Raw genomic sequence first — 57,671 nt, forward strand, 5'->3', positions numbered from 1 at the left:
ATAAGCAGCCGCAATATATGGCCTTGCTTTCTGATATGATGCAGAAATGTCACGGTTTAAGAAGGATTGGTTCTGCAGCGGTTGACCTGGCTTATGTGGCCTGTGGAAGATTTGATGCTTTTTTTGAATACAATCTGAATGCTTATGATGTAGCCGGAGGCGCCTATCTGGTGCAACAGGCTGGTGGTCGTGTTATGAATTTTGGCGGTGGCGATGAGTTTATAGAAAAAAGGGAGATCCTGGCGACCAATGGCTTGATTGATGCGGAGCTTTTAGAAGCGATGAGTAATCATTTTAATGCTTAAAGATATATAATGGCATAAAAAAGGCCGGTTTCTCTTGCAGAGAACCGGCCTTTTTTATGTTTTATTCTATGGATTACAGTGCTTCTGAAACGACTTCTTTCACTTCTGGTACCATTCTTTGCAAGAGGTTCTGTATGCCTGATTTTAAAGTAATGGTAGAAGAAGGGCATCCGCTGCATGAACCTCTGAGTTCTACGGTAACGACGCCTTCATCAAATGATTTATACGTGATGGCACCACCATCCTGTTCTACAGCAGGGCGTACATAATCGTGCAGGATTTGCTGGATCTTAATTTCCAGGTCTGTGCCTTCAAAATTAACCGCTTCTGTAGTTTCTTCTTTAATTTTATACTCCGATTCTACAGCGCCTTTTACAAATTCTTTAAGGATGGGTTCAATATCAGCCCAGTCTGCATCTTCAGCTTTAGTGATGGTTACAAAGTTGCTGGCGAAGAATACACCATTAACGAAATTGAACTTGAACAATTCTTTTGCAAATGGGGAATGTTCAGCACTCTCTTTTGTTGCGAAATCTTCACTGCCATTGATCAATAATTTATTGACCATGAATTTCATTGTAGCAGGATTTGGAGTTTGCTCTGTATATACGTTGATAGTCATTGTCTTTTTTTTCTACAAAAATAATTAATTAGTGATGCAATTTCAGTTTATGATGTCTGTTTTAGGTCATTAATTTAAACAGATTCTAATTAAAGCTGCTGATTAAAATATGCCTGTATAATTAAATGGTGTGATTTGTTTCAATTCTTCCTTCAATTCAGCACCTATGTTTAATCCATCAATAAATACAGCCATGGTTTCTGCAGTGATCTTTTGATTGGTACGGGTCAGGTCTTTCAGGGCCTCGTAAGGGTTTGGATAGGCTTCACGGCGTAAAATGGTCTGGATGGCTTCAGCTACCACAGCCCAGTTGTTGTCCAGGTCTGCAGCGATCGCTTCGTTGTTTAACAGGATTTTGTTTAAGCCTTTTAAGGTAGAAGAGATGGCAATCAGGGTATGGGCCACAGGAACGCCAACGTTTCTTAATACCGTGGAATCTGTTAGATCCCTTTGCAAACGGGAAATTGGAAGTTTAGCGGCAAAGAATTCGAACAGTGCATTCGCAACTCCTGCATTGCCTTCTGCATTTTCAAAATCAATAGGGTTTACTTTATGTGGCATTGCCGAAGAACCAACTTCTCCTTCTTTGATCTTCTGCTTGAAATAGTTTTTGGAAATATAGGCCCAGATGTCTCTGTCGAGGTCAATAATGATATTATTGATTCGTTTCAAAGCATCACATTGTGCCGCAAACTGATCATAGTGTTCAATTTGTGTGGTGTGTTGTGCACGGGTCAGTCCAAGGGTCTCATTAACGAATTGATTGGAAAAATCTACCCAATTGATAGAGGGGTAAGCGATATGGTGTGCATTGAAATTTCCGGTAGCACCGCCAAACTTAGCACTGTTGGGAATGTTTTTAAGGTTGTTTAACTGGATGTCCAGTCTTTCTGCGAAAACCAGAAACTCCTTACCTAATTTGGTTGGAGAAGCTGGCTGTCCATGGGTGTGGGCCAGCAAAGGAACATCTGCCCATTCTGTGGCCAGCGCTTTTAATTTGCTGATCAATTCTGCGATGTTTGGATAGTACACCTCATTTAAGGCCAGTTTAAAAGTATAGGGTATAGCTGTATTGTTAATGTCTTGTGAAGTTAATCCGAAATGGATAAATTCTTTGAAATCCTGCAATCCAAGCTGATCGAACTTGCTTTTGATAAAGTATTCTACTGCTTTTACGTCGTGATTGGTGATTTTCTCTGTGTTTTTAATCTCTGTGGCATCAAGCTCTCCGAAATTTTCATAAATGGCACGCAGTTTTGCGTAGCTGTTTTTGTCGAAGGCGGCCAAACCATTCAAATTGGTTTCGCATAGTGCGATGAAATATTCTATTTCAACAAAAACCCTGTATTTAATGAGGCCATATTCCGAAAAATAGTTTGCCAGGTCTTTAGTGGTGTTTCTATAACGTCCGTCAACTGGAGATATAGCTTGAAGTGGAGATAAATTCATGTAATTGAGAAGTTTTTACAGCCGCAAAGGTAACATAAATTAGGGATTATTAAGGGTTTGGGGCATAAAAAAAGGCTTTGGGTGATTCCCAAAGCCTTTTCCTTAAAAATTAAAGTTTGACTAGTGTTTAACTTCAGTTTTAGTAGTAGTAGTTTTAACTGTAGTATCTTTTTTAGCTGTGTCAGTAGCAGCTTTAACAGTAGTATCAACTTTGTTAGTATCAGTAACGATAGTTGAAGAATCAGTTGTAGTAGTGTCAGATCCTTTAGCTTTGTTTTCTGAGTTACAAGCTGCTACTGATAAAGATAATGCTAAAGCTAAAAAGCCAAATTTAAATAAGTTTTTCATTCTAATTTCCGTTTTAAATAATTAATTAATTTTACATCTTAATACCGGTAACTTTAAAAGGTAACCCTTGAAAATAAAAAAAAATAAAAAATATTTTTCTGCGTTTCTTGGGTCACTGTTTATCTGTAATGGGTATTAAGATAAAAGTGGCACAAAAGTAAAATTTTTATTTATAATTGGGTTACCATTCACATAAAAAAGTATTAATTGGTGAGTAAGAAGTTAAGCAGTTCAGTTCCAACAGATAGAGAAGTAGTTTTAGGGATACTTAATAACTCAGATGATGCGCTTAATAAGCTGTATACAGGATATTTTCCGATGATATTGCAGTTTATTCTAAATAATAACGGTGATGAAGACGATGCAAAAGATGTGTATCAGGAATCTATTATCATATTATATAATAAAATAAAGAGCGGAGATTTTGAATTAAGCAGTAAACTTAAAACTTATATATACTCAGTTTGCAGACGTATTTGGCTCAAAAAACTTTCAAAAGAAAGTAAGAAGGCCGTAAATGTAACAGACTTTGAAGATATAGAGGCGGTAGAGACAGATTTGGAGAAGCATGAGGAAAAGGACCGGCAATTTGAAAAAATGCAGGAGGCCTTGCTCCATTTAGGGGAACCGTGCAAAACGATTATTCAGGACTTTTATATTCATAATTTGTCTATGCAGGAGATCTCTGAAAAATTTGGTTATACCAATACAGATAATGCAAAGACACAGAAATATAAATGTCTGCAAAGGTTAAAGAAATTGTTTTTTCAATCTTAATGATACAATGAGGAACGAAATAGAGTTAGAGGCGATTATTGAAGATTACCTGAATGGTAACCTGTCTGTGGAAGAAGCGAAAGCTTTTGAAGAATTACGGATAAAAGATCCTTCTGTGGACCATAAACTGGTTGCGCATAAGGTTTTTCTGGATTCTTTGAAGGACTATGGCCATGTCCTTTCCTTAAAGGATAAAATGGATGCTGCTCATGCCACAATGGATGTGGAAGCACTGAAAACTGAACTTAAACCTCATTCTTCCCCTATCGTTAAATTGTGGCGTAATAATAAGTCTGCGATGGCTGTTGCAGCTTCTTTTATTTTGCTGGCTATGGTTTCTGTTTTTGCCATTCAGCACAATACGAAACAGAATGGCAGTTATGAGATGATGCGCAGGGAATTAGACCGGATTAAAAGTTCCCAGAATAAATTGATACGGAACATCAACAGCAATGCCAAAACGGAAGCCGCTCCTGTAAGACCTGCTAAATTTGGTGGTACTGGTTTTGCGATTACCTCAAATGGGTTTTTATGTACGAATTTGCATGTGATCAACGGTGCGGATTCTGTATACGTACAAAATAGTAAAGGAGAGGCCTATAAAGCTAAAGTTTATTATACAGATCCTCAGTATGATCTGGCGATCTTACAGATTGTAGATAAAGATTTTTCTCCGCTTTCGGCTTTACCTTATAAATTAAAACGCAGTGCGGTTGGTATGGGTGAAAACGTATATACATTGGGTTTTCCTAAAGATGATGCGGTTTTAGGTCAGGGTTATGTGAGCTCGAGTACCGGACATGCTGGCGATACCACGGCTTATCAGGTGTCTATTCCTGTTAATCCTGGAAACAGCGGTGGGCCATTGCTGGATAATAATGGAAACGTGGTTGGGGTAATCAGTGCGAAAGAGAACCAGGTGGATGGTGCGGCCTTTGCGATTAAATCTAAATACATCCTTGAGGCCCTGAGTGCCATTCCTTCTGATTCCCTGGGCAAAAGAGCGGTTTCCAAGAAAAGTCCGTTGCAGGGCCTGAGCAGAGTGAAACAAGCGGAGAAGATCCAGGATTATGTATTTATGATCAAAGTCTACAACTAGTATCCGGAAAAATATAAATTTTTTAAACCCCCGAAACTTATTCGTTTCGGGGGTTTTGTTTTTATAAATTTATCCTATGGAATTTGGTAAAGTACTAGACGAACTGGTTAAACAGGTAGATTTTACGCTGCCGCCTGACGGCGCTCAGACGGCTTTGACCTTAAAAGGGAAAAAAGCTGCTGATCCGCGTTTTTATATTGGCTGCGCAAAATGGGGCCGAAAGGAATGGGTGGGGATGATCTATCCGCCTAAAACAAAGGAGGCGAATTTTCTGGACGAATATGCAAAGCATTTCAATTCTATAGAAATGAATGCGATATTTTATAGCATGCCTAAACAGGATCAGGTGATGAAATGGAAAGAGAAAGCCGCTGGAAACGCAGGAAATGGTTTTGTCTTTTGTCCAAAGTTTCCGCAGATCATCAGTCATTTGAAAAGATTGAAAAACGCAGAGGAAGCTACCGATCAGTATATTTCAGGGATCAGTGAATTTGGTGAATTGTTGGGACCCTGCTTTTTACAGATGGGGGATAACTTTGGGCCCAATAATATGGAGGTGCTGGAAAGTTATTTAAAATCCCTTCCGGAAGATTTCAAAGTCTTTGTAGAGTTGCGCCATCCCGAATGGTTTGCTGATCCGGTGATTAGAAAGAACTTGTTTAAAATGCTGGCTGATTTGAATAAAGGGGCTATCATTACCGACGCCAGCGGCAGAAGGGATTGTTTGCATATGGAATTGACCATTCCTGAAATTTTTATACGTTTCGTAGGAAATGGCCAGGGCCATGCAGATTCGGATTTCAAGAGGATTGATGAATGGGTAATCAGAATCAAATCCTGGCTGGACAGAGGTTTGGAGAAGGTTTACTTTTTTCTTCATCAGCATGATGAAAGGGATACCCCCATTTTGGCAAACTATACCATTAAAGAATTTAATAAGCATTTAGGTAGTGCTGTTCCTGAAATTGAATTTATTACAAAAACAGGAGAATTATTTTAAATAGTATACTAAATTTGTAGAATATTATATTTGAATCTAAAAACCACAACATTATGAGTTTAAGACTAGGGGATACCGCTCCCAACTTTCATGCAAAAACCTCTATCGGAGATATTGATTTCTATAACTATCTGGGCGATAGCTGGGGTGTTTTGTTTTCACATCCGGCAGATTATACGCCGGTATGTACTACAGAACTTGGACGTACAGCGGCTTTAAAAGGTGAATTTGAAAAGAGAAATGTAAAAGTACTGGCGCTAAGTGTGGATTCTGCGGAATCGCATAAGGGTTGGATCAGTGATATCAACGAGACCCAAAATACGAATGTGGAGTTTCCTATTATTGCTGATGAAGACAAGAAAATTGCTGATCTGTATGATATGATCCATCCAAATGCTTCAGAAACTTTAACGGTACGTTCCCTGTTTATCATTTCGCCAGATAAAAAAGTGAAATTGATCATAACCTATCCGGCTTCTACAGGAAGAAATTTCAATGAGGTATTGAGAGTAATTGATTCTTTACAGCTTACTGCACAGTACACGGTAGCTACACCTGCTGACTGGCAGGATGGTGATGATGTTGTTGTGGCCAACAGCATTAAAACGGAGGATATTCCTGCAAAATTCCCTAAGGGACATAAAATTATTAAACCGTATTTGAGAACTACGCCTCAGCCGAATAAATAATAATTTCGCAAAAGTTTTGGTTTCTTTAAGTTTTAGTAATAATTTAAAGAACTGAAAAACAACCTATTATTTTATCAAAGAACTAAAAATTATGAACACCGGAAAAGTTAAATGGTTTAATACTCAAAAAGGATACGGATTTATTGTGTACGATGGCAATAAGGATATTTTTGTACATTTTAAAGATGTTTTGGGCGGAATTGACAGCTTGCAGGAAAATGATAACGTGGAATTTGAAATTGCGGAAGGAAAAAAAGGTTTGCAGGCGGTTAAGGTGAAAAAAGTTTAATTAAACCTTACTGATATATAGAAAGGGCTGTCTTATTCGGACGGCCCTTTTTTTGTTAATAGTATTGCAATATCTGTGCTTTAATGATCTGCAGACCGGCGGATCTGCTTTTGGTAAAGATCAGGAACTGATCGTCTGCGGGTTTAATTTTATACTTTTTACTGAGGTTTTCTGCCTTGTCCGGATAATTCCTGACAATGATATTTCCTCTTAATTCTTTTTCTTTTTTGAGATCTGCGGCCGTAAGAGTTTCGGTTATTTTAAATATTCTGCCTGGAAATTCTTTTTTATATTGATCTGAAGTATATAATTGTGTTTGTTCCTGCAGTTTCTCCAGCCCATAAGTCTTTCCGATCAGAGAAAATGCACCGCTTTTTAGTAATGCGGCATCGGGTTCGTAAATGTATTCCTTGAGCTTTCCTTCGTTAAATGTGACTTCGGCTTCCTGATACAGTTCTGTTGAAAATTGCTTGATGCTTTCGTTAATGGTACTGCTGATGATTTTAACGGGGGTATTCTGGTGTCTTTTTAAAATAAAGAGCAGTTCTTTACATTCATTTCTGGTGCTTATAATATGCACTTCGGTAACGAATTGTAGTTCTTTGATCCCGGCTGTGATGTCGAGCAGGGGGGAGGTTTTGATGATGATCTGGTCTGATTTAGACAGGAGTAAAGCCATATTTTCAATCACATTTGGTGTGCAGTCTTTGAGCATGAAAACTTTGCCTGACTGACTTCTTCTTGCAGGATCAATATAAATGGTGTTAAAATGCCCTGGATAGGCTTCCAGGTAGGCCAATCCATCACCTGCTACGAATTGGATATGATCTGCGCCAAGTGTTTTCAGGTTATGGGCTGTAATTTCCGAAAGCTCAGTATTGATCTCGCAGTGGACCACCTTTTCTGCTTTTTTCGAAAAGTAATAGCTGTCTACTCCAAATCCGCCGGTAAGATCAATTAATGTTCCACCGTCAATTAAGCTCGCTTTGTAGGCAGCAGTTGTTTCTGAAGAGGTCTGTTCTATGGATAGGGGTTCAGGGTAATAAATTTGCGCTGCGGCAAACCAGGTAGGCAGCTTTTTCTCTGTTTTCTTTTTGGAACTGATCTGTACAGCCAATTCTCTGGAAGACAGGTGTTCAAATGGGCTTTTGGCCATAGCAAGCTGATGTACATCAGCTTGCAGGTGGCTGCTGATATAGGCCTGGACTTCTTGATGTAGAATGGACTTATTCAATAGCTGTTTTATCTTTCATTACGATCTGGCAAGTGTGCCGGCTTTTAACCTCCAAAAGGATCTCTTTGTTTTCGGTAACCCTGTCTATCGTACCCTGATTGTAGTAACGAATGGTAACCAGTTCCAGTCCTGTATTGTATTTAACTTTATAGTGTTCCGATAATTCTTTAATCAGTCGGTCTATTTTTTGTTCATCCTGGTCTACACTTACTGAAAAGCTGATGGCAGAGTTCAGCATGGTGTTGACCTTTACTTTATGCTTGTGAAAGAGACTGAAGATATCGCTGAGGTTTTCCTCGATGATAAAGGAGAAATCTTTCGGAAAGATAGAAATCAGAACCTGGTTGACTTTAAAGATGAAAGAGGGTACCGGTAGCGGCGCGTTGAGGGCGGTAATTTCGGTACCTGGACTGCCGGCATCAACAAAGGAACGGACATACAGCGGGATGTTCCTGTTTTGCAGGGGCTTTATGGTTTTTGGATGGATCACTGTTGCTCCATAATAGGTCAGTTCTATGGCATCGTGATAAGAAAGCTGTGGAATCCTCTCCGTTTCTGCAAACCATTTTGGGTCGGCATTGAGTACACCAGGCACGTCTTTCCATATGGTTAATGCAGTGGCATTCAGGCAAGCGGCAAATATAGCAGCAGAGTAATCTGAGCCCTCACGTCCAAGAGTGGTTGTGAAATTTTCGCTGGTGCTGCCAATAAAACCCTGTGTAACGACTATAGATTTTCCTAGTAGGGGCAAGAGGTGTTTCTGGATTTCGGCTTCTGTTTTATTCCAGTCCACTTTGCCTTCCCGGTAGGTATTGTCTGTTTTAATGTAATTCCTTGCATCGGCCCAGACGGCATTGCATCCGGCTGATTTTAAGTAGGCGGTCACTATTTTTGTAGAAACCAGTTCTCCTATGGAAACGATCTGATCGTAGATGTAATCCGGCGCATCGCTGGCTTCTTCTTCCAGAAGCCATTCAATTTCAACAAAGGTATTGGCAATATCGTTGAATACGGGATTGCTATGATCGGTGAAGAGCTCGTTCAGAATGTGGTAATGATAGGTTTTAACTTCCTCCAGCAATCCATGGGCCTGTCCGTCGCTAAAGAGATAGGATTTGGTCAATGCTTCAAGTTTGTTGGTCATCTTGCCCATAGCAGATACAACGATGAGCAGGGGGCTGGCCGAAGTGCTTTTAATAATTCCGGCCATATTTTGGATGGATTTTGCATCACAAACAGATGCACCACCAAATTTATATACTTCCATATTTTATTTTAGTGCGGGTAGAACGGGATTGGGTTTCAGGATTTCTTTAATTTGTTCAAACGGAACCAGCAGTTCGGTAGTGCCGGCTGCATAGGGCTTGATCTCATAGGGGTTATATAGAAATTTCAATCCCTGGTCTGTTATGGTAAAATTGCGTGGCAATGAAAAGGTGTTCTTTTCGAAAAAGTAATTGTCTGCCAGGCTTTGTTTAGGAGTCAGTTTTTCGTTTTTTCTGAAGATTTTCTCTGCTGTTGCGGTTAATACAGGAAGACTGCCTGGTTTAATCAGACTATCGATGGTTACACTTTTATTGCTGAGGGTGTTATAGTTATGGAACACGATAGCGTAATTTGGATGTGCACCACCTGCATAGTCGATAAAATCATATCGTAAGCCCAGGTAAGCTTTTCTTTGCTGCAGCACCTTGATGCGAACTTCCTTAAACCAGGTTTGCTGATCGCCTTTGTTGTCTTTTTTATAGTCATCAAAGCCTTTGATAAATCCAGTAGCGAGCTCACTGTAATTTTTATATTTAGGATCGTCTGGGCTGTCTGTTTTCAGGGCGGCTGCCTGAATCGATGAATTGATCTTATCGCTGCTGAATACCGGGTATACAATGGTCGCTTTAGTGGTATCCAGTTTGCTGTATACTTTAAGCGAATCGTATTTAAACGTTAAGGTGTCTGTTGTGACGGTAGCCTCGGTGTTCGTGGAGTCGGCCGTTTGGCCACCTTTTTTTTCACTTTGACAAGCAAGAATGCTTGATAGAGCAAGTAGTGCAGCAATCTTTTTCATATCTCTATTTTTTAATTTGTTCTTTGGAAAAGGAAGCATTTAACCAGCCCGATTCCATACTGGCCTCATACTTTTTATAGAAATTGATTGCAGGTTCGTTCCAATCCAGCACCTGCCAGCTCATTCCATTGTAATTTTTGTCTTTTGCTTCCTGCATTACAGTTTCAAAAAGGAGTTTTCCAACCCCTTTTCCGCGATATTCTTCGGTAACAATGAAGTCTTCAAGGTAAAGACGGCAACCTTTCCAGGTTGAATAGCGTGTGTAATAAAGGGCAAACCCAATGATCTTATCCTCGTTTTCAGCAACAAATGCTTTCCATACAGGCTTTTCTCCAAAGCCTGCATCTGCAAACTCTTCCAGGGTCACTGTCACTTCTTCTGGTAGTTTCTCATAGATTGCCAGCTCATGGATGAGTTCAAGGAGTGCCGGGCAATCTTGCTTTTCTGCGACGCGGATAGTTATACTCATTCTGCTTTAAAGTGTTTGATTTTTCTTTTACCAAATATGTTGCTGCCAATTCTTACCATCGTACTGCCTTCTTCAACGGCGATTTCATAGTCTGCAGACATTCCCATTGAAATTTCTTTAAAATAATCATCTTTCCGGAAATAAGTCAGTTTAATTCCATCGAATAAAACTTTCAATTCCTGGAATTCATCGCGGATCTGTTTTTTTGATTCTGTATTGGTGGCAATCCCCATCAATCCTACAATTCTAATATTTTTCAGGCTTTCAAATTCTTCGGATCTGAGCAGTTCTATAACTTCATCAAATCCCAGGCCGAATTTGGTATCTTCATCTGCAATATAGACCTGCAAGAGGCAGTCAATTACCCTGTTGTTTTTTGAGGCTTGTTTGTTAATTTCAATCAGGAGTTTTAAGCTGTCTACAGATTCGATGAGACTGATGAACGGTGCAATATATTTTACTTTATTGGTTTGCAGGTGGCCAATTAAGTGCCATTCAATGTCTTTTGGTAATAGGGTCTGTTTGTCGACAAGCTCTTGTACAATATTTTCACCAAAAATTCTTTGTCCGGCATCGTAAGCTTCCTGAACTGCATCGGCTTCGTTGTTCTTAGAAACAGCGACCAGTTTCGCGGAGGTACTTTCTAATTCCTTTTTATATTTTAATAAGTTATCGGCTATGCTCATTTATCAGTATTTTTGGTAAAATTAACAACCTTGACGCAATTTGCGGCAAGAAAAGATAATGTTTACAGATTGATGAAGCCTTGCATAGCTTATATAGGGAGATGTGGAGTATTTTAAAGAAGGGTGGCTTCAGGGTTTGTAGAGAAAAATTTGATGATACGATGAAGAAGATTTTGTTAGCGGGGATTGCATCTTTGTTCCTGTTCGGATGTAAGCCTCCTGTTCCCAAAGATATTATACAACCTGATGATATGGGGAAAATACTGTATGATATCCATATAGCCGATGGATATGTGAATACGATTCCCCTGCCTGATTCGGCTAAAAAGGTCGCTTCTTCTTTTTATAAGGGCATTTATAAAAAGTATGGAACTGACTCAGCGGCATATACTAAAAGTATGAACTTTTACTATACGCATCCGGATCTGATGAGCAGTATCTACGAAAAGATAAAGGCAGATTTGACAGCGGCCAAAAAGAAGGTGGATAAAGTTGTGGTCGATTCTGTGGCTGCTGCGAATAAAAAACTGCAGAAGAAGTTGAAGTTAGACGCGGCAAAAAAAGCTGCAGTACCGGATCCTAAATTAATCAAGAATATAAAGACTAAGGATTCTTTATTGGTTAAAAAGGACAGTGCATTGGTGAAACCTAAGAAGAAGATCAGGAAGAAAAAGTTAAAGAAGGTTCAAATTCAAACGACGCAAAAGTAATTATGTTATATCCCGAAAATTGTTTGGAACGTTTAGGTTTCAACGAAATTAGAGGACTCATCCATAAAAATTGTTTAAGCCCTATGGGTCAGCAAATGGTGAGTAAGATGCAGGTCATGACCAATTATGACCAGATAAATAAATTTTTAAGACAAACCAGAGAATTTAAAAGTATACTGGAAAATCAGGAACCCCTGCAGATCAGTACTTTTTTTGATATTAAATATTTAGCAGAGAAGATCAGGGCTGAAGGGAGTTACCTGGTCGAGGAAGAGTTGTTCCAGATGTACGCATCTCTTCAAACGGTATTCTCTGTACTTCGTTTTTTTGACGAAAGAAAAGAGGTTTATCCTAACCTGGAGGCTTTATTTGAGCATCTGCCGGTAGAGAAAAATATCCTTAAAAAGATTGAAACTGTTCTTGATCCCAAAGGTAAGATCAAACCTAATGCTTCTCCTGCTCTGCAGCAGATCATTGGGGATATTGCTAAAGGTGAGCAGGAAGTCAGGAAAAAGATGGATAACATCTATAAACAAGCCGTTGGAAACAATTGGGTGGCTGATGGAAGTCTGACCATTCGTGATGGCAGGATGTGTATTCCGATTCTGGCTGAAAACAAGAGAAAACTGAAAGGATTTATCCATGATGAGTCGGCCAGCGGCCAGACAGTATATATGGAGCCGGAGGAAGTTTTTACTTTAAATAATAAGTTAAGGGATCTGGAATTTGATAAACGCAGGGAGATCATTAAGATTTTGATTGCTTTGACCAATGACCTGAGGCCTTATACCCCTTTATTATTATCTTATCATGGCTTTTTAACCAAGCTGGATTTTGTACGGGCAAAGGCACTTTTTGCGATAGAGGTAGAGGCGGATATGCCGGTTTTGGTAAAAGAAGCCAGGACTAAGCTGGTCAATGCAAGGCATCCTCTCTTGTTTCTGTCTTTTAAGGAAGATCGGAAAACAGTGGTTCCGTTAAATATGCAGATCCATGATACGTTGAGGATATTGCTGGTTTCCGGACCTAATGCCGGTGGGAAATCTGTTTGTATGAAAACGGTTGGTCTGTTACAGATTATGATCCAGAGCGGCTTATTGATTCCTGTTCATGAATCCAGTGAGGTGGGCATATTTGACAATATCTTTGCAGATATTGGAGATGATCAATCTATAGAAAGTGATTTGAGTACCTATAGTGCCCATTTAACAAAGATGCGGTATTTCGTGGCTCATGCTACGCCGAAGTCGCTGGTGCTGATTGACGAGTTTGGAACAGGTACAGATCCACAGTTCGGCGGGCCTATGGCAGAAGCCGTGCTGGAAGTATTGAACAATAAGAAGGTACGGGGAGTAATTACGACCCACTATTCGAACCTGAAATTGTTTGCGGGTAATACGCCTGGGCTTGAAAATGCTTCTATGTTGTTTGATAATGATAAAATGAAGCCTTTGTATGTACTTGAGATTGGAAAACCGGGGAGTTCATATGCTTTTGAGATTGCGCAGAATATTGGCTTGCAGCCTGAAGTTTTAAAACTGGCGAGAGAAAAGACGGGTACCAATCAAAACCGTATAGATAGTTTGCTGGTGGATCTGGAGAGAGAGAAGAAGCAGATTTACGATACGAAGATCCATCTTTCTACCCAGCAGAACAAAGTCAAAAACCTGGTGGCTGAAAATGAAAAGTTAAAGCTCTTTCTGGAGGAAAATAAGAAGAGCCTGATGAAGGAGGCGAAGCTGGAAGCACAATCCATTATTAAAAATGCGAACAAGCTGGTGGAGAATACGATTGCCGAAATTAAAGAAAAGCAGGCGGATAAAGTAGCGACTAAAGAGCTTCGGCAAAACCTGCAGAAACAGCTGGTGCAGCACCAGGTAAAGGAAGAGAAGAAACCGGAAGCACCTGTGCAAAAATTAAATACACCGATAGAGGTTGGAGATTGGGTACAACTCAATAACAGTGAAACAACTGGACAGGTATTGGAAATTAACCGGGATAACCTGGTGGTGGCATTGGGTGATCTGAGGTCTGTTTTGAAAAAGAACAGGGTGCATAAGATCAGCAATACGCAGGCGAGGAAAACGATACAGGCCAATTCTTATTCCGGCAGTATTTCTGAAGCGATCAGTTCTTTTAATGCAGAGCTGGATTTAAGGGGAATGCGGGGTGAAGTGGCTTTACAGGAAGTTGAGAAGTATTTGGACAGGTCTGTGATGATGGGCTTTCCTTTTATTAAACTGATTCATGGAAAAGGTGATGGTATTCTCCGGAAGCTGATCCGTGAGTATCTTAAAAAGTATAGCCAGGTTACCCGTGTGGAGGATGAGCATGCAGACCGGGGAGGAGATGGTATTACGTATGTATATTTAAAATGATAATAACCCCCGGACTAACAAAGTTCGGGGGACTTTTTTTAATTTAGCAGTCAAACCAAATATATGATCAATAAAGTGGTATCGGGGGCTATAGAAGCCATCCGGGATATAGAAGACGGTGATACGTTAATGCTGGGGGGATTTGGCCTTTGCGGGATTCCTGAAAACTGCATTAACGCACTGGTGAAAAAGAACGTGATGAACCTGACCTGCATTTCCAATAATGCCGGGGTAGATGATTTTGGCATAGGGCTGATGCTGCAGCAGCGTCAGGTTAAAAAGATGATTTCTTCTTATGTTGGAGAGAACGCGGAATTTGAAAGGCAATTGCTGAGTGGTGAACTGGAAGTTGAATTGATTCCGCAGGGTACTTTAGCAACACGTTGCATGGCTGCCGGTTATGGTATGCCTGCAATATTTACACCTGCAGGTGTGGGTACTGAAGTGGCTGAGGGTAAAGAAGTACGAAATTTTAATGGCAAGGATTACCTGATGGAGTATGCTTTTGAGGCTGATTTTTCGATTGTAAAAGCCTGGAAAGGAGATACTGCGGGCAACCTGATCTACAGATCGACCAGCAGGAATTTTAATCCGGTAATGGCGATGGCTGGAAAAGTGACCATTGCAGAGGTAGAGATTCTGGTGGAAGCCGGAGAACTGGATCCGGATCAGATTCATACACCAGGGGTATTTGTACACCGTATTTTTCAGGGTGCTGACTATGAGAAGAGAATTGAACAACGTACGGTAAGAACTAAAAATTAAGGGTGACATGCTGGATAAAAATGGAATTGCGAAACGTATCGCAAAAGAGATAAAAGATGGTTACTATGTGAATCTTGGGATTGGTATTCCAACACTGGTTGCCAATTATATTCCTGAGGGAATCAATGTTGTTTTACAGTCTGAGAATGGCTTACTGGGTATGGGACCTTTTCCTTTTGAAGGGGAAGAGGATGCCGATCTGATCAATGCAGGAAAACAAACGATTACCACCTTGCCTGGTTCATCTGTCTTCGATTCGGCCTTGAGTTTTGGGATGATCAGGAGCCAGAAGATTGATCTGACTATATTAGGTGCTATGGAAGTTTCTGAAAACGGAGATATTGCCAATTGGAAGATCCCCGGTAAAATGGTGAAAGGGATGGGCGGCGCTATGGACCTGGTGGCTTCTGCTAAAAATATTATAGTGGCCATGCAGCATGTGAATAAAGCGGGGGAGAGCAAGCTGCTGCCAAAATGTACCTTACCTTTAACAGGTGTACATTGTATTAAAAAGATTGTAACCGAGCTTGCGGTTCTTGATGTACTGCCTGAGGGTGGTTTTCAGTTAATCGAAAGAGCACCGGGGGTGAGTGTAGATTACATTAGAAACGCAACCTCAGGCAGACTTCTGGCCGACGATAATACGCCGGAAATGCATATAGATTAATTACCTAGACAGAATTTGGCTTTCAGATCGAGGGCTATTTTCTCGGTAATAGCAATGATCTCATCGGGTGTGTTGGTGTTGTTCAGCACAATCATATTGCATTCTTCTTTGTACGGTAATAAAAATTCTTTATAAGATGGCACAACATGGTTGTGCCATTTGTATAATACGTCTTCTTCAGAATAGCCGCGTTCCATACCGTCTCTCTTTACTCTGCGGTCCAGGGCAACGGATTCTTCGGCTTCTACAAAGATCTTATGGTCCAGCAGTGCTGCGATCTCTTTGAAATGAAGGATGAAAAGGCCTTCTACTATGATAATTGGCGCGGGGCTGATCTCCAGAATCTTGACCACGGCCAATGGGTTGTTAAAGTTGTATTCTTTTTTGTAGATCACTTCTCCTTTCAGGAGCTTCCTGATGTCGAGATTGAACTGCTCGTTGTCAATGGTGGAAGGAAGATCAAAGTTATATAATCTATTCTCTTCCTGTGTCATTTCTCCAACAGGGATGTAATAATCATCCTGTGAAACTAAAGTGACTTCATCATTTTTAAAATGATGAAGGAAACAATTTAAAAAGAAAGTTTTACCGGAACCGCTTCCACCCGCAATCCCGATAATAAAAGGTTTATTGTTCATTAGTATCTTGTCCGCTGTAGGTTAAATTACAAAAAAATCTTTTGTCCAGCGCACCCAGTGCGTCTGCTACAGCTTTTGTCATTACAATGATAACATCTTTTGTGGACTCATTCTCTGTAAATTTACCAACAACCTTTGCGAAAGTAGAGCGGTTGCTCATTGGATTGGTGATTTTTATCACGGTTCCTATTGGTGCAGTGCGGTGTAACACAAGCATTTTGGTCGGATCAAGGCCTTCTTCTGCAATCCATACAGCGGTTCCTTTTTCATCAATTTGATTCAGCCCATATCTGCTTGGTGCGTATTTTAAGGAAGGGTTTTTAATGGTTGATACGCTGTCGGTCTCTGCATCTGAATCTGTTACCGGTGGAGTATAAGGTTTTTTTACCGGGTATTGTCCCTTGATCAGTAATTTTTGGCCAATTCTAAGGGAGGCATCCTGCAAATTGTTCTTTGCTTTTACCTGGTCCATGGTCAGGCCATATTTTGTTGCAATGGAATAAAGGGTTTCATTGGAAGCCACTGTATGTTCTATGAATTCTTCCTGTGCTGAAGTATCTGGGGGAGATTGCAGGGGTTGTGTCTTTTTATCCAGGCCTGTTTTTTTCTGGCTTGTCTGTGTTGTTTCTGTTACCACCGGTTGGCCTGCATTTGACGTTTCAGTATTTTGACCTGGTTTAGCCGGAATTTTTAAGACCTGAGCTATTCTGAGGTTGCTGGAATTTAATCCGTTGAGTTTTTTGATCTCCTCAATGGTTGTTCCGTATTTGTCGGCCAGCATGCCCAGGTTTTCTTTGGCTTTTACAACGTGCTCTATATAGGCTCCGTTTTCTCCTGCAGTTGCATCAGTGCTTTTTACAGCTTCAGGACGTTTGGAAGGAAAAATTGGCTCATTAGCTGTAGTTTGCGCAGGTTTCTGTTCCTGCTTTTGCTCCTGTTTTTGTTCTGGTTGCTGTTCGGATCCTGCTTGTGCCGGCATTTTTAAGACCTGGCCTATTCTCAGATGAATCGAGTTTAGATCGTTGATCCTTTTGATCTCATTTACTGTAGTTCCAAATCGCTCTGCAAGCCTGTTTAGATTGTCCTTGGCTTGTATGGTGTACTCCGTATAGTTCCCATTATCGGATGATGCATTTGCCGGTGGATTTTTTGCCGCTGTGCTGATCTGATCTTTAAATGGAATATTGGTTGGTACTTTAATGATAACCCCGATTTGAAGGTATTTGTTGTCGTTAAAGGTAATGATCTCTTTGGGCTGAACATTGTACAGTCTTCCTATAGAATAGTAGGTATCGTGCTGAACTACTTTATGAAGGATTACTTTTTTGCCTTTCAGGTTTTCTACGCCTATGGAGTCTCTGAGGTTGGAGGCTGAGGCAGAGGATATGTTAAGGAAGGCAGCTACTGCTGCCAATATATAATATTTTTGCATTAATGTCGTGTCAAGTTAATTCTGGCAATTATACGAATAAATTCTAAGAGCTTAAATTCTATATCAAGAACGGGAAAGAAGGGTGCGTATTGTGTGTAAATTAAGAAAGCCATGCTTTTTGGAGCACGGCTTTCTTAACTAAATAAGGATGTTTTATTTCTTGTTTGCGAATGAGCGCAGCATCCAGGTGTTTTTTTCTTTGAATTGCATGAAACGGTTGACCATATCGTTGGTACCGTCATCTCCGGCTTTGTCTGTTGCTTCCAGCAACTCTCTTTCCAGTTGGATGAGTTGATACATATCGTCGAGAATAGCATCTACCATATCGAGGTCTTTAAGACCTATGGTATTGATCTCTTTAATGGAAGATTCACTAATGTAATCTGCGAAACGGCTGTGTGGTGGTTTACCTAGGGTAAGGACACGTTCTGCAATTTCATCAATGGTTAATTGAGCGTTGGTATATAATTCCTCGAACTTAAGGTGCAGGGTAAAGAAATTCTGTCCTTTAATATTCCAGTGGCATCCTCTTAATTTTTGATAGTGTATATGATAGTTTGCAAGATAATCGTTGAGCATGTCTACTACTGGTTTTACCTTTTTTTCATTCAAACTAATCTCTTTAGCGTCCATAGTAATGTTGTTTTTATTTTATTAAATCTATTTAGAACAGAACAGCTACCCAAGCTAAGATGTTTTAAGAAAATGACTTTTTACCATGTAAACCAAAGAAAAATATAGATATACATTACAATATACATTACAATATACATTACAATATACATTACAATATACATTACAATATACATTACAATAAAACCCTATACTCCATCTCTATGCATCCTGCCCGGACTCACCTCCTTTGCTAAGCGCCATATAAAAAATCAATATTACTCGGAGAGGACCTCAGGGCGCCTTGCCACAAGAGCGCAGCGAGGCAAGGAGTCCAGTCCTCGACGAGTAATTTGATTTTTTCCAACAAGCTTACAAACTTAAATTTAACTTTGTAGACAATGGGATATAACAGCTTATCAGAATGTGTTGCTGATTTAGAAAAACACGGACATCTTATACGTATCAAAGAAGAAGTAGACCCTTACCTGGAAATGGCTGCAATCCATTTGCGTATTTTTGAACAGGAAGGCCCGGCCATTCTATTTGAAAAAGTCAAAGGCAGCCCTTTTCCTGCAGTATCCAACTTGTTTGGAACTTTGGAAAGATCCAAATTTATGTTCAGGGACAGCCTGGATAAAGTTCAGCAATTGGTTGGACTTCGTTCAGATCCAATTAAAGCACTTAAGAACCCATTTAAATATGCAGGTGCAGGCTTAACTGCACTCTCTGCTTTACCATTGAAACAAAGTTTGTTTAAGGCCACTTTTAGTAAAACAACCATTAGTCAGCTTCCGCAAATTGTAAACTGGCCAATGGACGGCGGACCATTTGTAACTATGCCACAGGTCTATACCGAAGATCCGGATAAACCAGGTGTGATGAATTCCAATCTGGGGATGTACCGTATACAACTGGCCGGAAATGAATATGTCAAAGACAAAGAAATCGGATTACATTATCAGATCCACAGAGGGATAGGCGTTCATCAATCCAAAGCCAATGCAAAAGGACAACCTTTAAAAGTGAGTATTTTTGTAGGCGGCCCTCCTTCACATCCGCTGGCTGCAGTGATGCCTCTGCCGGAAGGACTATCAGAAATGACCTTTGCGGGCGCCCTGGGGAACAGACGATTTCGTTATTTCTATGATGAAGAAGGTTTCTGCATTTCTGCAGATGCAGATTTTGTGATCACAGGTACTGTTTATCCGCAGGAAAATAAACCAGAAGGTCCTTTTGGGGATCATTTGGGCTATTACAGTTTAACGCATCCTTTTCCTTTGATGAAGGTGCACAATGTATACCATAAGAAAGATGCCATCTGGTCCTTTACCGTAGTAGGAAGACCTCCTCAGGAGGATACAAGCTTTGGCGCACTGATCCATGAAATTGCAGGTTCGGCGCTTCCTCAGGAAATCCACGGACTGAAAGAAGTGAATGCTGTAGATGCGGCAGGTGTGCATCCATTGTTGTTTGCGATAGGGAGCGAAAGATATACACCATATTTAAAAGAACGCAGGCCGCAGGAAATCTTGACCATTGCCAATCATATTTTAGGCAAGAACCAGTTGAGCCTGGCTAAATATGTGTTTATTGCTGCGAGAGAGGATGACGAGCAACTCAGTACGCATCATATCAGGGCCTTTTTGAAGCATATATTGGAACGCATGGATTTCACCAGAGACCTGCATTTTTATACGCAAACCACAATAGATACCTTAGATTATAGTGGGGAAGGATTAAATTCTGGCTCTAAAGTGGTGTTTGCTGCGGCCGGCGAAGTGAAACGTCAACTGAGCACAGTATTACCTTCAGGTCTTGCTACAGATGGATCTTTTTCCGGGTATCATATGGCTATGGAAGGTGTTATGACGGTTCAGGCTTCAGCTTATTTGAACAAGGATCAGGCAGGCATTGAAATGAGCGAATTGAAAGATCAGCTTCAACAACGGAATTTGGATGGACTTGGCTTAATTGTGCTGTGCGACGATGCTGCGTTTACAGCCAAAGATATCAATAACCTGGTTTGGGTCACTTTTACAAGAAGTAATCCTGCTTCGGATATAGATGGGGTGGGTAGTTTTGTTAAAGATAAACATTGGGGTTGTACAGGCCCGGTTATTATAGATGCGAGAAAGAAACCACACCATGCACCTGAGCTGATCAAAGACGCTGAAGTGGAAAAGAATATAGAGCGGTTTAAACTTTCTCTGTAGGAGGGGTTGTTTTCCGGAAATATCATTCAAAATAAAAGCGCTGATGTCTTCACATCAGCGCTTTTATTTTGAATGATTCTTTAGCTTTTAGAAACGAACTCCGAAAGTCAGGAAAACATTGTTTTTACTTAATTTTGTTGTTGCAGTAGGATCCAATGAAGCATCAGTTCCTACAGTATAAGGAACGAATGTCTGATTGGTTTCTACCCTTTGGTAGGCAAGGTCAACATAATACTGATTGATTCTGTAGCCTAAACCTGCGCTATAATATTTAACCTGAGCCTGGTTGTCAGGATCTTGTTTATAAGGAGTACCATTCAGCCCAAAACCTGCGCGAAGCGTAATCGGATCTATTTTGTACTCACCACCAACACGGAAGTTAACAGCGCTTTTGTAAAAATCTTTAACATCCTGGTTGTTGTTGTTTATATCGGTGCGATTATCCGCGGTATTGTAATCAGATGTAGTGCTCAGTTTGATGCTGGAGTAATTTACAAAATCAACGTCACCGGTCAATAAACCGTTACCAGCAATAATTAAACTTGCACCCACGGAAGTTTTCATAGGAGTTCTTAATGTATATTGAAATACATAATTGTTCTGATCAGGTCTGTATACTGAATTTCCAGGGTTATAAAGTGTATTTACAGCTTCCGAATAAGTATCTTCTACATGCATCCAGGTTGGTGTTTGAAAGGATGCACCAATTCTAAATTCATTTATTGGCTTATAGATGATACCAATCCTTCCGTTAATTCCATTACCTCTGGTTGTCTGAGATTGCAGATAAGAAGCAGTATAGGTGTCACCAACTTTTGGATCTGCAGGTAATTCCTGTGGAGTGGAAGTCAGTGAACCCATTTCGCTGAAATTAGAATCATAATCATAATGCATGGTCACAAATCCTATGGAAGCACCAATATAAACCTGGTTGGAAATGTTCATGGATCCTGCGAAGTTAAACTCAGAAGTAGACCCCCATCTGTTTTGATTGTAGGATTGATTGTTGTTGAGTTTCGAATTTGCTTTTTGGTAGACGCCAGCACTGGTTTCATTGATCAGGAAATTGTCATAGCCTAACTGACCCAGTCCTAGAGGTAGGTTCTGGTGGGTTTGACCTGTATTGTTTGCCTGCTCAGCAAAATAATCGCCTAAAGAATTGTTCGGGTTTTTTCCGGCAAAACTTACGCGCTGGCTAAAATCGTTGTTTCTGTTGTATCCAATTCCCCAAACAAAACTAACTACCCCCTGATCCAGGTTAGAGCCTTTAGGTCTGATAACCGGATTGTACCAAACTATACCGGCCTGGTTCAAGTTAAAGCTATTTTTTGTATCGTTGGAGTTCTGACCAAAATAGCTCGATTTTGAACCTGTATTGTTAAACTCAGGTGTGATGCTGAATTCAGATCTGGTGAACATTCCGAGCCCGGCAGGGTTACCGCCAATAGAACTGATATCTCCACCTAAACTGGTTTGAGCATTTCCCAGTCCTTTGAAACGGGCTGAACTACCGTAGTTAGTTTGCGAGAACCTAAGGGCATCACCCGCGTATTGTGCATATATTACTCCAGTATTGGCTACCATAGCCAATCCAAGAATGGTAAGGAATTTTTTCATTTAATAGGGTTCTTGTTTAACTAGTTTCTACCACCTCTTTGACTTCTGCCGCCACCACCGCCGCCGCCGCCATAATTACCGCCGGAATTAGATGGAGGGGAATAACTAGGTCTGCTGTCTCTTTGAGGAGTATAACTCTCCGTTCTGCCTTGTCTTGGTTGTATATACGGATTGTCAGGTCTGCTGCCGGAATTTACATTTGCCGGGCGGCTTGATCTGCTTCTTTCTGTATAGCTTACACCGTTGGTTGTCCTGATCACACCGCGACCATTATAACTGCTGTTCATATTGCTGGACCTTGGGGTATAGCCAACGCCATTTTCTCTGCCCCTGTAAGGTCTTGCACCATAAATGGTGTTTCCAGGTAAACGATTGACATAGCCACCGCCCCAGTAACCACCTCCCCAGTATCCGCCACCCCAGAAGCCACCGCCCCAATAAGGATTATAGCCCCAGTACGGAGAATAACCCCAGCCACCATAGCCAAAATAAGGGTTAAACATGCTGTTGTAGTAATTTCCAAATCCCCAGCCAAAGCCTAATGACCAGCTGCTGGAATATGGAGAAAAGCCATTATATCCATAATAATCACCATAATATGGGTCATAATAATTTCTGTATGGGCTTCCATAATAAAATCTGTTGATGCGTGACGAATAATCCATATCGTAATTAGGGTCACTGCTTCCGTAATCATCATCGTAACTGTCGCTGTATTGGGAAGACTGCCCTGGTTGGGGCTGTACATATTCCTGAGCCTTAGCTACAGAGTTGTATACGTCATCGTTGCCGCTGCCTTGCTGCGCCAACCTGGGTGCAGAACAGGAGGAAATCACCACCGCTGCTGCAACCAATATTGGAGTAAGTAATCGAATCGGTTTCATATATGTGAATTGTTTGTGTGTGTTACAATTATTATAGGTATAAATTTATAAATTTGCGACCTACTATACAAGAAATTTAACACAAAAAACGTTCCAGACAGTTATGAGCAAAGGTATTACAAGCAAAAACGAAGATTATTCCCAGTGGTATAACGACATTGTTATAAAAGCCGATCTTGCAGATCATTCAGATGTAAGGGGCTGTATGGTAATTAAGCCGTATGGTTACTCGATTTGGGAAAAAATGCAGTCTGTATTAGATCAAAAATTTAAAGATACTGGTCACAGCAATGCTTATTTTCCTTTATTCATTCCAAAGTCATATTTTTCAAAGGAGGCTTCTCACGTAGAAGGTTTTGCCACAGAATGTGCCGTTGTGACACATTATCGTTTGAAAAATGACGGTAACGGAAACATTGTTGTAGATGAAACTGCCAAGCTGGAAGAGGAGCTGATCGTAAGGCCAACTTCTGAAACCATTATCTGGAATACTTATAAAGGCTGGATCCAGTCGTACAGAGATCTGCCTTTGCTGATCAACCAATGGGCAAATGTTGTCCGCTGGGAAATGAGAACGAGGTTGTTCCTAAGAACTGCAGAGTTTTTATGGCAGGAAGGGCACACTGCGCACTCAACTGCACAGGAAGCTATTGAAGAAACTGAACGCATGCTGGATGTATATGCTGACTTTGCAGAAAACTGGATGGCTTTACCGGTTGTTAAAGGAAAGAAAACACCAAACGAGCGTTTTGCCGGAGCTTTAGATACCTATTGCATTGAAGCTTTGATGCAGGATGGAAAGGCTTTACAGGCAGGTACGTCCCACTTTTTAGGGCAGAACTTTGCAAAAGCATTTGATGTGAAGTTTACCAATAAAGAAGGGAAAATAGAGCATGTTTGGGCAACTTCATGGGGTGTTTCCACCCGTTTGATCGGTGCTTTAATTATGGCCCACAGTGATGACCAGGGTTTGGTTTTACCACCAAAACTGGCTCCAATACAAGTGGTGATTGTACCGATCTATAAAGGAGAGGAAGATTTGAAGAACATCAGCAATTTTGTAGATGAACTGATCCCTAAACTAAAGGGAATGGGCATCTCTGTGAAATATGATGACAGAGACACACAACGTCCTGGATTCAAATTTGCAGAATATGAACTTAAAGGTGTACCTGTTCGGATTGCAATAGGTGGAAGAGATATGGAGAATGGTACCGTTGAAATTGCCAGAAGAGATACCCGTGAGAAACAAACCGTTCAGCAGGAAGGATTAGATATTTTTGTTCAGCAATTATTGGAAGATATTCAGGAGAATATCTATAAAAAAGCTGCAGACTACAGAGAAGAGCATATCACTGAAGCGAATTCCTATGATGAGCTGAAAGAACTTCTGGATACCAAGGCTGGATTTATTTCTGCGCATTGGGATGGTACACCTGAAACGGAGCAAAAAATAAAAGAAGAGACAAAGGCTACAATCAGATGTATTCCGTTAAATAATAAACAGGAGGCTGGTGTATGTATTTATTCAGGTAAACCTTCTACACAACGTGTACTGTTTGCCAGAGCTTATTAATCAGGGCCAGGTAAATTTAATTTAGAAAATAAATAGATAAACAGATGAAATTTGCAACCAAAGCTATACATGCAGGTCAGGAGCCGGATCCAACTACCGGAGCAGTAATGACCCCGATTTATCAGACTTCTACCTACTGGCAAAAGTCGCCGGGCGATCACAAAGGATTTGAGTATTCCCGTGGAACGAATCCAACCAGACAGGCTTTGGAAAAATGTCTGGCTGCATTGGAAAATGCAAAATATGGCCTGGCCTTTTCAAGCGGTATGGGTGCAACCGATACGGTATTGAAATTGCTGAAGCCTGGTGATGAAGTGATCACAGGAAACGATCTTTACGGCGGTTCTTATCGTATTTTTACCAAGGTTTATGAGAAATATGGTATTAAATTCCATTTCCTGGATCTATCCAAACCAGAGAATATACTGCCTCATTTAAATGACAAGACCAAGCTGATCTGGATTGAAACACCAACCAATCCAACCATGCAGATTATTGACATTGAAGGGGTTTCCAAAATTGCAAAACAGCACCATCTGATCCTGGCGGTAGACAATACTTTTGCCTCGCCTTATCTTCAAAATCCAATGGATCTTGGGGCGGATATTGTGATGCATTCCGTAACTAAATATATCGGCGGTCACTCTGATGTAGTGATGGGGGCATTGCTGGTCAATGACGATCAGCTGTATAAAGATCTTTGGTTTATTTATAACGCGTGTGGCGCAACACCGGGTCCTCAGGATTCTTTCCTGGTATTGAGGGGGATTAAAACCCTGCACCTGCGTATGAAAGCCCATTGTGAAAATGGTGAAAAGGTGGCCCGCTACCTGAAGAACCATCCGAAGATCGATAAGATCTACTGGCCTGGATTTGAAGATCATCCTAACCACGACATTGCGAAAAAACAAATGAGAGGTTTTGGCGGTATGGTTTCGATCACTTTAAAAGGAGCTGATTTGGCAGAAACGTTCAGAGTGGCTTCTTCATTTAAAGTGTTTGCCCTGGCAGAATCTTTAGGTGGTGTAGAATCACTGATCAATCATCCAACCACCATGACCCATGGTTCTATTCCTAAAGAAGAAAGAGAAAAGGTTGGGGTGACAGATAACCTGCTCCGTTTGAGCGTTGGCGTGGAGGATATCGATGATTTACTGGCAGATTTAGAACAAGCACTTAAATAACAGCGGTTGGAATTTCTGGAACTTAAGGATTTTTTGGATGTGAAGGTTGGAGCGTACAACCAGCCGGGCTTTATTCAAAATGATCCAATTTGTATTCCCCACCGTTTTTCAAAAAAACAGGATATTGAAATTGCCGCATTTTTTGCGGCAATTTTAGCTTGGGGGCAGCGTAAAACTATTATCAATAAGTGTACGGAGTTGTTTGCCCGGATGGACAATGAACCTTATGCCTTTATGACCGGACATTCCGATCAGGATTTGAAAGGTTTGCTGGGCTTTAAGCACCGTACTTTCAATGATACAGATCTGTTGTATTTTGTGGAGTTCTTCCATCAGCATTACAAGAGATCAGATAGTTTGGAAACGGCTTTTTTACCAAAAGGGAGTTCTCCGTTCAGAGAAGAATATTTGACCATCGTTCAAGAGGAGAAACAGTCTGTTTCTGCTTCCTCGTCCTGTATGCTGGGAGAAATGAATCAACCTGCATTGGATATTGAACGATCTCTGAATCATTTCAGAAGCTATTTTTTTAGTCTTCCGGATTTCCCCAGGAGAACCATTAAACATGTTTCTTCTCCTCTTCAGAAATCTACCTGCAAGCGTTTAAATATGTTTTTAAGGTGGATGGTGAGAAAGGATGACTGTGGGGTGGATTTTGGCGTTTGGAACATCATCAGGCCGGCAGATCTGATTTGTCCTTGTGATGTACATGTAGATCGTGTCGCCCGTAAACTTGGTCTGATTGAACGGAAGCAAACCGACTGGAAAACTGCTATGGAATTGACCACTGAATTGCGAAGATTTGATCCGCTGGACCCGGTAAAGTATGACTTCGCTTTGTTTGGTCTGGGCGTTGAAGAAAAGTTCTGATAATTTTAGTGCTTTTTTTATCTTTAATGTGTGGATGACTTAAGCATTTTAAACGCATGGTAACTTTTAGCGCGGAGATTGAAAAATTTGCAGAAATGGGAGAAAAGACAGGCTGGAGTTATGTCTTCATTCCCCAGAATATAGCTACCCGGATTAAAGCAGATTGTAAAAAGAGTTTCCGGGTGAAAGGTAGAATTGACCAGACGCTTATTGAAGGGATGGCAACCGTTCCCATGGGGGAGGGCGATTTCATCCTGGCCTTGAAAGCCAGTTTGCGAAAACAACTCCGCAAAGAAGCCGGGGCTGTAGTGAATATTGAGCTGGAAGAGGATAAAGATTTTAAGATTGGGATTCCCGAAGATCTGGAACTTTGTCTGTCTGACGAAGATCATTTGATGACGCGTTTCTTAAAATTACCGAAGTCGCATCAGAACTGGTACATCAATTGGGTAAATTCTGCTAAAACTGAGCCTACCCGAACCAAGCGGCTGGTGAGGATCGTTTCTGCTATGGACAGGGAAATGACCTTTGCTGAGATGATGCGGGAAGGCAAGGAGAAGAAATAATCAGACTCTTTTATAATTTCTGAACCAGCTGCCTATTTTCATCTGGATTACGCCTACAAATGCTTCCCTGAAAATTCTGGTGCTCATTTTTGAAACCCCTTCTGTGCGGTCGGTAAATATAATGGGAACTTCAACCACATTAAAACCGTATTTGATGGCGGTAAATTTCATTTCAATCTGGAAGGCATAACCCACAAACCGGATCTTATCCATTGGAATGGTTTCCAGAACGATTCTTCTGTAGCATTTAAAACCAGCTGTCGCATCCTGAATGGTGATGCGGGTAATAAAACGAACATACATCGATGCAAAATAAGACATCAGCACTCTGTTCATTGGCCAGTTGACCACGTTTACGCCGTTTACATATCTTGAGCCAATGGCTACATCTGCGCCATTTAAACAAGCCTCTCTTAAACGGACCAGATCATCTGGATTATGGGAGAAATCTGCATCCATTTCAAAGATAAATTCATACTTCCGTTGAAGGGCCCATTTAAAACCATGAATATACGCAGTACCTAAGCCTAGTTTACCTGTTCTTTGTTCCAGGTGGAGGGCTGGATACTCTTCCTGAAGGCTTTTTACAATCTCTGCAGTCCCGTCAGGAGAACCATCGTCTATAATTAAGATCTCAAAGAGGAAAGGAAGTGAAAACACCTTCCTGATGATTCTTTCAATGTTTTCCTTTTCGTTATAGGTAGGAATTATTACTAAGCTGTCTGACACTTGTGACCGGTGTTTTTTAATGTATGAATTGCAGAATCGCCGAAATTAATCATTAAAAATGAAAAACCCTGTAACCGGGTGGGGTTACAGGGTTAAAATATGTTAAATCCGGTGCAGATTAGCTTACGCCTTGCATCAGTTTTTTAATTAATGGAGAACATATGATCAGGAAAACACCTGCAATTGCGGCATAGATACCCAATTGGTAATAGCCTGCAGTGTAAGAATGTAGTTTTTCCACAAGGGTGGTGCCCTCCGCTACAGACATATCTGCGCCAAATTTTCCGGCGGCAAACTGACCGAATGCACTGGCCAGGAACCACATTCCCATCATCATACCGGTTAGTTTCTTTGGCGAAAGTTTGGTCACCAGCGACATTCCGATTGGACCAAGGCACAATTCACCAAGGGTCATAACTAAATAACCAAAAGTGAAGAGGTTTAAAGAAGTGATCCCGTTGGCATCTGCAAGAAAACGAGTATAATAGAAGATATAAAAAGTAGCAGCCAGGAACAAGAAGCCAATGCCAAATTTAATCACAGAATTTGGCTCAATTTTCTTTTTTGACAACCAAAGCCATAATAAACCAACCAACGGACTGAAAATAATAACAAATAAAGAGTTGGAGCTGTTATTGATCACATTAGGGTCGATCTGGAAGAACAAGAGGGTATGGTTGAGGTTTTTTTCTGCAAAAAGAGATAAAGATCCGCCGCTTTGTTCATAAATAGCATTGAACAAAAAGTACAGGAAAATGAAAATAAAGGCAGCAAGCAGTTTCAACTGGAACTTTCTATCCTTCACTTTGTAAGTTTCATAAAGAAAATAAATGATACAAAGCGGAGCAATGGTATACATGAAATAATCGGTATACTTTGTGTTCTGCACCATGATCAGGATCAAAGGAATAGAGATCAAAGAAAATATATATACGCCAATCTCTCTCAGCCTTTTTTTGCTTACCGGCATTTCTTTTAGCGGAGAATCTCCAATGGGGCCCAATTGTTTTTTGGTAAACAGGAAGGTAATCAGACCAATTGCCATTACGATTGCAGCTGCCAGGAAAGCATAGTTCCAGGAAACATACTTTCCAAGATACACGCATAATGCGCCACCTAAAAGGCCTCCGATATTGATCCCGGCATAGAACATTCCATAACCAGCATCCCTGCGGTGATCTCCTTCTTTGTAAAGATCACCTACCATAGAAGAAATATTTGGTTTGAAAAAACCTGTGCCTATGATAGAAAGTGTAATACCGATGTAAAAGAAATCTTTTGGTGAGGTCGCAATAATCAAGTTTCCCAGGATCATCACCATTCCACCAAAGAGGAGGGATTTTTTAAATCCAAGGATTCTATCAGCGAAAATACCTCCAAGGAAAGTGAAGGCATAAACAAAGGATTGAATAGCGGCATATTTTAGATTTGCATCTTTTTCAGTAAGCGACAGGCCAACAATCTTATCGATCATAAAGATAGCGAGCATGCCACGCATTCCGTAGAAGCAAAAACGCTCCCACATTTCTACCAAAAATAAAGACCAAAGCTGTTTAGGGTATTTACCCTCAAAATCCTGGATTTCGTCCAGCGTGATGTTTTCTTGCATTCTATTTTATTGTTAATCAAAAAAGCCTTTAGCAGATGCCAAAGGCTTTTTATTTATTTTACACCGTGCATTAATTTTTTAAGAACTGGAGTCAGCATCATAATGATCAGACCAAGACCTACCGGGATAAAGGTAAAGATCAGAAAGAAGGTAGACATGGAATATTTGGAAGTGATCTCGTCGATCATACCTCCCATTGTACCAGCAATCTTATTTCCGATGGCAATAGCCAGGTACCAGATCCCAAACATAATCGCGATCATACGTCCGGGAACCAGTTTACTTACATAAGATAAACCTACCGGTGAAATGAACAACTCTCCTAAGGTATGGAAGAAATAAGCGAGTACCAGCCAAACCATACTTACCGAAGCTACAGCGGCACCTTGGGGAATGCTGCTTGCACCATAGGCCAGAGCGGCGAAGCCAATACCCAGAAGGATCATTCCAAAGCCGTTTTTAAAGGTTGCAGAAGGATTGTATTTGCTTTCCCAAAGCTTAGATACTATAGGGGCGCAGCTGATGATGAACAAAGAGTTCAGAATTCCGAACCAGGTAGCAGGTACCTCTGATTTGACTTCAGCATATTGTTGTTTTAGCATGTAGATCACGATGACCCAGATGATCACGAAACCTGAAGCCAGGATAATATTTCCTAGGGCATATTTTCCAAAAGTCTTGGCAAATAAACGCATTAATACATAAGAGATGATGGCCAGGGGAACAATGGTGATCAACGTATTTACAACGTTGAAAATGATCTTGGAATCGCCGGTTAAGATGCGCTGGGTATAATCTTTAGCAAAGATGGTCATTGAACCACCTGCCTGCTCAAATGAAGCCCAGAAGAAGATGGTAATGAAGGCCAGAATAATCACGGCAATCATTTTGTCGCGAAGTACAGGAGTATATTGTGCAATCCTTTTGATCAGGATAAAAATAAATAAAGCCAGTGCAATCAGGATGGCGAAATTACTGCCCTCAACGCCACCGATTTTAAAGTTGAACAAATTAAAACTGGTGATCTTGGAAACCGGATCGTTGATGATCCAGGCCAGACCGATAACAGAGAGTAAACCAATGATGCCTAAGTCAAACGAAGAGAAAGGGTTCCTTGTGGATTCTTCAGGTGTTTCTGAAAAGTCTTCTTCTTTATCTTTAATGGGTTTTAGACCAATGTTTCCGAAAATGTTCTGTGTAAAGTAGAACTGGAGCATACCGATAAACATAAAAACACCTGCTAAACCAAAACCATAAGACCAGCCCCAGTTTGGATTTTCGCCAATATAACCGCAAAGCAGCATACCCAGGAAAGCTCCGGCATTTACACCCATATAGAAAATGGTATAAGCGCCGTCTTTTTTCTCCTGATGTTTTTTGTACATCTGTGCAATGATCGAGGTCATGTTTGGTTTAAAAAAGCCATTACCAATCACCAACAGACCTAAACCTAAATACATAAATGCATGGTGAAATTCCATCGCCATAGATAAATGTCCAAGGGTCATGATCAGGGCGCCAACCAATACGGCCCATCTGTAGCCAATAATTTTATCTGCGATATAACCGCCTAAAATAGGGGTCAGGTAAGCTAAACCGGTATAAGAACCATAAATAGCTAAGGCATGAGCCCGTGGCCATCCCCAGCCAGGGTTATCTCCAATAATAGATGAAGTTAAGAAGAGTACAAGCAAAGCCCTCATTCCGTAATATGAAAATCTCTCCCACATTTCGGTAAAGAATAGAACAAACAGCCCTGCCGGATGTCCTAAGACCTTACTTTCGAAAAAATTATTTGGATTATCCAAACTTTGTGCATTCATGTGTTGTTTTTTTGTGTAATAATTTATAGAAAAGGTTCAGTTAGTTCGTTGGAGTGTCAGGAGAAGAATCTCCTGTTATTGAGCGGGATAGTTATTTTTCTAATATGTTTCAATTGCCCTGCCAGTGATAAATTTTGTGTGTTGTTGAATTGAACGATCTCGCAAGATAGGGACATACGAGCAAACTCACAAATTTTTAATTCTTCATCCGCCATTAAAAAGCCCGTTAAAATTTCTTCTGAGCAGGTATTTGCTTGTTCTTTGGATCTATGTAAAACTCATCGTTGGTGTCAGGATCATTGTTGACTTCGACATTTTCAACCAGTTTTAAGCGGCCTCCTAAAGGCTTGTAGGCATCAAAACTTGAATCTGATGCATAAAATTCAAAATGATCTGCCATTTCCGGACTTAATGGAGCAAGGTGATCAAAAACAATCATACCTACTTTTTTGTCCAGCCGGAGTGTCATGGAATTGAGCTTACTGTATTCGAAAACTATCCGATTTTTTACAGAACTGTTTTTGGAGTCCTGGAAAACAGCCTTGCCGAATACTGGCTCACCCTGGTTAAAGGAGAGCACCTCGATTACTTTTTTAGAGGTTTTATTGTTGTTGCCTTTCCAGCCCAGCAAGGCATAATAGGTCTGTTTGCCACTATTAACAACAGGTACGATCTCATAATACCGGCTGCCAAACCATTTTTTAGGGGAAGTGACTTCATTGTCGTCCTTAAATTCAGCTGTGCCATCTATTAGCGGGAAAAGTTTCAGGCTGCCATCTTTGGTGGCCATTTGTATGGTGCCAAAGAAACGGTAGCTGCCGCTGTTGGTAGGCAGGGCCCAGGAAAAGATGCGAAAACTGTTGTCTGGCGATTTGACCGTAGAAATATATTTTAGAGAATCAAAAGCAAAGCTGTAGGATCCCGGAATTTTTAATGCCGTGACCAGGGTTTTGATGAGGCTGGCATTGACGGCAAAACGGTCTGTATTCTCTTTGGCCGCTTGTATAGATTCTGTAAGACGGATCATAGAATCCTGCAGGGCATGGAGCCGTGGACCCGCATTTGAATTAAAGGTATGCTGTGCCTTGGCAACAGCCAGGGAACAGCATACAGTTAAGGTCAGCAGGATATGCTTTCTGAGCAGAAGCATATCAGCTGTATTTTTCTACGACTAATGCGCTGGCTCCGCCGCCGCCATTACAAATTCCGGCTACGCCAATTTTTCCATTGTTTTGGGCAAGTACAGAAAGGAGTGTAACCACGATTCTTGCACCGGAAGCGCCCAGTGGATGGCCGAGGGCAACGGCGCCGCCATTTACATTGACTTTATCATTATTGAGTTCCAAAAGTTGGTTGTTGGCCAGGGAAACAACAGAAAAGGCTTCATTGATCTCAAAATAATCAACATCTTGTATGCTTTTGCCTGCTCTGCTTAAAGCCAGAGGAATGGCTTTCGCCGGGGCAGTCGTAAACCATTCCGGTGCCTGTTGTGCATCGGCATAAGCTAAAATTCTGGCAAGCGGTTTTAAGCCCAGTTCTTTTGCTTTATCCACACTCATCAAAACCAGCGCGGCTGCACCATCATTGAGGGTAGATGCATTGGCTGCAGTTACGGTTCCGTCTTTTTTAAATACGGGTTTAAGGGAAGGGATTTTGTCAAATTTTACAGCAAAAGGTTCGTCATCATTGCTCACCAGGGTGGTTTCGCCCTTACGGTCTTTCACTTCTACGGGAACGATTTCTGCTGCGAATTTACCTTCGTTTTGTGCTGCCTGAGCTTTTTTATAGGAGGCAATTGCAAATGTGTCCTGATCTTCCCGGCTGATGTGGCATTCTGCTGCGCATAATTCTGCGGCAGAACCCATATGGTAATCATTATATACGTCCCACAGACCATCTTTAACCAGACCATCTGTAATTTGTCCATGGCCTAAGCGATAACCTGTACGTGCTTTGTCTAAATAATAAGGAACATTGCTCATGCTTTCCATTCCACCTGCAACTACAATATCATTCTGTCCAAGTGCAATACTTTGTACAGCCAGCATAATGGCTTTAGTGCCTGAAGCGCAAACTTTATTAATGGTGGTAGCAGGCAAATCAGGAAGTCCGGCATGTTTGGCTGCCTGTGTAGCAGGTGCCTGGCCAAGGTTAGCGGATAACACATTTCCCATATATACTTCCTGAACATCTTCAGGTTTAATTCCTGCTTTCTCTATTGCGGCTTTAATGGCGATTCCGCCAAGTTGTGTAGCTGTAAATCCAGCTAATGATCCACCGAAACTTCCAATTGGGGTTCTAAGTGCTGAAACGATTACGACTTCTTTCATTAGTATATTTTATAATTGGTTATAGGCAAAGTTAAATAAGATTCACTGGTTTTAGGTAATCAAAACAACAGTTCCCGCAATAATTAAGGTAGCGCCTATAATAATTTTCAGGGTAATGGCTTCTTTTAGAATGAGGAAAGAGAGCAGGATGGTTAAAGCCAGGCTCAGTTTGTCTACGGGCGCAACCTGTGAGACTTTACCGAGCTGGATCGCTTTATAATAAAAGATCCAGGAAAGGCCTGTAGCCAATCCGGAAAGAATTAAAAAGGTTAAGCTGTGCTTGGAAATTTCGGTGATCCCTTTTAATTCTCCTCTAAAGAGCACAATTCCCCAGGCAACGACCAGTATGACGATGGTTCTGATGGCTGTGGCCAGGTCGGAATTTACACTGGTGACACCGATTTTAGCGAAAATTGCGGTTAAAGAAGCAAAAAAGGCTGATAATAAAGCATATATCCACCACATGATTTTCAAATTATAGATCAGTCAAATATATTAAAATTGGTAACTTCGCCGCGTCATTCCAGAAATTATGTTTAAGAATAAAATTGTCAGTTACCTGTACTCCAATGCAGATGCCCTTGTCATTTCCATTTTTGCGGTGGTTTGTATGGTCATCTTTACAGGACATAACGGAATTGGCATTTCTCCGGACTCTATAGCTTATATCAGTACAGCCCGCAGTATTCACGAACACTGGACCATGACGGATTTTAATCTGAAGCCCCTGGTCGCTTTTCCGGTGTTTTATCCGGTTTTTCTAAGTATAGTTATGTTTCTGACCGGAACAGATATTGTACAGACAGGTGTGGTTTTAAATTGTATTTTACTAGCTGCAGTAGTGCTGCTCTCGGGCAGGCTATTGAATAAATTTCATTGGCGCTCGGTATGGTATAAGCGTATTGTACTGCTCTTTATCGCTTTTAGCCCGGCATTAACAGAGGTTTATTCTATGTTGTGGTCGGAGACTTTGTTGATCCTCTTAAGTTTGATTTTCTTTCTGTTCCTGGAAAAGTATCTGAAACATAGTTCCCTGAAAAACCTGGTCATTTGTGCAGTATTGGCTGGTCTGGCTACAGTAACCCGTTACGCGGGGATTACTTTAATCGGAACAGCAGGTCTGATGATCTTATTTGCACCGCATATGGAAGTAAAGAAAAAAGCAGGTCATATTGGTCTGCTTAGTTTGATCTCCTTCTTTATCTTGTTCTTAAACCTGATCCGGAACCACGTGCTGGTGGGTTCTTTGACCGGACCGCGCCAGTTCGGACACACGCCTTTGCTGGAGAATATTGGTTACTATGGTAAAACGCTTTCTGACTGGTACCCGGTATTTAATCAGGACCACAGCACTTCGATTTTAATCGGGTTATTGGTTTTTATGGTGGTATTGCTGCTGTTCTTTTATCGGGCTGTTAAAGGGAAATATTATAATGGCCAGGAAAATATAGCAGCGGCTTTTGTTGTGGTGTACTCCGTATTTATTGTAGGGATATCTACTTTATCTCATTTTGAAGGAATTAACAACCGCTTGCTGGTTCCGATTTTTATACCCTCTTTATTTGCATTGACTTTTTGGCTGCCAGGTTATTTTTCCGGATTAAGATCCGCAGCAAAGCAGGCTAGTGTGGTTCTGTTACTGGGCTTTTTGCTGTTGTTTCAATATAATGCGACAGCTCATCTCGATGAAATGTACCAGGATGCGGTCACTTACGGTGTTCCGGGTTATGCAGATGATTCCTGGAAGAAATCAGAAACGGCAAACTTCCTCGCTAGCCATCCTGAATTTCTGAAAAAGGGCATAAAGGTTTATTCTAATGCCCATGATGCGGTTTATTTTAAGACAGGCTTACATGCCGATGAACTTCCACACCATATAGATAAGGCGTACCAGGAAAAGTTCTATCAGGAAAAAGCACACTATATCATCTGGTTCAACAGTATAGATGATCCTGAACTGATCCATCTTTCTTCTATGTATAAGCACAGAAAGCTCCTTGAAAAATACAGATTTGAGGACGGCTGGGTGTTTTTATTCGACCGCCAGCCCTGATTTTCCAAAGCGTAATATTTTTCTGTTAATATTGATCCTATAACTGTATGTATTTCATATAGTTTGTATTATATTTAGAAGCATATATAACCCACCTGCACAGATGGCGGAAAATAAAGGCTTAAAAAAGACACTCAGCCCCTTTATGCTTTGGGGCCTTGGCGTAGGCTATGTGATCTCCGGAATGTATTTTGGCTGGAACCTCGGCCTTGAAAAAGGCGGTACCGGCGGGATGGCGATTGCCACGATTGTAATTATGGTGATGTATATTACCTTTACGTTTAGCTATGCCGAACTGGCCTGTGCGATACCTAAGGCCGGTGGGGTATTTGATTATGCCAACCGGGCAATGGGCAGGAACATAGGCTTTATTGCGGGGATTGCACAGATTGTGGAGTTTATTCTTGCTCCGCCAGCTATTGCTTTTGCCATTGGTGCTTATTTTAATGCTTTCTTTCCTCAGGTTCCTATTCTGAGTAGTGCTATTGCCATCTATTTTGTGTTTACGGCGCTGAACGTTTACGGTGTTAAGGCGGCGGCATCCTTTGAAGTGATCATTACAGTTCTGGCTGTAGCGGAATTGCTCCTGTTTTCAGGTATTGCCTTGCCAAAATTTGAGATGGCCAATCTGCAGCGCAATTCTTTTCCCAATGGTTGGGGAGGTGTATTTGCAGCCATACCTTTTGCCATTTGGTTCTTTCTGGGTATTGAGGGAATTGCAAATGTGGCCGAAGAAACCAAAAATCCTCAGAAAGATATTAGTAAAGGCTTTGGCTGGGCGATTTTTACGCTGGCTATATTATGTGTGCTGATCTTTATTTCAGCTACCGGAATCAGTGGCTGGGAAGCGATTGTTTATAAAAATGGTCTGTCTGGAGAAACTTCAGATTCTCCACTACCCTTAGCCCTGGCCAAGATCACGGGCAGCAATCATTTGATGTATCATTTGCTGATTACGGTTGGATTGTTTGGTCTGGTGGCTTCTTTTCATGGGCTGATCCTGGCTGCAGGAAGATCTACCTACGAAATGGGAAGGGTGCACAATATTCCTTCTTTTCTGGGGAAGATCTCTTCCCGGTTCCATACCCCGGCCAATGCGCTCCTTGGAAATATGGTGATCGGAATCCTTGCTTTATTATCAGGAAAAACATCGGAGATCATTATTGTTTCTGTATTTGGCGCGCTGACACTCTATATTATTTCTATGATCTCCATTATTCTTTTGAGAAAACAGGAACCAGGACTGCACCGGCCTTTCCGCACGCCTTTCTACCCGGTATTCCCTGTGGTTTCCCTGGTGATTGCAGTGGTTTCCATCCTGGCCATGTTGATTTACAGTTTCCAATTAGGACTTATTTATTTTTCCATACTGATCATCACTTTTTTGCTGTACAAAATCTTTAAAAGAACAGATCCATGACAACACAGGAGATACTCGCTTACGTAAAACAGCACCCTTCGGGTAAGGTAAAAGTTGCTGTGACAGATATTGATGGGGTTTTAAGAGGAAAATATATTGCCGCTGAAAAATTCAGTTCGGTTGCCGAGGGGCGGCTTGGCTTTTGTGATGTGACCTTTGGCTGGGATATGGGCGATGTGGCTTATGATAATGTAAAATTTACAGGATGGCATACCGGTTATCCGGATGCGCTGGTGAAACTGGATCTGGGTACCTTCCGTAAAATCCCCTGGGAAAATGATGCCCCTTTTTTTCTGGGTGATTTTGTTAACGAGCAGGATGTTGCAGGGTATACCTGCCCCAGACAATTGCTCCGTAAGGTGTTAAGTGATACAGAATTGCAGGGTTTTACACCCTATTTTTCGCAGGAGTTTGAATGGTTCAATTTTACAGAGACACCCGAAACGGCATACCAAAAGGGCTTTCAGCAGCTTAATCCCCTAAGCCCGGGGATGTTTGGCTACTCTATTCTGAGAGGTAGCTTGAAAAATGAATATATGAGCGATCTGTTTGATTTGCTTTGCAAATTTGGTATTCCGATAGAAGGCTTGCATACCGAAACAGGTCCAGGAGTTTATGAAGCGGCGATTAAGTATGCGCCGGTGCTGCAGGCTGCAGATCAAGCTGTATTGTTTAAGACTGCCGTTAAGGAAATTGCCTATAAACATGGTCTTATGGCTACGTTTATGGCCAAGATCAGTGAGCATCTTCCGGGTTGCAGCGGGCATGTCCATCAAAGCCTTTGGGATAAAGATTCCAGGCATAATCTCTTTTATGAAGAAAAAGACCCGCATAAAATGAGTGATTTGATGAAGAGTTATATCGCCGGACAATTGCATTGCTTACCGCAAATACTCCCCATGATTGCGCCAACGGTAAACAGTTATAAAAGATTGGTGGAAGGTGCCTGGGCACCAACTACGTTGACCTGGGGTATAGACAACAGAACGGTAGCCCTAAGGGCATTGCCGGGGCATTCCAAAACCACCCGTTTGGAAACCAGGGTAGTGGGATCAGATACGAATCCTTATCTGGCTTTGTCCGCATGTCTGGCTGCGGGTTTATATGGCATTAAGCATAAAATGAAACTGGAAAAAACGGCTACTGTGGGAAATGGTTATAAAGACCTTTCTAATGGTGTTTTACCTTTTAACCTGCATGATGCTACGCAAATGATGAAACAATCTGCGGTCGCAAAAGAATTGTTTGGCGATCAGTTTGTAGAACATTTTACGTTAACCAGAGAGTGGGAGTGGAAACAATTTGCCAAAGTGGTAACAGACTGGGAATTGAAAAGATATTTTGAAATTATTTAAGAAGAAGTTTTAACATGACATTTGATAAAGTATACCAATATAATTTCCCAACCACCATTCGTTTTGGCGCCGGTGCGATAAAGGAACTGCCAGCTTATCTAAAAGCCAATGGACTCAGCAAGCCGATGATCGTGACGGATCCGGTGATTGCAGGCTTACCTTTTTTGAAATCGATCATCAAGGATCTGGAAGCACAGCAGCTCTCGGTGGAAGTATTTTCGGACATTCATAAAAATCCGGTTAAAAGCGATGTATACAAAGGAACGGAACTCTGGGACCAAAGTTCCAGGGACAGTGTAATCGGCATAGGAGGGGGTGCAGCGCTGGATGTAGCCCGTGCTATTGTATTGCGGGTGAACCACCGGGAAGACCTGTTTAAATATGATGACCTGATTGGCGGGGATATTTATGTGACCAATGATGTTCCCCATTTTATTACTGTACCTACAACCGCAGGCACCGGGAGTGAAGTAGGCAGGAGCGCCATTATTGCCGATGATGAGACCCATCAGAAAAAAATCCTTTTCTCGCCCAAGCTTATGGCGAAAATTGTATTTGCAGATCCTGTATTAACCATGGATCTGCCGCCGTTTATTACAGCTGCAACGGGTATGGATGCATTGACCCACAATATGGAGGCGTTCTTAGCTAAGAATCCGCATCCTTTATGTGATGGAATAGCGCTGGAAGGGATCTATCTGATCAAAGATGCGCTGGAGAAAGCGACCAACCATCCTGATCTGGAAAGCAGAAGTAAAATGCTGATTGCTTCTATGATGGGCGCGATTGCCTTTCAAAAGGGCCTGGGTGTGGTCCATTCTCTTGCACATCCGCTCTCCTCGTTGCTGGATACCCACCATGGTTTGGCCAATGCGGTGAACATCCCTTATGGTATGGAATTCAATATTGCCGGCTTTGAAGATAAATTTCGCCGGATAGCAAGAACTTTGGAACTGAAAGAGGAGAATGGAGAAGCCGTAGTGAAATACCTGTTTGATTTAAATTCAAAGATTCATATTCCTCATCATTTAAGCGAGATTGGAGTAAAGGCTGAACACATTGAAACGCTGGCAGACCTGGCTCTTGCTGATTTTGCCCATCCCAATAACCCAAAACCCGTAAACAGAGAAGATTTTAAACAACTGTATTTAAAAGCGCTTTAGTTTTGCGTTATGAAGAAGATTGGAATAAGTTATACGGAAACTAATTTTAAAAATTACTGGAACTGGTTCAGGCCGGAGGAACTGGGTGAAGATATAGAATTACTGGAACTTTCTTTTCAACAAAACAACAGCAGCGATTTTCAATATTGCGATGGTTTTGTTTTAACCGGAGGAATAGATGTTTTGCCGGAATTGTACGGTGGTGCGAGGGAATACCCTTACCGGCCGGAGACTTTTTTGCCCGAGAGGGATGAATTTGAAAAGGAGATGTATATCTATGCCCAAACCCATAATATACCTGTTCTGGGCATTTGCAGGGGCATGCAATATATTAATATCCTGGAAGGAGGGACTGTTTTTGAAGATAACGGCGAACAGCTGAACCTGGTTCACAAGAAGGGAACAGAAGATAAAGTACATGGCTTAAGCCTTGTTCCCGGTAGTCTTTTGCATTTGACAGCCGGTATAGAAAAGGGAACGGTGAACAGTGCCCATCACCAACGGGTCCATCCGGATCATCTTGGTGCCAATTTAATGATCAGTGCTTATTCTGAGGGAGAAAAGCCCATTATCGAAGCATTGGAGTTTAAAGACAAAAGCAATAAAGCATTTATGCTGGCGGTGCAGTGGCATCCGGAAAGAATGCAGGAGAAAGAGCGTAATCCGCTGTCACAAAAAATCAAAGAAAGGTTTATTAAAGCTATAAAAGAATCAAAGAAATGAATGTAATCAATCCGGCTACGGAAGAAATTATTGCAGTGTTGGAGGAAGATGATCATCTTTCCCTCGAAAAGAAACATGAATTGCTGAAGGCTGGTCAGGTGAGCTGGGCGAAGCGGACGCTTGAGGAACGTTTAGCGGTGGTGACACGTTTTTTTGATCTGCTGGATACAGAAAAAGAAAAACTTGCAGCTATACTGACCGCAGAAACAGGCAAACCTTTACAGCAGTCCAGGAATGAGATCAATGGTGCAAGAACAAGGATCAAATGGATGCTGGTCCATGCAGCAAAATATCTTTCAGAAGAAATGGTAAGCGATACAGGAGATATGCAGGAAAAGATCTCTTATGAACCATTAGGGGTTGTTTGCAACATCTCTGCCTGGAATTATCCCTATCTGGTAGGGGTCAATGTATTTATTCCTGCCTTGCTGGCTGGAAATGCAGTACTTTACAAGCCCTCTGAATATGCTGCGCTTACCGGACTGGAAATAGAACGTTTACTCAAAGCAGCGGGCATTCCTGAAGATGTTTTTATGGTTGCGCTTGGAACAGGACAAACGGGGGAACTCTTATTGGATATGGATTTTAATGGTTTTTTCTTTACCGGGTCTTATAAAACCGGGCAGCACATCTATGAAAGGGTGGCTTGGAAGATGGTTCCCTGTCAGTTGGAGCTGGGAGGGAAGGATCCCTTATACGTAACCGATGATGTAAAGGATATTGCTGCGGTAGCCGCGGGAACAGCAGATGGTGCTTTTTACAATAATGGGCAAAGTTGTTGTTCTGTGGAGCGGATCTATGTGCATGAAAAAGTGTACGACGAATATGTAGCTGCTTTTGTCCGGGAGGTGAAATCCTGGAAATCAGGGCTTCCGACAGAAGATGGTGTTTATTTTGGGGCATTAACGCGAAAACCACAACTGGCGGTACTGGAAGGGCAGGTAAGAGAAGCCGTAGCGAACGGGGCTAGCCTGGTACTGGGCGGTCATGTTCAGCAAGGCCCCGGATACTATTTTGAACCAACCATACTGACCAATGTGAGCAACAAGATGAAGGTGATGCAGGAAGAGAGCTTTGGGCCTATTATTGGTATTATGAAGGTTAAAGATGATGAAGAGGCACTTAAGCTGATGCAGGATACAGCTTACGGATTGACGGCATCTGTTTATAGCAATACCTTGGATAGGGCAACACGTATCCTTTCACAAATAGACAGTGGCAGCGGTTATTGGAATTGTTGTGACCGGGTCAGTGCAGGATTGCCCTGGAGCGGTAGAAAGCACTCGGGAATTGGGGTCAGTTTATCGCATCAGGGATTTCGGGCTTTTACCAAGCCTAAAGCATGGCACCTAAAAAACTAAGCCTTCTTCGTAAAATACAGAATTAGTGAAAGAAAGTACAAGATTATAGGAGGACCACCTGTATAAATTTGTTGTATAAAAGATACAGCATATCGTGGGCCTAAATAAAATTAAATCAAGTCTAATTGTTCTGTTTTTACTGGGGATTGTTTTTTGCGCGTCAGCGCAAAATAATGGGAAGATAAATGGTGTTGTAAAAGATGCCACGACCCTGGAAAGCATACCTTTTGCTTCTGTTATTTTGCTGGATAAGCACACAAACACGGTAGTGAAAGTTGTCCAGACAGATACAATTGGACATTTTTCAATGGATAGATTACTTGATGGCCTATTTAAATGCAAAATTAGCTATGTAGGTTACCTGCCCATTGTTAAGGATAGTGTAGTGATCTCTTCTTCTGGCAGGACCGTCAACTTTGGCGACATCCTGATCAAACCAGGAAAAGGAAGTTTATTGTCTGAAGTGACCATTATCGGTTCATCCGATCATACGCAAATAGGCCTGGATAAGAAGAAGTTTTCGGTAGAACAGAGCTTGGTGAGCAAAGGTGGTTCGGCGACAGACCTGCTCCAAAATATACCAACGGTATCGGTGGATGCAACTGGGAATGTAAGTTTAAGAGGATCTTCAAATATCAACATTTTGATAGATGGCAAGCCATCACTGATTGCAGGGGGTAATATCACCCAGACGCTTCAGTCCTTGCCGGCCAGCTCCATCGAAAGTATTGAAGTGATCACCAACCCATCAGCAAAATACGATGCCGAAGGAGAATCCGGGATTATTAATATTGTATTTAAGAAAAACAAAAAGCTGGGGTTGATTGGCACCGTGGAAGCAACGGCTGGTACCAGAGATAATTACAGTGGCAATGCAAGTCTGAGTTTCCAAAACAATAAAGTAAATGTGTATGGAAATTATAGCTACCGGAACATTACCACGATGAGCAACGGCCATCAAAACATATCCTATCTAAGACCAGCAGATTCTGTGGCTTTTTCCAATGAAACATTTCCTTCCAAAACCATAAATAAAGGACATAATATAAAGGTTGGTATCGATTACTATCTGACAGATAAAAGTGTGTTTAGTGTATCCGGAGGTTATAACTCATTGAAAATGGACAGGAACGAGGTTTTAAACATTGATCTGTTGAATGCTTCTAATTTACCTCTTCAGCTTAGCCAACATCATAATCTTACCAAAGGAACTGGAAACAATTACGATTTAAATTTAGATTTTACCAAAACGTTTCGTAAACCCGGTGAGGAGCTGGTATTGAGTGCTGGATATGCCTATGGTATCAATGATAATTTTCAAAGTCTTCTCTCTGATGTCTATGCTGTAAATGGACAAATAGTTCAAAAAAAACCGGCAATTCTCGACAACGAAAACAACAATCGCAATCATTATTACAATATAAAAGCCGATTTTACCTTGCCTGTTGGCCAGGCAGGAAAAGTTGAGGCAGGCTACCGCAGTCAGATCCGGTTAGATTACAGGGGCCAGCTTTCTTACAATTTCAGTGATACGACCGGCTATGAGCCCAATTATCCATTCACCAATACCTATAACAGTAAGAACCAGATCCATGCCCTTTATTTCAACTATTCAAACCAAATTAAAAATTTCAGTTATCAGATTGGCCTGAGGGGCGAGGCAGCCAGTCAGACTGCATCTGTGAATGGGTATGACTCCGGAAATATGAAATACAGCACACCCATAAAAGTAACCAACAACAGGATCTATCCAAGCGTCACCATGGGACAAAAATTAAATGGTGAACAGCTGCTGCAATTCAGTTATTCCCGTCGGGTAACACGACCAACGATGCGTAATTTAAATCCTTTGGTTGATATTTCTGATCCGGTGAATTATGATACCGGCAATCCCAATTTGTTGCCGGAGGATATTCATTTATTTGAATTGAGCTATACCAAACACTGGAAGACGGTTACGCTAAGCTCAGGTCTGTATCATCGTCGTACAAAGGATTTGATCAGACATATAGAAACTGCCCCTGTAAATGGTGTAATTACCACCATTTCACAAAACATACCTCATGCTTATACAAGTGGGTTGGAGTTGATTAGCCGTTTTAACCTGGTAAAGGGATGGGATTTTACGGCAAATGCCAATATATATCAAAATAAAACGGAAGCGGCTCAGCAGTATGGAATTGATCAAAGCAGTGGATTAAGCTGGAATACGAACATCACCAATAACATTGCCATTGGTAAGGATCTCTCTTTACAGGTTCGTGCAGACTATCATGCCCCAGATAAGACTGCGCCCGACAGCAATCATGCCATCTATGGGATAGATGCAGGTGCTAAACTAAATATACTGCATAAGAATGCAACCTTAACTCTAAATAGCAGAGATATATTTAATACCCGAAAATGGGGTTTTTTAAGAGAGAGTGAGGCTGTTTTACTGGATTTTGAGCGCAGGACAACAAGTGCCAGGGCGAGCTTGACTTTTACGTATCGTTTTGGCGCAAGTATATTCAAATCTAAAAAAATAGAACATTCCAGTGAACTTAATGAAGGTTAACGGCCATTTGATTTTCAGCCCCTTTAATTAACTTTATGCTTATGGTAAAAGAGAATTTGTATCAGCCTTTTGAAATTGACTTTAAGGAAGTGAAGGAGTTCCCTAAAGCAGTGTACAGGAATAATTTTTTTAAGCTCATTTATATTGTGGATGGGACCGGCGTACAGTACATCAACCAATATGATTTTAATTACCGGAAAGGGAACCTCTTTTTAATCACCCCGGAGGATAGCTATTCTTTTATCGTAGAGGAAAAGACTACTTTCTTTTTTTTGAGTTTCAATGATATTTATATCAGACCCAAAAACAGCAAAGAAAATGACTGGGTGCAGCGTATGGAGTACATTCTCCAAAATGCAAGCCACCGTCCAGGCTGTATCTTGAAGAATAAAGTAGATAAACCCTTGATCGCCTCCTTAGTACAGGCCATTTTTAATGAGCATACCTTTTTACAGATTTACCATGTAAAGATCATACAACAGATTGTAAATACACTGATATTGGTGGTGGCAAGGAATATTGCACTGAAACTTCCGAAAAATGTCAAAGAAAATACAGGAGAAGCGGTGCTCGACATCCTGCATTATATTCAACAGAATATATTTGAACAGAGAAAATTAAGATCGGAAACTATTAGCCAGACCTTTGGCATTTCATTGACTTACCTGGGTCGGTATTTTAAAAAGCAAACCGGTGAGACCCTGCAACAATACATCTCAAACTATAAACTGAGGTTGATAGAAACGAGGCTTTTACATAGCGACATGCGGATCAATGAAATTGCCAATGAACTTAACTTTACCGATGAAAGTCATTTGCACAGGATCTTTAAAAAATACAAAGGCCTGAGCCCGTCCGAATACCGAAAAAAATATACCTAAGCTCTTTCTAGTACCGTTTGATGTTGAAAAAAACTGGTCTGAACGTACAGAATAAGTGTAGAATTGTACAAGTTAAGCCCTGAGTTTACTTGTAATTTTGTTTAGGCTCCATCTAAAAATTCAGGAGATTTTCATTCAAAAACAAAAAGTATGCGCATCATGAAAAGTGTAGTATCAATCCTCGCCGTAGGCTTTGTTTCCGTAAGTGCATTTGCACAAAGCGCTAAACCACGTGTAAGTCCACCTGAAACCGTATCAGGGAAAATTAAACAGGCAAAAATTATCATTAATTACAGCAGTCCATCTGTGAAGGGACGTAGAATATGGGGAGAACTGGTGCCCTATAATCAGGTGTGGCGGGCAGGAGCAAATGAAGCAACAACGTTTGAAACGGATCAGGATATTAAGGTGCAGGGAAAACTGCTTCCAGCTGGAAAGTATAGTTTTTTTCTCATTCCAAAAGAAAATATGACCTGGACAGCTGTTTTTAACAAAGAGCCCAAACAATGGGGTGCCTTCAAATATGATGAAGCTAAAGATCAGTTGCGGGTAGAGGTTAGTCCGAAGGCATTAAAAGATATCCAGGAAAACCTTGTTTATAAAATCAATTCAAAAGGTTTTTCTCTAAACTGGGAAAAAGCGTCTGTACCTGTGTCCATCAAATAAAATTCCTCCTATGAAAGTAATTTGTGGCATTATGGCATGCCTTTTAAGTATTTCTTCGTTATCCGCTCAGGATAAACAAACGATGGCCAGGTTGATAAACACCGATAACCTGAAAAAGAATCTCTATATCCTCGCGGGAGCAGAAATGGAAGGCCGTGAAACCGGAACCAGAGGACAAGTAAAGGCAGCCGGATTTATAGCCGATTATTATAAACAGATTGGACTAGCCCCGGGAAACCATGGAAGCTATTTTCAAAACTATCCTTTGATCAAAGATAGTGTGGAGTACAGTGTGATCAAGGTTAATGGCCAGGAATTTAAATATCATGCTGATTTTACTTTTCCATTGACCTTGAATAAACAAGAAAAAGTTATTGCTTCAGAAGTGATTTGGGGAGGTTACGGTATTACGGATTCCTTATTCAATAATTTGGCGGGTATAGATGCAAGGGGGAAGATTTTATTGGTGCTGGCCGGAGCACCCAGTACACCTCAGCTAACGCGATGGGGCAACTCTAGCGCAGGTGCCAAATTACGGGCAGTAGTAGCAGCTAAAGCAGGGGCAAAGGCCGTATTTATAATTGACTCTACCTTTTCTACCGCTCAGAACAAGTTTGCAGGCTCTATCTCTATCCGGCCTGCAGAGGAGAGTCGTACGACAAAAGCGGTTACAAATGTATATTTTATCTCTCCAGCCATTGCGAAAGCCATCGCTGGGGATCAATATGAGTATTTGATGCGGAAAGCAGGTCAGGAGGCCCCAGTTGACTTTCACAAAACACTTTCTATCTCTGTCGTACAGCTCATGCACCATGAAAGCCTGCAATCCAGCAATGTTTTGGGTTATCTGCCAGGAACCGATAAAAAGGAGGAATTGCTTATTGTATCTGCACATTATGATCATCTTGGAATCCGGGAAGGAAAGATTTATTTTGGTGCGGATGACAATGCTTCGGGAACAGCATCGGTGTTGGAGCTTGCAGGCGCTTTCGCTAAGGCAAAAGCCAGGGGGAAAGGACCGCGACGCAGTATTCTTTTTCTGAATGTTTCCGGAGAAGAGGAAGGGTTATGGGGATCAGACTATTATACCTCGCATCCTGTATATCCGCTGGGCAATACGGTTGCAGACTTAAACACAGATATGATTGGCCGGGTAGATACTTTACATACTCCGATAGACAGCAACTATATCTACATTATTGGCGACAATAAACTGAGTTCTGCATTGCGTCCTATTAATGAAAACAACAATAATGTTTTTGCAAAACTGAAATTAGATTATAAATACAATGATCCTTCAGATCCGGAAAAGATCTATTACCGTTCAGATCATTATAATTTCGCAAAGAACAACATCCCTATTGTTTTCTTTTTTGATGGAATTAATGAAGATTATCACAAGTTTACCGATACGCCTGATAAAATCAATTATGGGCTCATGACCAAAAGGCTGGGGCTTGTTTTTGATGATGCCTGGGATATTGCCAACCGGGAAGAAAGGTTGCCGGTAGACCGGCATGAAAAATAAAGATTTCATTTTACTTTAGCGATTATAAGATCTATAAAATTGCGACAATGATTGGTTTTAATTCCCTGGCCCAGTTTACGAGAAGTTTTCAGAAACAGTTTGGAATTACACCGAAGAAATATTCGAATTCTAAAAAATAGGAAGATTTTGATGGTGTAAAGCGATTGATCGTCAATATTTTGTAGGCCTTTCGGATTTTGAATTGAATTATTTTTTTATTAAATTTAATATCAAATTCCAGGCATATGAAGACAGTTCAACAGTTACTCAGTACCAAATCAGCAGAAGTTTACTCAGTTCCTGCGGAAATTTCTGTGTTAGAAGCCCTCAAAGTCATGATGGAAAAAAACATCAGTGCCTTGCTTATTTTGGATGGACAAAAACTTCAGGGTATTTTTACCGAACGCGATTATGCCAGAAAGATCATTCTGCACGGAAAATCTTCACAGGATACCCTGATTTCTGAGGTGATGACCTCTGATCCGGTTACTGTAAAATACCAGGATTCTATAGAATCCTGCATGCAGACCATGACCGACAGGCACATCAGGCATTTGCCTGTGGTGCACGAAGGCCTGATTGCGGGCATGGTATCCATCGGAGATGTGGTGAAGTTCATTATTGAAGATCAGAAGCATACCATCAACGCTTTGGAAAGTTATATCAACAGCTAAAAAGGAACAAAAGCTTCCGGTCAAATGCCAATATAGTTGAATGACTGGCGTATATTGTTTAAAAATCATAAAGGGGAAGTCCTTTCTTTGAGATTTAAACTGTATTTTTCATGTGGAGCATTCGCCGTAGATTACTAATTGTTTTTTTATGCATCAGTCCTTGTGCGGCTGTTCATGCGCAGGGATTGAACTGGAATGAAGTAGAACCTGGTGTGTGGAGGGGGATAGCTGGAAAGCCCGAAGCCTATGACCTGATCAAAGCCTCTGGAGCAACCGCTAATGCAAGCGCACTTTCTAAACTTCCTTCTGTAGATTTTCCTATAGCTAAAGAGGCCATCCATACCCAAATCATAGACGGAAAGACGTATTTGCGTTTTCCTCTGGAAAAAGGGGAGCAGATTTATGGTCTTGGGCTCAACTTCCAGACCATTCACCAGCGGGGAAAGGTCCTGCAATTGCACGTAGATCATTTTGGCGGTAAAGACAATGGGCGTACACATGCCCCGGTGCCTTTTTATGTGTCTTCTAAGGGTTATGGGGTTTTTATCAATACAGCCCGTTATATCAATATGTATGTGGGTTCTGCTGTGCGTAAGGACAGTGAAACGCCTGCTGTACCTAAAGACCGGAATACAGATAAGAGCTGGTCTTCCAGGCCTTATTCTGATGCAGTAGAAATTTTGGTGGCAGCTGAGGGATTGGAATTCTTTGTTTTTACCGGACCTAAGCCTATAGACGCCATTAAGCGTTATAACCTTTTTATGGGGGGAGGGCCATTACCGCCAAGATGGGGCCTTGGATTTACGCAGCGTGTAAAAACACTATCTACCGCGGCAGATGTAGAAAAGGAAGTAAGCGAATTTGAAAAGAATGGCTATCCGCTGGACTTTGTTGGGCTGGAACCCGGCTGGCAGAGTAAAGCTTATCCCTGCACCTTTGAGTGGGACAAAGGGCGTTATCCTGATCCTAAAACTTTTGTAAAGACCATGCTGGATAAAGGTGTGCGGATCAATTTGTGGACTAACCCTTATGTTTCGCCAGATGCGCCTTTTTATAAAAATATATTGCCTTATACGGGCTCTCATACGGTTTGGAATGGCGTAGTGCCTGATTTACTGACGCCGCAAGCCAGGGATATTTTGTTTGGCCAGATGCAGCAGGACCAGGTTAGCCTGGGGGTAAGTGGTTATAAGATTGATGAGGTGGATGGTTATGATCATTATCTGTGGCCGGATGTAGCGACTTTTCCATCGGGAATGAGTGCTGAGCAAATGCGTCAAACCTATGGTGTGCTGATGCAGCGCTACAGTACAGAAATGTTCAGAAAGCTCAATAAAAGGACTTATGGATTGGTGAGGGCTTCTAATGGCGGTGCCAATGCTTTTCCTTATGTGATTTATGATGATTATTATAATCATGAAGATTTCATTACAGCGTTGATCAACAGCGGATACTCCGGGGTATTGTGGACGCCGGAAGTGAGGGCCTCTAAAACACCAGAAGAATGGCTCCGGAGAATGCAGACCGTTGTTTTTTCGCCTATGGCGATGATTAATGCCTGGTCCAGCAGTACCAAACCCTGGTCTTTCCCGGAAGTGGCTGAGCAGGTAAAAGAAATGGCCTTGTTGCGGATGCAAATGTTGCCTTACTGGTATTCGGAGTTTGCAAAGTATCATTTTGAAGGTATGCCGCCTTTTAGGGGCATGTCGTTAGAGGAAGGCTTCTCTACTGGAGTAGTGAAAGTAAAGGGGAATACCAATCTGGAAGAAAACCCATATGCCGAAGCAGTGAGTAAGGAAATCAAGGACCAGTATATGGCTGGAGAAAGTTTATTGGTGGCACCTTTATTTGCCGGGCAAACCACCAGACAAGTGATTCTTCCCAAAGGAAAATGGTACGACTTCTTTACCGGTGCCTATGTTGGCAATGGTGAGGTGATTACAGTAACGCCAGGCTTGAATAAGATTCCCGTCTATGTGAAGGATGGGGCAGTGATTCCTATGATGCAGCCAAGATTGCATGTACCTGGGGCGAAGGAAAAAACGGACCTGGAAATCAGGTATTACGGAGAGCAACCTGGTCATTATATGTTGTATGATGATGACGGGGAAAGTTATAACTATGAAAAGGGACAATATTCTTTCCGGGAGATACGTGTAGAGAAGCAAAGGGATGGCGGGATTAAAGGCCAGATTGCCGCTGCTCAAAAGGGTATGCCAAATACCATTGGAAAAGTTACCTTTAAACAAATGACCAAATAAAGAACAGGATGAAGAATATATATATCGCCACGCTTGCAGCGGGCTTGTTTATAGGAGGGGTGAATTCCTCAGATGCACAAAAAGTAAATGTAAAAAAAGCCTTTCAGCATGCCGAATTGCAAACGGACCTGATGCTGAAAGAAGTGGCAGCGAACAAGAATACCAGTCTGGTGTCGCCCAGGACATTGGAAAAGGGGGAATTGAAGCTGGTGGCTTCAAAAGACTGGACCAGTGGTTTCTTTCCCGGGGTGTTGTGGTACTTGTATGAAAATGATCATTCTGCAAAGAGAATGGCAGAGGCGAAGCAGTTTACGGCATCTATTGAAAAGGAAAAAGATAACGGTACAACCCATGATATGGGCTTTAAAGTGTATTGTAGTGTGGGAACAGGATATCAGCTGACTAAGGATGCACATTACAAGGAGGTCCTGATTGAATCTGCGAAAACGCTGTCTACGCGTTTTAATCCCAAAACCGGGGTGATCCGTTCCTGGGACCACAGCCGGGACAAATGGGTGAATCCAACCATTATTGACAATATGCTGAACCTGGAGTTGTTGTTTGAAGCGACAAGGTTGACCGGCGATTCTTCTTTTTACAAAATTGCGGTGAGTCATGCGAATACAACGATGAAAAATCATTTCCGGGCAGATTATAGTTCTTATCATGTGGTGGATTACGATCCGAATACGGGGGCTGTTTTGAAGAGGACTACGCATCAGGGATATAGTGATGCATCTGCCTGGGCCAGGGGACAGGCCTGGGGTTTATATGGGTATACCATGTGTTACCGCTATACCCACAACCTGGCTTATTTGAAGCAGGCGGAACATATTGCGCATTATATTTTTAGCCATCCAAATATGCCGAAGGATTTGGTTCCGTACTGGGATTTTAATGCACCTGGTATTCCGAATGAGCCAAGGGATGCTTCTGCTGCTGCGGTGATTTCTTCTGCATTGTATGAGCTTAGTGGGTATAGTAAGGCCAATAAAGTTGATTATTTGAAGAAAGCGGATAAGATCTTGTACAGTTTAAGTACGGATTATATTGCGCCCGCAGGAACTGCAAAAGGGTTTATCTTATTGCACAGTACAGGATCTAAACCTTCTAACAGTGAAGTCGATGTTCCTTTGTCTTATGGAGATTACTATTATCTGGAAGCACTGAATAGGAAAGCGAAGTTGTAGTTTTGTAAGTTGGATAGGGGTTAGCTGGGAGAATAAAAAAAGAATGTGGTCTGGTCGAATGCTGCCTGATGTTAGGCGAGCTGGAAAAGCTCGCAAACCTCAAAAGGCATTCTCTCAGACACACATTCTTTTTTTCTGGGTGCATACCTGTATTTCGCCATATTTTCAAAATAGCGTCTTCGCAGCTTCTTCGCAGAAACCCCATACCAGGTTCGCAAAACAGGTACTTTTTGCGAACCTGCACCCACTTTCCCCCAAGGATGGTATGCCGTAGCTATTGATTAGCACCGCTGTAACATAATCTGACCATACCTGTAAAAAGAGGCCTCAACTGCTTCAATGATGTCATGTTTTTTTTAAGCTGAAGTTTCTGCAATTAGTTTAGTGAGTTCTTCTACCATTGCCGGACGCCTGGCATAGGTTTTTTTCATTTCTTTTGCAATATCCAATATGGCTTCCTGTCCCTGAGGGATGTCTTTGATGATCTTTTTCAATTTTTTCACAAAGTCTTTGTATTTCTTACGATCGCTGGTTTGCTCTGCAGCCACCTTAATTGCGGGCAGATAGACCTCTAAAAGCTCTGATGGGTAGTCTTTAAGTAAAACTTCATGGTAAAATAAAATATAGTCCAGTTCTTCTTCCTGCTTAACCAATACCAATAGTCTGTCTAGATATTTCTCTTCGATATAAATTGAGGTTACTGTAGATAGCAATGCAAGCATACTTTGCCCTGTCCAACCTCTTTTCTTATTCTTTTCATAGATATCGGTGGTAAATGAGATCGTCTCCTGGATATATACTTCGATGACTTCCTTCCATTCGTGGGGTAAATAAGTTCCTTTCCATATTTGGTAATATTCCTTATTAAAGCCTCTGTCAAAGGCAAAGTATTTACTATGGTGTCTTATAGTCGCTACGTCTTTTTCGAGGAACGCGATGCGCAACAGCTCTTTATGCCAGCTGGAAACTGTGCCAGGATGATTTTTTTCGATAGCGATTTTTATCCCGTCGTCAATCAGTGTTTTTGCTTGGATATAATCCTCTGAATGAATAGCCTTATTAATTACTTCTTGCCTTACTTCAACAATATCTAAATTTTGGGTAATTAGCTTTTCTGCTTCATCATACCTTTCTATGGAGGTTAAAAATTCAATCTTTTTGACTTTGTAGAAGTTCTTTTTGTAATCTGAATGAGGTTGTTCAGGTTTTGAGAGTTCGTTGTCGATGTATTTTAGAAATATTTTGGTCTGGCCTAATTTAACAGACAACAGCTCAAACACAGGTATTAAGTCGTAGCCAAAATCACCGTAGTCAAAATAAATATCCTCCTTCAAGGCCTTTTCCAAATAAAAGAAAAGTTGCTCTTTTAAAGGAATACCAGTATCGGGATTTATAGCTATCTGCTCAAGCAATTCAATACAAAAACTGATGGTGTCACCAATGCTGCCCGAGGAATCATCGCAATAAGTGATCACTTCCATCGTCTCTTTTAAAGCCACCTTAGCCAGCTCAAATGCATCTAAAAAATTGCGTTTTTCAACTAACTCAAAGCCCGTATTAATAATGTTTTGTAAATCACCTGCGAGGGATCTGCTATCTTTATAAGTGATAAAGCCTCTGTTCTCATACTTACGAATAGTTTTTTTGATCCATTCGCTATACTTTTTACCGAGATCTGTATTTTCATCTTTATCAGCAAAATATACTTCAAGCTCCGTTTTAAATTCCGGACTTTTATCGCTGTATAAAAGGATAAATTTTCGGTACTCCTCTAAAGAAATTTTTTCTAATAGCTTTTCAAGCTTCATTGCCTATTTATTTTGTTCTAAGGTAGTAAATAGGGTGATTTTTTTATCAGATATTGGAGTAGGTATTTTACTAAATTATTGAATAATCGTCTTTCGCGCAAAGACGATTATGTATATTTTATTTATTATGAAAGAGATTTTAAAGGAGATTTTGATTCAAAATCAGGAAAGGAACCTTTACAGAGAGCTTAGAGTGCGCAACACAGGAATGTCTCTGGATCTTGAAAAGATACAGGCGATTATCGGACCTCGTCATGTAGGCAAAACTTCAGCAATGTTTTTAGCTATTGAAGAATTAAAAACCGTCCGTGGAATATCTCCCACGCAGATAATCTATTTCAATTTTGAAGACGAGCGTATACAATTTGAACCTCATCAGCTTGATTTAATTCTTCAGGCATGGCAAGAACTCTATCTGGAAAGTAAATTGGAAGATGCCTGGTTTTTCTTTGATGAAGTACAAGCCGCACCAGGCTGGGAACGTTTTTTAAACCGGATCAACGAAACCTGGTCTAAAAAAAATATTCTTTACCGGTAGCAATAGTTCGGTTCTGCATACAGAACTTAATTCTGTTTTACGGGGGCGGAGTATTGCTATAGAACTACTACCTCTTTCTTTTAAAGAATATTGCGAATTCAGCAATTTTAAACCTTCAGAATACGGCTCGGGTAAAAGCAAAACAATAGCGTTGTTTCTTAAATATCTGGTTCATGGAGGGTATCCCGAGACCATTAATCTTCCATCCATGCAAGTAGGCCTGGCTTATTTACAGGAATATTATAATGCCATGTTGCTCCGCGATATTGTAGAATATAACCAATTAAGCAATTATACCTATTTAAGAAGCTTGTACCGTCAGGCAGCATCTACTATAGGTAAAACAATAAGTAACAGACGATTATATAATCAGCTTAAATCACAACAATATAGCGTTGGAGTGAATAGTGTTTATGAAGCAATGGATATGGCCGAGCAAGCCTATCTTTTTAAAAGAATCAGCCGCTTTGATTATTCAGATATGTTTTCTGATCGCGCTGATCTTACAGATTCTGAGGCTTGATCATGAAATCATGTTTTTCTTGGGTGCAGACTGGGAAGAGTGCGTAAACTTATACCATTGCATTCCTATTGTCTCTACTTGCCGGGCGTGTTTTTATCTGCGACTTCCATTTAAGCTGATTTTATAAATTTTCTATAGATATTCAGGTATAATATTATCTTTATATAGTTCATTTCTGTGTCTTCTATGGATAACCAACCAAACATGCGTGCATTTGTTCCGCATCCGGCACTGCAGCCCTATGTGCAGGGGTATAACTATGTCGGCCCGGGAGTGATCCATCAGGGAATTACTTCAATTGATATTTACCCCGCAGACCATACCGAAATGTCGTTTATTTTAGACGAATACCACGCCTTCCGGGAAAAGGGAACTACTCACATTTCTGGCTATCCGCTTTGTTTTGTGGGGATGCTAAACCAGGGACGCTGTTTTGATGTTTTTCCAAAAACATTTGTTCAGGTGGTATTTAAGCCCTATGGTGCTTTCAAATTGTTTGGTATCCCTCAGCGGCATTTTTCCAATCTGGCTACTGATGTCGGACTCCTGTTTCCAGGTATTGATTTATTAACCGAACAGCTGAAAGAAGCATCCGGCGCATCTGCCAAGATCGTTGCCATCTTAGAGCAATGGCTGCTGAAACGGCTGGACATGGCGGCGAAAACCGATGTCAGCAGTATTGCTTATGCCTGTGAACAGATTCAGAATAGCAATGGATTGATCAGGATAGAAGAACTTTGCCGCCGTATGAGAATATCGACAACCACGCTGGGGGACCAGTTCAGGGAAAAAGTGGGTTTCAGCCCTAAAACCTTTAGCCGGATTGTCCGTTTTAACAACATCAATACTTTTATCGGCCAAAAGCGGGACCTGAAATGGCAGGAGCTGGTTTATGTATATGGCTTCTTCGATCAGAACCACTTTATCAAAGAATTTAAGCACTTTTATGGATGTACACCTTCCCAGTGGCATGCCCTTAAACCCGTGGAGTAATCCAATCTGGTTCCGTCGATTTTTACTATGCATGGGTAGGGCAGATCACTATCTTGGTGGTCATGTTAAACACTTTGAGTTGTATTGTCGTTGATGACAGTTATCTGGATAGGACAACGGTTGAAGCAGAATTGGAAAATTTTAACCACTTAAAATTATTGGGAAGTTTTTCCAATGCGGTAGCGGCAATGGAAATGATCAGGGTACTGCAGCCGGATGTTTTATTTCTGGATGTGGATATGCCAGGGATAACCGGACTGCAATTGTTCGATAAAATTGACAGTTATTCGCCTGCCTGCATTATCATTACCTCTTTTCCGGAATATGCACCCTATGGTTTCGAACTGAAAATCTTCGATTATATTTTAAAGCCCCTGGAAACCCATCGCTTTAACCTCACCGTACAAAGGCTGCAGGATTTCACCATGCTTAAACAAAAAGCCAGTGCTTATGATGTGCTTTTTAAACAGGATGAAATCATTTTTAAAGAAGGCCTGAATACGATAAAACTCAGCAGCAGCGAAATCATATATCTCGAGGCCTTTGGCGATTACACAAAAATTGTGACGGAGAAAAAGGTCTATCTAACGCTGACCACGCTCTCGCACTTTCTGGAATCTTTACCGGCAGGCAAGTTTATGCGGATCCACAGAAGTTATGTGGTAGCGATCAATAAAGTAAAACGCTTTAATGTTAAAAATATAGAGGTTGGCACCACCACATTGCCAGTAAGCAAGACCCATCTGAAAGAAGCCAAACAAACATTTAAATAGAAATGATATGTATTCCAAAACGTTAACCATTTTCCTGCTGTTATTATGGTCTGCGCTTTCTTGTCCACACGCTTTTGGTCAGCAGGACCAGCACCACAAATTGCTTAACGAGAAAAAGAAAATCTGTGAAACTACGCTTGCCGCTTTTACAGGCAAGCCCGAAAGCCTGAGTTTACTTGTACAAACAGGCAATGAAGGATTGAAGCTGACAAAACCAGAAGACTATGGGTATAAATTCCTTTTTAACCAGGCTATCGGATATGGTTATTATTATAGGCAGGATTTTAAACAGGCAAAGGACCATTTTGAACAGGCATACGACCAGGCACTGAAAGGTGGCCTGGTGGAGAAAAGCTTAAAACCACTTGGGAACCTGATTGCCGTTTACCATTATCTGGGCATGCAGGATAAAGCGGACGAAGCGGCACAAAAGCTAAAGCAGGTTACAGAGGCCACAGATACGCTGAAAAATAAAAGTGATATCTATTTTAACCTGGGCTTATATAACCAACAACAAAAGTTTTATTATGGCATCGCACTGAGTAATTTCTTAAAAAGTGCGGCCTTGCACAAACAAATGGTAGACACTACAAAATCCCTGAAAATCAAACTGGATTATGGTGTTAAGCTCATGATGATAGGCGAAATTTATATTTATTTAAAACAGCCGATTAAAGCGCTTCAATATCTGGACGAGATAAAACCATATTTGGGACAGTCGCTCATCTTTGATATCACCGCCTATGGAAAATTGATCAGGGCCGAAGTGCTGTCCCACCATAGAACAGAAGCGTTAAAATATTACGCCCTTTTGCACCGTACTGCTGAAAAAACTCCCGGAAAATGGTCAGAGCTGGTTTCCTCCAGCCTGGAACTTGGAGGAATGGCCCTGAAGGACAAGGCCTATCCATCGGCAAAATCTTATATAGATAAAGCAGACCGGCAGGCAAAGCTGGATAACAATGAAATGCTGACCTCTGCGGTGAACCTTTCTTATGGCGATTATTACAAGGGGCTTGGTAACTATGTCCTTGCTGGTAAATATTATAAGCTGGCAGAGCATGGTTCTGCTGTTTACAATAAGGAGCAGTATGCAGAACTGCTAAAGTCGATAACGGAGGTCACTGTCCTTTCGGGTGATAAATTAACGGCAAAGCGCTATCTTAATAAATACACCGAGGTTTCTGATTCGCTGAATCAAAGTAAGATCTCCCTGAACCTGGCCGAAATGGAGGCCCGTTTTCAAAATGAATATAAGCAGCAGAAAATAGGTTTGTTAAATAAAGAGAATGACGCCAAAAACCTCCAGCTGCAGCAGGAAAAAACGACCCGGTGGGTGTTGATTGGTGCTGCGCTCTTATTGCTTGCCGCAATTTCACTGGTGTACCTAAACTTTAAAAATAAACAAAAAGCCAATTTGTTGCTGGATAAAAAGAACAAACAACTGGATATCATCAACGAACAGCTGATCGCTGCCAACCAGACCAAAGCCAAATTATTCGGGATCATTTCCCATGACCTGAGAAGCCCGGTGAGCCAATTGTTCACCTACCTTAAATTGCAGCATAC

At 41.3% G+C, this 57,671-nt stretch carries 54 protein-coding genes (2 of these 54 cut by a window edge); 34 read left to right on the forward strand and 20 right to left on the reverse strand.

Going from position 1 to position 57,671, the window contains the following annotated elements; genetic code table 11:
* Positions 1 to 305, forward strand: partial view of an inositol monophosphatase family protein gene (locus R2S08_RS21660; protein WP_316837101.1) — the end only. Its footprint begins 490 nt before the window's first position; only the last 305 of its 795 coding nucleotides appear in the window; its start codon lies off the left edge, out of view; it ends in the stop codon at positions 303 to 305.
* Positions 306 to 378: 73 nt separating this feature from the next.
* Here the strand turns inward: R2S08_RS21660 and R2S08_RS21665 are convergent, their stop codons facing one another.
* The 3 genes from R2S08_RS21665 to R2S08_RS21675 all read right to left on the reverse strand — a co-directional run bounded on the left by R2S08_RS21665 (position 379) and on the right by R2S08_RS21675 (position 2,724).
* Entirely contained in the window at positions 379 to 927 is a 549-nt protein-coding gene (locus R2S08_RS21665; RefSeq protein ID WP_133780369.1) for a NifU family protein, read from the reverse strand.
* A 102-nt stretch (positions 928 to 1,029) separates the two neighbouring features.
* Complete coding sequence (gene purB, locus R2S08_RS21670) at positions 1,030 to 2,376, reverse strand: adenylosuccinate lyase (protein ID WP_316837102.1); 1,347 nt, start codon at positions 2,374 to 2,376, stop codon at positions 1,030 to 1,032.
* A 120-nt stretch (positions 2,377 to 2,496) separates the two neighbouring features.
* Positions 2,497 to 2,724, reverse strand: a complete 228-nt coding sequence (locus tag R2S08_RS21675) for a hypothetical protein (RefSeq protein WP_108555568.1) — start codon at positions 2,722 to 2,724, stop codon at positions 2,497 to 2,499.
* Between the two features lie 210 nt (positions 2,725 to 2,934).
* Here R2S08_RS21675 and R2S08_RS21680 point away from each other — a divergent pair, with 210 nt between their 5' ends.
* The 5 genes from R2S08_RS21680 to R2S08_RS21700 all read left to right on the forward strand — a co-directional run bounded on the left by R2S08_RS21680 (position 2,935) and on the right by R2S08_RS21700 (position 6,578).
* Positions 2,935 to 3,501 carry an RNA polymerase sigma factor gene (locus R2S08_RS21680; protein WP_108555288.1) on the forward strand — a complete coding sequence of 189 codons (567 nt, stop codon included), beginning with the start codon at positions 2,935 to 2,937 and terminating at the stop codon, positions 3,499 to 3,501.
* Positions 3,502 to 3,508: 7 nt separating this feature from the next.
* Entirely contained in the window at positions 3,509 to 4,600 is a 1,092-nt protein-coding gene (locus R2S08_RS21685) for a serine protease (RefSeq protein ID WP_316837103.1), read from the forward strand.
* Between the two features lie 76 nt (positions 4,601 to 4,676).
* Positions 4,677 to 5,600, forward strand: coding sequence for a DUF72 domain-containing protein (locus R2S08_RS21690; RefSeq protein ID WP_316837104.1), 924 nt, complete (start codon positions 4,677 to 4,679; stop codon positions 5,598 to 5,600).
* 53 nt (positions 5,601 to 5,653) lie between these two features.
* Positions 5,654 to 6,289 carry a peroxiredoxin gene (locus R2S08_RS21695; protein ID WP_316837105.1) on the forward strand — a complete coding sequence of 212 codons (636 nt, stop codon included), beginning with the start codon at positions 5,654 to 5,656 and terminating at the stop codon, positions 6,287 to 6,289.
* Between the two features lie 91 nt (positions 6,290 to 6,380).
* On the forward strand, positions 6,381 to 6,578 hold the full coding sequence (locus R2S08_RS21700; protein WP_133780364.1) for a cold-shock protein: 198 nt from the start codon (positions 6,381 to 6,383) through the stop codon (positions 6,576 to 6,578).
* Positions 6,579 to 6,633: 55 nt separating this feature from the next.
* Here the strand turns inward: R2S08_RS21700 and R2S08_RS21705 are convergent, their stop codons facing one another.
* Genes R2S08_RS21705 through R2S08_RS21725 form a run of 5 tightly spaced genes read right to left on the reverse strand, consistent with a single transcriptional unit; the run spans position 6,634 to position 11,029 of the window.
* Entirely contained in the window at positions 6,634 to 7,812 is a 1,179-nt protein-coding gene (locus tag R2S08_RS21705; protein ID WP_316837106.1) for a THUMP-like domain-containing protein, read from the reverse strand.
* On the reverse strand, positions 7,805 to 9,079 hold the full coding sequence (locus tag R2S08_RS21710; RefSeq protein WP_316837107.1) for an aspartate kinase: 1,275 nt from the start codon (positions 9,077 to 9,079) through the stop codon (positions 7,805 to 7,807). The genes R2S08_RS21705 and R2S08_RS21710 overlap by 8 nt, the downstream gene beginning before the upstream one ends.
* Positions 9,080 to 9,082: 3 nt before the next feature.
* Entirely contained in the window at positions 9,083 to 9,874 is a 792-nt protein-coding gene (locus R2S08_RS21715) for a DUF3298 and DUF4163 domain-containing protein (RefSeq protein WP_316837108.1), read from the reverse strand.
* 4 nt (positions 9,875 to 9,878) lie between these two features.
* The gene (locus tag R2S08_RS21720; RefSeq protein ID WP_316837109.1) at positions 9,879 to 10,343 is read right to left on the reverse strand and encodes a GNAT family N-acetyltransferase; all 465 of its coding nucleotides are present in this window, start codon (positions 10,341 to 10,343) and stop codon (positions 9,879 to 9,881) included.
* On the reverse strand, positions 10,340 to 11,029 hold the full coding sequence (locus R2S08_RS21725; protein ID WP_316837110.1) for a YggS family pyridoxal phosphate-dependent enzyme: 690 nt from the start codon (positions 11,027 to 11,029) through the stop codon (positions 10,340 to 10,342). Before R2S08_RS21725 ends, R2S08_RS21720 begins: the two co-directional genes overlap by 4 nt.
* A 161-nt stretch (positions 11,030 to 11,190) precedes the next feature.
* Here R2S08_RS21725 and R2S08_RS21730 point away from each other — a divergent pair, with 161 nt between their 5' ends.
* The 4 genes from R2S08_RS21730 (at position 11,191) to R2S08_RS21745 (ending at position 15,549) form a co-directional block, all read left to right on the forward strand.
* Positions 11,191 to 11,739, forward strand: coding sequence for a DUF4296 domain-containing protein (locus R2S08_RS21730; RefSeq protein ID WP_316837111.1), 549 nt, complete (start codon positions 11,191 to 11,193; stop codon positions 11,737 to 11,739).
* A gap of 2 nt (positions 11,740 to 11,741) precedes the next feature.
* Complete coding sequence (locus tag R2S08_RS21735) at positions 11,742 to 14,117, forward strand: endonuclease MutS2 (protein WP_316837112.1); 2,376 nt, start codon at positions 11,742 to 11,744, stop codon at positions 14,115 to 14,117.
* A gap of 63 nt (positions 14,118 to 14,180) precedes the next feature.
* Positions 14,181 to 14,882 (forward strand): CoA transferase subunit A, encoded by a 702-nt coding sequence (locus tag R2S08_RS21740; protein WP_316837113.1) that lies wholly within the window; start codon positions 14,181 to 14,183, stop codon positions 14,880 to 14,882.
* Between the two features lie 7 nt (positions 14,883 to 14,889).
* Entirely contained in the window at positions 14,890 to 15,549 is a 660-nt protein-coding gene (locus R2S08_RS21745) for a 3-oxoacid CoA-transferase subunit B (protein WP_199080457.1), read from the forward strand.
* Here R2S08_RS21745 and R2S08_RS21750 read toward each other — a convergent pair.
* The 3 genes from R2S08_RS21750 to R2S08_RS21760 form a co-directional block, all read right to left on the reverse strand.
* Entirely contained in the window at positions 15,546 to 16,187 is a 642-nt protein-coding gene (locus R2S08_RS21750) for a uridine kinase (protein WP_316837114.1), read from the reverse strand. The two genes, R2S08_RS21745 and R2S08_RS21750, sit on opposite strands and share 4 nt — an antisense overlap.
* The gene (locus R2S08_RS21755) at positions 16,177 to 17,619 is read right to left on the reverse strand and encodes a LysM peptidoglycan-binding domain-containing protein (protein WP_316837115.1); all 1,443 of its coding nucleotides are present in this window, start codon (positions 17,617 to 17,619) and stop codon (positions 16,177 to 16,179) included. The genes R2S08_RS21750 and R2S08_RS21755 overlap by 11 nt, the downstream gene beginning before the upstream one ends.
* A gap of 153 nt (positions 17,620 to 17,772) precedes the next feature.
* A complete protein-coding gene (locus R2S08_RS21760; RefSeq protein WP_316837116.1) occupies positions 17,773 to 18,252 on the reverse strand; it encodes a DNA starvation/stationary phase protection protein in 480 nt (159 codons plus the stop codon).
* 380 nt (positions 18,253 to 18,632) lie between these two features.
* Here R2S08_RS21760 and R2S08_RS21765 point away from each other — a divergent pair, with 380 nt between their 5' ends.
* The gene (locus R2S08_RS21765; RefSeq protein ID WP_316837117.1) at positions 18,633 to 20,447 is read left to right on the forward strand and encodes a UbiD family decarboxylase; all 1,815 of its coding nucleotides are present in this window, start codon (positions 18,633 to 18,635) and stop codon (positions 20,445 to 20,447) included.
* 87 nt (positions 20,448 to 20,534) lie between these two features.
* On the opposite strand, the gene R2S08_RS21770 is transcribed toward R2S08_RS21765, so the two are convergent.
* Positions 20,535 to 22,064: a hypothetical protein gene (locus R2S08_RS21770; protein ID WP_316837118.1), complete on the reverse strand. Its 1,530-nt coding sequence runs from the start codon at positions 22,062 to 22,064 to the stop codon at positions 20,535 to 20,537.
* A gap of 20 nt (positions 22,065 to 22,084) precedes the next feature.
* A complete protein-coding gene (locus tag R2S08_RS21775; protein ID WP_316837119.1) occupies positions 22,085 to 22,948 on the reverse strand; it encodes a hypothetical protein in 864 nt (287 codons plus the stop codon).
* A 103-nt stretch (positions 22,949 to 23,051) separates the two neighbouring features.
* Here R2S08_RS21775 and proS point away from each other — a divergent pair, with 103 nt between their 5' ends.
* From proS to R2S08_RS21795, 4 genes are read left to right on the forward strand one after another with little or no spacing between them, the layout of a single operon-like run.
* Positions 23,052 to 24,524: a proline--tRNA ligase gene (proS, locus tag R2S08_RS21780; RefSeq protein ID WP_316837120.1), complete on the forward strand. Its 1,473-nt coding sequence runs from the start codon at positions 23,052 to 23,054 to the stop codon at positions 24,522 to 24,524.
* Positions 24,525 to 24,568: 44 nt separating this feature from the next.
* On the forward strand, positions 24,569 to 25,708 hold the full coding sequence (locus R2S08_RS21785; RefSeq protein ID WP_133780347.1) for a cystathionine gamma-synthase: 1,140 nt from the start codon (positions 24,569 to 24,571) through the stop codon (positions 25,706 to 25,708).
* A 6-nt stretch (positions 25,709 to 25,714) separates the two neighbouring features.
* A complete protein-coding gene (locus R2S08_RS21790; RefSeq protein ID WP_316837121.1) occupies positions 25,715 to 26,578 on the forward strand; it encodes a TIGR02757 family protein in 864 nt (287 codons plus the stop codon).
* Between the two features lie 56 nt (positions 26,579 to 26,634).
* Entirely contained in the window at positions 26,635 to 27,144 is a 510-nt protein-coding gene (locus R2S08_RS21795) for a YdeI/OmpD-associated family protein (protein ID WP_316837122.1), read from the forward strand.
* On the opposite strand, the gene R2S08_RS21800 is transcribed toward R2S08_RS21795, so the two are convergent.
* The 6 genes from R2S08_RS21800 to R2S08_RS21825 all read right to left on the reverse strand — a co-directional run bounded on the left by R2S08_RS21800 (position 27,145) and on the right by R2S08_RS21825 (position 34,100).
* Positions 27,145 to 27,873 carry a polyprenol monophosphomannose synthase gene (locus R2S08_RS21800; RefSeq protein ID WP_316837123.1) on the reverse strand — a complete coding sequence of 243 codons (729 nt, stop codon included), beginning with the start codon at positions 27,871 to 27,873 and terminating at the stop codon, positions 27,145 to 27,147. It abuts the gene before it with no gap.
* Positions 27,874 to 27,991: 118 nt separating this feature from the next.
* Positions 27,992 to 29,482 (reverse strand): peptide MFS transporter, encoded by a 1,491-nt coding sequence (locus R2S08_RS21805; RefSeq protein WP_316837124.1) that lies wholly within the window; start codon positions 29,480 to 29,482, stop codon positions 27,992 to 27,994.
* Positions 29,483 to 29,535: 53 nt separating this feature from the next.
* Positions 29,536 to 31,305: a peptide MFS transporter gene (locus tag R2S08_RS21810; protein WP_316837125.1), complete on the reverse strand. Its 1,770-nt coding sequence runs from the start codon at positions 31,303 to 31,305 to the stop codon at positions 29,536 to 29,538.
* A gap of 226 nt (positions 31,306 to 31,531) precedes the next feature.
* Complete coding sequence (locus R2S08_RS21815) at positions 31,532 to 32,455, reverse strand: hypothetical protein (protein WP_316837126.1); 924 nt, start codon at positions 32,453 to 32,455, stop codon at positions 31,532 to 31,534.
* Position 32,456: 1 nt separating this feature from the next.
* Positions 32,457 to 33,635 (reverse strand): acetyl-CoA C-acyltransferase, encoded by a 1,179-nt coding sequence (locus tag R2S08_RS21820; RefSeq protein WP_316837127.1) that lies wholly within the window; start codon positions 33,633 to 33,635, stop codon positions 32,457 to 32,459.
* A gap of 51 nt (positions 33,636 to 33,686) precedes the next feature.
* Positions 33,687 to 34,100 (reverse strand): EamA family transporter, encoded by a 414-nt coding sequence (locus R2S08_RS21825; protein WP_316837128.1) that lies wholly within the window; start codon positions 34,098 to 34,100, stop codon positions 33,687 to 33,689.
* 67 nt (positions 34,101 to 34,167) lie between these two features.
* Between R2S08_RS21825 and R2S08_RS21830 the strand changes: the two genes are divergently transcribed.
* The 14 genes from R2S08_RS21830 to R2S08_RS21890 all read left to right on the forward strand — a co-directional run bounded on the left by R2S08_RS21830 (position 34,168) and on the right by R2S08_RS21890 (position 51,467).
* Positions 34,168 to 35,688 (forward strand): hypothetical protein, encoded by a 1,521-nt coding sequence (locus R2S08_RS21830; protein WP_316837129.1) that lies wholly within the window; start codon positions 34,168 to 34,170, stop codon positions 35,686 to 35,688.
* Positions 35,689 to 35,791: 103 nt separating this feature from the next.
* Positions 35,792 to 37,108, forward strand: a complete 1,317-nt coding sequence (gene eat / locus R2S08_RS21835) for an ethanolamine permease (protein ID WP_133780337.1) — start codon at positions 35,792 to 35,794, stop codon at positions 37,106 to 37,108.
* On the forward strand, positions 37,105 to 38,463 hold the full coding sequence (locus R2S08_RS21840; protein ID WP_316837130.1) for a glutamine synthetase: 1,359 nt from the start codon (positions 37,105 to 37,107) through the stop codon (positions 38,461 to 38,463). The genes eat and R2S08_RS21840 overlap by 4 nt, the downstream gene beginning before the upstream one ends.
* A 14-nt stretch (positions 38,464 to 38,477) precedes the next feature.
* A complete protein-coding gene (locus R2S08_RS21845; protein WP_316837131.1) occupies positions 38,478 to 39,626 on the forward strand; it encodes an iron-containing alcohol dehydrogenase in 1,149 nt (382 codons plus the stop codon).
* Positions 39,627 to 39,635: 9 nt separating this feature from the next.
* The gene (locus tag R2S08_RS21850; RefSeq protein ID WP_316837132.1) at positions 39,636 to 40,349 is read left to right on the forward strand and encodes a gamma-glutamyl-gamma-aminobutyrate hydrolase family protein; all 714 of its coding nucleotides are present in this window, start codon (positions 39,636 to 39,638) and stop codon (positions 40,347 to 40,349) included.
* Positions 40,346 to 41,710: an aldehyde dehydrogenase family protein gene (locus R2S08_RS21855; RefSeq protein WP_316837133.1), complete on the forward strand. Its 1,365-nt coding sequence runs from the start codon at positions 40,346 to 40,348 to the stop codon at positions 41,708 to 41,710. The genes R2S08_RS21850 and R2S08_RS21855 overlap by 4 nt, the downstream gene beginning before the upstream one ends.
* Before the next feature lie 94 nt (positions 41,711 to 41,804).
* Positions 41,805 to 44,267, forward strand: coding sequence for a TonB-dependent receptor domain-containing protein (locus R2S08_RS21860; RefSeq protein WP_410479533.1), 2,463 nt, complete (start codon positions 41,805 to 41,807; stop codon positions 44,265 to 44,267).
* A 41-nt stretch (positions 44,268 to 44,308) separates the two neighbouring features.
* Positions 44,309 to 45,148 (forward strand): AraC family transcriptional regulator, encoded by an 840-nt coding sequence (locus R2S08_RS21865; RefSeq protein WP_316837135.1) that lies wholly within the window; start codon positions 44,309 to 44,311, stop codon positions 45,146 to 45,148.
* Positions 45,149 to 45,307: 159 nt separating this feature from the next.
* Positions 45,308 to 45,814 (forward strand): DUF2911 domain-containing protein, encoded by a 507-nt coding sequence (locus R2S08_RS21870; RefSeq protein ID WP_316837136.1) that lies wholly within the window; start codon positions 45,308 to 45,310, stop codon positions 45,812 to 45,814.
* A 10-nt stretch (positions 45,815 to 45,824) separates the two neighbouring features.
* Positions 45,825 to 47,342 carry a M28 family peptidase gene (locus R2S08_RS21875; RefSeq protein WP_316837137.1) on the forward strand — a complete coding sequence of 506 codons (1,518 nt, stop codon included), beginning with the start codon at positions 45,825 to 45,827 and terminating at the stop codon, positions 47,340 to 47,342.
* A 29-nt stretch (positions 47,343 to 47,371) separates the two neighbouring features.
* Positions 47,372 to 47,482, forward strand: coding sequence for a helix-turn-helix domain-containing protein (locus R2S08_RS28905; RefSeq protein ID WP_410479534.1), 111 nt, complete (start codon positions 47,372 to 47,374; stop codon positions 47,480 to 47,482).
* Between the two features lie 105 nt (positions 47,483 to 47,587).
* Positions 47,588 to 48,016 carry a CBS domain-containing protein gene (locus R2S08_RS21880; RefSeq protein ID WP_108554873.1) on the forward strand — a complete coding sequence of 143 codons (429 nt, stop codon included), beginning with the start codon at positions 47,588 to 47,590 and terminating at the stop codon, positions 48,014 to 48,016.
* Between the two features lie 110 nt (positions 48,017 to 48,126).
* On the forward strand, positions 48,127 to 50,277 hold the full coding sequence (locus R2S08_RS21885; RefSeq protein WP_316837138.1) for a TIM-barrel domain-containing protein: 2,151 nt from the start codon (positions 48,127 to 48,129) through the stop codon (positions 50,275 to 50,277).
* Positions 50,278 to 50,285: 8 nt separating this feature from the next.
* Entirely contained in the window at positions 50,286 to 51,467 is a 1,182-nt protein-coding gene (locus tag R2S08_RS21890) for a glycoside hydrolase family 88 protein (protein ID WP_316837139.1), read from the forward strand.
* A gap of 356 nt (positions 51,468 to 51,823) precedes the next feature.
* Here the strand turns inward: R2S08_RS21890 and R2S08_RS21895 are convergent, their stop codons facing one another.
* Positions 51,824 to 53,275 carry a hypothetical protein gene (locus tag R2S08_RS21895; protein ID WP_316837140.1) on the reverse strand — a complete coding sequence of 484 codons (1,452 nt, stop codon included), beginning with the start codon at positions 53,273 to 53,275 and terminating at the stop codon, positions 51,824 to 51,826.
* A gap of 127 nt (positions 53,276 to 53,402) precedes the next feature.
* Here R2S08_RS21895 and R2S08_RS21900 point away from each other — a divergent pair, with 127 nt between their 5' ends.
* From R2S08_RS21900 to R2S08_RS21920, 5 genes are all read left to right on the forward strand, one after another.
* Positions 53,403 to 53,813, forward strand: a complete 411-nt coding sequence (locus R2S08_RS21900; protein WP_316837141.1) for an ATP-binding protein — start codon at positions 53,403 to 53,405, stop codon at positions 53,811 to 53,813.
* A gap of 151 nt (positions 53,814 to 53,964) precedes the next feature.
* Positions 53,965 to 54,336, forward strand: a complete 372-nt coding sequence (locus tag R2S08_RS21905; protein ID WP_316837142.1) for a hypothetical protein — start codon at positions 53,965 to 53,967, stop codon at positions 54,334 to 54,336.
* Between the two features lie 204 nt (positions 54,337 to 54,540).
* Positions 54,541 to 55,329, forward strand: coding sequence for a helix-turn-helix domain-containing protein (locus R2S08_RS21910; RefSeq protein WP_316837143.1), 789 nt, complete (start codon positions 54,541 to 54,543; stop codon positions 55,327 to 55,329).
* A gap of 62 nt (positions 55,330 to 55,391) precedes the next feature.
* Positions 55,392 to 56,102, forward strand: coding sequence for a LytTR family DNA-binding domain-containing protein (locus R2S08_RS21915; RefSeq protein ID WP_316837144.1), 711 nt, complete (start codon positions 55,392 to 55,394; stop codon positions 56,100 to 56,102).
* A gap of 7 nt (positions 56,103 to 56,109) precedes the next feature.
* Positions 56,110 to 57,671 carry the 5' portion of a HAMP domain-containing sensor histidine kinase gene (locus tag R2S08_RS21920; protein ID WP_316837145.1) on the forward strand. Its footprint extends 565 nt past the window's final position, so 1,562 of the gene's 2,127 nt are visible here — the first part of the coding sequence; the start codon lies at positions 56,110 to 56,112; its stop codon lies off the right edge, out of view.

The organism is Pedobacter nutrimenti, from assembly GCF_032678445.1.
In the GTDB taxonomy this organism is placed as follows: Bacteria; Bacteroidota; Bacteroidia; order Sphingobacteriales; family Sphingobacteriaceae; genus Pedobacter; species Pedobacter nutrimenti_A.

Excerpts from the sequence above, each read along its gene's own strand:
- R2S08_RS21815 (WP_316837126.1), bottom strand. The coding sequence starts at position 32,455 with ATGCTTCTGCTCAGAAAGCATATCCTGCTGACCTTAACTGTATGCTGT.
- R2S08_RS21740 (WP_316837113.1), top strand. The coding sequence starts at position 14,181 with ATGATCAATAAAGTGGTATCGGGGGCTATAGAAGCCATCCGGGATATA.
- R2S08_RS21770 (WP_316837118.1), bottom strand. The coding sequence starts at position 22,064 with ATGAAAAAATTCCTTACCATTCTTGGATTGGCTATGGTAGCCAATACT.
- R2S08_RS21755 (WP_316837115.1), bottom strand. The coding sequence starts at position 17,619 with ATGCAAAAATATTATATATTGGCAGCAGTAGCTGCCTTCCTTAACATA.
- R2S08_RS21865 (WP_316837135.1), top strand. The coding sequence starts at position 44,309 with ATGGTAAAAGAGAATTTGTATCAGCCTTTTGAAATTGACTTTAAGGAA.
- R2S08_RS21855 (WP_316837133.1), top strand. The coding sequence starts at position 40,346 with ATGAATGTAATCAATCCGGCTACGGAAGAAATTATTGCAGTGTTGGAG.
- R2S08_RS21720 (WP_316837109.1), bottom strand. The coding sequence starts at position 10,343 with ATGAGTATAACTATCCGCGTCGCAGAAAAGCAAGATTGCCCGGCACTC.
- R2S08_RS21760 (WP_316837116.1), bottom strand. The coding sequence starts at position 18,252 with ATGGACGCTAAAGAGATTAGTTTGAATGAAAAAAAGGTAAAACCAGTA.
- R2S08_RS21910 (WP_316837143.1), top strand. The coding sequence starts at position 54,541 with ATGCGTGCATTTGTTCCGCATCCGGCACTGCAGCCCTATGTGCAGGGG.
- R2S08_RS21850 (WP_316837132.1), top strand. The coding sequence starts at position 39,636 with ATGAAGAAGATTGGAATAAGTTATACGGAAACTAATTTTAAAAATTAC.
- R2S08_RS21785 (WP_133780347.1), top strand. The coding sequence starts at position 24,569 with ATGAAATTTGCAACCAAAGCTATACATGCAGGTCAGGAGCCGGATCCA.
- R2S08_RS21795 (WP_316837122.1), top strand. The coding sequence starts at position 26,635 with ATGGTAACTTTTAGCGCGGAGATTGAAAAATTTGCAGAAATGGGAGAA.
- R2S08_RS21700 (WP_133780364.1), top strand. The coding sequence starts at position 6,381 with ATGAACACCGGAAAAGTTAAATGGTTTAATACTCAAAAAGGATACGGA.
- R2S08_RS21750 (WP_316837114.1), bottom strand. The coding sequence starts at position 16,187 with ATGAACAATAAACCTTTTATTATCGGGATTGCGGGTGGAAGCGGTTCC.
- R2S08_RS21845 (WP_316837131.1), top strand. The coding sequence starts at position 38,478 with ATGACATTTGATAAAGTATACCAATATAATTTCCCAACCACCATTCGT.
- R2S08_RS21900 (WP_316837141.1), top strand. The coding sequence starts at position 53,403 with ATGAAAGAGATTTTAAAGGAGATTTTGATTCAAAATCAGGAAAGGAAC.
- R2S08_RS21805 (WP_316837124.1), bottom strand. The coding sequence starts at position 29,482 with ATGCAAGAAAACATCACGCTGGACGAAATCCAGGATTTTGAGGGTAAA.
- R2S08_RS21725 (WP_316837110.1), bottom strand. The coding sequence starts at position 11,029 with ATGAGCATAGCCGATAACTTATTAAAATATAAAAAGGAATTAGAAAGT.
- R2S08_RS21880 (WP_108554873.1), top strand. The coding sequence starts at position 47,588 with ATGAAGACAGTTCAACAGTTACTCAGTACCAAATCAGCAGAAGTTTAC.
- R2S08_RS21820 (WP_316837127.1), bottom strand. The coding sequence starts at position 33,635 with ATGAAAGAAGTCGTAATCGTTTCAGCACTTAGAACCCCAATTGGAAGT.
- eat (WP_133780337.1), top strand. The coding sequence starts at position 35,792 with ATGGCGGAAAATAAAGGCTTAAAAAAGACACTCAGCCCCTTTATGCTT.
- R2S08_RS21690 (WP_316837104.1), top strand. The coding sequence starts at position 4,677 with ATGGAATTTGGTAAAGTACTAGACGAACTGGTTAAACAGGTAGATTTT.
- R2S08_RS21825 (WP_316837128.1), bottom strand. The coding sequence starts at position 34,100 with ATGTGGTGGATATATGCTTTATTATCAGCCTTTTTTGCTTCTTTAACC.
- R2S08_RS21895 (WP_316837140.1), bottom strand. The coding sequence starts at position 53,275 with ATGAAGCTTGAAAAGCTATTAGAAAAAATTTCTTTAGAGGAGTACCGA.
- R2S08_RS21695 (WP_316837105.1), top strand. The coding sequence starts at position 5,654 with ATGAGTTTAAGACTAGGGGATACCGCTCCCAACTTTCATGCAAAAACC.
- R2S08_RS21715 (WP_316837108.1), bottom strand. The coding sequence starts at position 9,874 with ATGAAAAAGATTGCTGCACTACTTGCTCTATCAAGCATTCTTGCTTGT.
- R2S08_RS21745 (WP_199080457.1), top strand. The coding sequence starts at position 14,890 with ATGCTGGATAAAAATGGAATTGCGAAACGTATCGCAAAAGAGATAAAA.
- R2S08_RS21810 (WP_316837125.1), bottom strand. The coding sequence starts at position 31,305 with ATGAATGCACAAAGTTTGGATAATCCAAATAATTTTTTCGAAAGTAAG.
- R2S08_RS21890 (WP_316837139.1), top strand. The coding sequence starts at position 50,286 with ATGAAGAATATATATATCGCCACGCTTGCAGCGGGCTTGTTTATAGGA.
- R2S08_RS21870 (WP_316837136.1), top strand. The coding sequence starts at position 45,308 with ATGAAAAGTGTAGTATCAATCCTCGCCGTAGGCTTTGTTTCCGTAAGT.
- R2S08_RS21675 (WP_108555568.1), bottom strand. The coding sequence starts at position 2,724 with ATGAAAAACTTATTTAAATTTGGCTTTTTAGCTTTAGCATTATCTTTA.
- R2S08_RS21735 (WP_316837112.1), top strand. The coding sequence starts at position 11,742 with ATGTTATATCCCGAAAATTGTTTGGAACGTTTAGGTTTCAACGAAATT.
- proS (WP_316837120.1), top strand. The coding sequence starts at position 23,052 with ATGAGCAAAGGTATTACAAGCAAAAACGAAGATTATTCCCAGTGGTAT.
- R2S08_RS21730 (WP_316837111.1), top strand. The coding sequence starts at position 11,191 with ATGAAGAAGATTTTGTTAGCGGGGATTGCATCTTTGTTCCTGTTCGGA.
- R2S08_RS21765 (WP_316837117.1), top strand. The coding sequence starts at position 18,633 with ATGGGATATAACAGCTTATCAGAATGTGTTGCTGATTTAGAAAAACAC.
- R2S08_RS21915 (WP_316837144.1), top strand. The coding sequence starts at position 55,392 with ATGTTAAACACTTTGAGTTGTATTGTCGTTGATGACAGTTATCTGGAT.
- purB (WP_316837102.1), bottom strand. The coding sequence starts at position 2,376 with ATGAATTTATCTCCACTTCAAGCTATATCTCCAGTTGACGGACGTTAT.
- R2S08_RS21840 (WP_316837130.1), top strand. The coding sequence starts at position 37,105 with ATGACAACACAGGAGATACTCGCTTACGTAAAACAGCACCCTTCGGGT.
- R2S08_RS21775 (WP_316837119.1), bottom strand. The coding sequence starts at position 22,948 with ATGAAACCGATTCGATTACTTACTCCAATATTGGTTGCAGCAGCGGTG.
- R2S08_RS21885 (WP_316837138.1), top strand. The coding sequence starts at position 48,127 with ATGTGGAGCATTCGCCGTAGATTACTAATTGTTTTTTTATGCATCAGT.
- R2S08_RS21685 (WP_316837103.1), top strand. The coding sequence starts at position 3,509 with ATGAGGAACGAAATAGAGTTAGAGGCGATTATTGAAGATTACCTGAAT.
- R2S08_RS21710 (WP_316837107.1), bottom strand. The coding sequence starts at position 9,079 with ATGGAAGTATATAAATTTGGTGGTGCATCTGTTTGTGATGCAAAATCC.
- R2S08_RS21830 (WP_316837129.1), top strand. The coding sequence starts at position 34,168 with ATGTTTAAGAATAAAATTGTCAGTTACCTGTACTCCAATGCAGATGCC.
- R2S08_RS21875 (WP_316837137.1), top strand. The coding sequence starts at position 45,825 with ATGAAAGTAATTTGTGGCATTATGGCATGCCTTTTAAGTATTTCTTCG.
- R2S08_RS21665 (WP_133780369.1), bottom strand. The coding sequence starts at position 927 with ATGACTATCAACGTATATACAGAGCAAACTCCAAATCCTGCTACAATG.